Origin of the sequence: Microbacterium sp. CH-015 (genome assembly GCF_049707015.1) — a bacterium.
In the GTDB taxonomy this organism is placed as follows: Bacteria; Actinomycetota; Actinomycetes; order Actinomycetales; family Microbacteriaceae; genus Microbacterium; species Microbacterium aurum.
Genome location: NZ_JBNAFJ010000014.1, coordinates 1 through 51,729, shown reverse-complemented (window position 1 = coordinate 51,729; position 51,729 = coordinate 1). Strand labels below are relative to the sequence as shown.

General features: G+C 69.3%; 50 protein-coding genes. 28 read left to right on the top strand and 22 right to left on the bottom strand.

Annotated elements, in window-relative coordinates; all coding sequences use genetic code 11:
* Nucleotides 1-61: 61 nt before the first annotated feature.
* A complete protein-coding gene (locus ACPYN4_RS14585; RefSeq protein ID WP_424446768.1) occupies nt 62-895 on the bottom strand; it encodes a hypothetical protein in 834 nt (277 codons plus the stop codon).
* A 256-nt stretch (nt 896-1,151) separates the two neighbouring features.
* Between ACPYN4_RS14585 and ACPYN4_RS14580 the strand changes: the two genes are divergently transcribed.
* The 6 genes from ACPYN4_RS14580 (at nt 1,152) to ACPYN4_RS14555 (ending at nt 10,678) form a co-directional block, all read left to right on the top strand.
* Nucleotides 1,152-2,609, top strand: coding sequence for a DUF3375 domain-containing protein (locus tag ACPYN4_RS14580; protein WP_239279730.1), 1,458 nt, complete (start codon nt 1,152-1,154; stop codon nt 2,607-2,609).
* Entirely contained in the window at nt 2,606-3,259 is a 654-nt protein-coding gene (locus ACPYN4_RS14575; protein WP_239279729.1) for a DUF4194 domain-containing protein, read from the top strand. Before ACPYN4_RS14580 ends, ACPYN4_RS14575 begins: the two co-directional genes overlap by 4 nt.
* Nucleotides 3,256-6,594, top strand: coding sequence for an ATP-binding protein (locus ACPYN4_RS14570; protein ID WP_424446767.1), 3,339 nt, complete (start codon nt 3,256-3,258; stop codon nt 6,592-6,594). The genes ACPYN4_RS14575 and ACPYN4_RS14570 overlap by 4 nt, the downstream gene beginning before the upstream one ends.
* Nucleotides 6,591-7,778 (top strand): Wadjet anti-phage system protein JetD domain-containing protein, encoded by a 1,188-nt coding sequence (locus tag ACPYN4_RS14565; RefSeq protein ID WP_239279727.1) that lies wholly within the window; start codon nt 6,591-6,593, stop codon nt 7,776-7,778. The genes ACPYN4_RS14570 and ACPYN4_RS14565 overlap by 4 nt, the downstream gene beginning before the upstream one ends.
* A 189-nt stretch (nt 7,779-7,967) precedes the next feature.
* Nucleotides 7,968-9,713 carry a hypothetical protein gene (locus tag ACPYN4_RS14560; protein ID WP_239279726.1) on the top strand — a complete coding sequence of 582 codons (1,746 nt, stop codon included), beginning with the start codon at nt 7,968-7,970 and terminating at the stop codon, nt 9,711-9,713.
* A 26-nt stretch (nt 9,714-9,739) separates the two neighbouring features.
* Nucleotides 9,740-10,678, top strand: coding sequence for a hypothetical protein (locus ACPYN4_RS14555; RefSeq protein WP_239279725.1), 939 nt, complete (start codon nt 9,740-9,742; stop codon nt 10,676-10,678).
* 109 nt (nt 10,679-10,787) lie between these two features.
* Here the strand turns inward: ACPYN4_RS14555 and ACPYN4_RS14550 are convergent, their stop codons facing one another.
* Together ACPYN4_RS14550 and ACPYN4_RS14545 are read right to left on the bottom strand one after the other, a co-directional pair.
* On the bottom strand, nt 10,788-11,654 hold the full coding sequence (locus tag ACPYN4_RS14550; RefSeq protein WP_239279724.1) for a hypothetical protein: 867 nt from the start codon (nt 11,652-11,654) through the stop codon (nt 10,788-10,790).
* Nucleotides 11,651-12,331, bottom strand: coding sequence for a uracil-DNA glycosylase (locus tag ACPYN4_RS14545; RefSeq protein ID WP_239279723.1), 681 nt, complete (start codon nt 12,329-12,331; stop codon nt 11,651-11,653). The genes ACPYN4_RS14550 and ACPYN4_RS14545 overlap by 4 nt, the downstream gene beginning before the upstream one ends.
* A gap of 308 nt (nt 12,332-12,639) precedes the next feature.
* Between ACPYN4_RS14545 and ACPYN4_RS14540 the strand changes: the two genes are divergently transcribed.
* Nucleotides 12,640-12,885 (top strand): type II toxin-antitoxin system prevent-host-death family antitoxin, encoded by a 246-nt coding sequence (locus ACPYN4_RS14540; protein WP_239279722.1) that lies wholly within the window; start codon nt 12,640-12,642, stop codon nt 12,883-12,885.
* Nucleotides 12,882-13,298, top strand: a complete 417-nt coding sequence (locus tag ACPYN4_RS14535) for a type II toxin-antitoxin system VapC family toxin (RefSeq protein WP_239279721.1) — start codon at nt 12,882-12,884, stop codon at nt 13,296-13,298. The genes ACPYN4_RS14540 and ACPYN4_RS14535 overlap by 4 nt, the downstream gene beginning before the upstream one ends.
* A gap of 27 nt (nt 13,299-13,325) precedes the next feature.
* Here ACPYN4_RS14535 and ACPYN4_RS14530 read toward each other — a convergent pair whose 3' ends face one another.
* Genes ACPYN4_RS14530 through ACPYN4_RS14520 form a run of 3 tightly spaced genes read right to left on the bottom strand, consistent with a single transcriptional unit; the run spans nt 13,326 to nt 14,615 of the window.
* Nucleotides 13,326-13,664, bottom strand: a complete 339-nt coding sequence (locus ACPYN4_RS14530; RefSeq protein ID WP_424446766.1) for a TraR/DksA C4-type zinc finger protein — start codon at nt 13,662-13,664, stop codon at nt 13,326-13,328.
* A complete protein-coding gene (locus tag ACPYN4_RS14525; RefSeq protein WP_424446765.1) occupies nt 13,661-14,215 on the bottom strand; it encodes a hypothetical protein in 555 nt (184 codons plus the stop codon). Before ACPYN4_RS14525 ends, ACPYN4_RS14530 begins: the two co-directional genes overlap by 4 nt.
* A 4-nt stretch (nt 14,216-14,219) precedes the next feature.
* Entirely contained in the window at nt 14,220-14,615 is a 396-nt protein-coding gene (locus tag ACPYN4_RS14520; RefSeq protein ID WP_424446764.1) for a VOC family protein, read from the bottom strand.
* A 126-nt stretch (nt 14,616-14,741) separates the two neighbouring features.
* Here ACPYN4_RS14520 and ACPYN4_RS14515 point away from each other — a divergent pair, with 126 nt between their 5' ends.
* The 5 genes from ACPYN4_RS14515 (at nt 14,742) to ACPYN4_RS14495 (ending at nt 19,640) form a co-directional block, all read left to right on the top strand.
* Nucleotides 14,742-15,059: a hypothetical protein gene (locus tag ACPYN4_RS14515; protein ID WP_239279718.1), complete on the top strand. Its 318-nt coding sequence runs from the start codon at nt 14,742-14,744 to the stop codon at nt 15,057-15,059.
* Nucleotides 15,060-15,173: 114 nt separating this feature from the next.
* Entirely contained in the window at nt 15,174-17,495 is a 2,322-nt protein-coding gene (gene purL, locus ACPYN4_RS14510) for a phosphoribosylformylglycinamidine synthase subunit PurL (protein ID WP_424446763.1), read from the top strand.
* A gap of 16 nt (nt 17,496-17,511) precedes the next feature.
* Nucleotides 17,512-17,646, top strand: a complete 135-nt coding sequence (locus tag ACPYN4_RS14505) for a hypothetical protein (protein ID WP_275444992.1) — start codon at nt 17,512-17,514, stop codon at nt 17,644-17,646.
* Nucleotides 17,647-17,725: 79 nt separating this feature from the next.
* Entirely contained in the window at nt 17,726-18,787 is a 1,062-nt protein-coding gene (locus ACPYN4_RS14500) for a hypothetical protein (protein WP_424446762.1), read from the top strand.
* A 25-nt stretch (nt 18,788-18,812) separates the two neighbouring features.
* Nucleotides 18,813-19,640, top strand: coding sequence for a hypothetical protein (locus tag ACPYN4_RS14495; RefSeq protein ID WP_424446761.1), 828 nt, complete (start codon nt 18,813-18,815; stop codon nt 19,638-19,640).
* A 2-nt stretch (nt 19,641-19,642) separates the two neighbouring features.
* Here ACPYN4_RS14495 and ACPYN4_RS14490 read toward each other — a convergent pair whose 3' ends face one another.
* The 3 genes from ACPYN4_RS14490 to ACPYN4_RS14480 are packed head-to-tail and all read right to left on the bottom strand — an operon-like array spanning nt 19,643 to nt 22,796.
* Nucleotides 19,643-20,530 carry a glycine betaine ABC transporter substrate-binding protein gene (locus ACPYN4_RS14490; protein ID WP_424446760.1) on the bottom strand — a complete coding sequence of 296 codons (888 nt, stop codon included), beginning with the start codon at nt 20,528-20,530 and terminating at the stop codon, nt 19,643-19,645.
* 56 nt (nt 20,531-20,586) lie between these two features.
* Nucleotides 20,587-21,507: an ABC transporter permease gene (locus ACPYN4_RS14485; RefSeq protein WP_424446759.1), complete on the bottom strand. Its 921-nt coding sequence runs from the start codon at nt 21,505-21,507 to the stop codon at nt 20,587-20,589.
* Nucleotides 21,507-22,796, bottom strand: a complete 1,290-nt coding sequence (locus tag ACPYN4_RS14480; protein WP_424446758.1) for a quaternary amine ABC transporter ATP-binding protein — start codon at nt 22,794-22,796, stop codon at nt 21,507-21,509. Before ACPYN4_RS14480 ends, ACPYN4_RS14485 begins: the two co-directional genes overlap by 1 nt.
* Nucleotides 22,797-23,140: 344 nt before the next feature.
* Here ACPYN4_RS14480 and ACPYN4_RS14475 point away from each other — a divergent pair, with 344 nt between their 5' ends.
* From ACPYN4_RS14475 to ACPYN4_RS14465, 3 genes are read left to right on the top strand one after another with little or no spacing between them, the layout of a single operon-like run.
* Nucleotides 23,141-23,509, top strand: a complete 369-nt coding sequence (locus ACPYN4_RS14475) for a GntR family transcriptional regulator (protein ID WP_424446757.1) — start codon at nt 23,141-23,143, stop codon at nt 23,507-23,509.
* Entirely contained in the window at nt 23,506-24,402 is an 897-nt protein-coding gene (locus tag ACPYN4_RS14470; RefSeq protein WP_424446756.1) for an ABC transporter ATP-binding protein, read from the top strand. The genes ACPYN4_RS14475 and ACPYN4_RS14470 overlap by 4 nt, the downstream gene beginning before the upstream one ends.
* A complete protein-coding gene (locus ACPYN4_RS14465) occupies nt 24,399-25,094 on the top strand; it encodes a hypothetical protein (RefSeq protein ID WP_424446755.1) in 696 nt (231 codons plus the stop codon). Before ACPYN4_RS14470 ends, ACPYN4_RS14465 begins: the two co-directional genes overlap by 4 nt.
* A gap of 1 nt (nt 25,095) precedes the next feature.
* Here ACPYN4_RS14465 and ACPYN4_RS14460 read toward each other — a convergent pair whose 3' ends face one another.
* Nucleotides 25,096-25,419: a chorismate mutase gene (locus tag ACPYN4_RS14460; RefSeq protein WP_424446754.1), complete on the bottom strand. Its 324-nt coding sequence runs from the start codon at nt 25,417-25,419 to the stop codon at nt 25,096-25,098.
* Between the two features lie 179 nt (nt 25,420-25,598).
* Between ACPYN4_RS14460 and ACPYN4_RS14455 the strand changes: the two genes are divergently transcribed.
* Nucleotides 25,599-27,005: an IS1380 family transposase gene (locus ACPYN4_RS14455; RefSeq protein WP_239280645.1), complete on the top strand. Its 1,407-nt coding sequence runs from the start codon at nt 25,599-25,601 to the stop codon at nt 27,003-27,005.
* Between the two features lie 153 nt (nt 27,006-27,158).
* The gene (locus ACPYN4_RS14450; RefSeq protein WP_424446753.1) at nt 27,159-28,361 is read left to right on the top strand and encodes an AI-2E family transporter; all 1,203 of its coding nucleotides are present in this window, start codon (nt 27,159-27,161) and stop codon (nt 28,359-28,361) included.
* A gap of 244 nt (nt 28,362-28,605) precedes the next feature.
* Here the strand turns inward: ACPYN4_RS14450 and ACPYN4_RS14445 are convergent, their stop codons facing one another.
* Together ACPYN4_RS14445 and ACPYN4_RS14440 are read right to left on the bottom strand one after the other, a co-directional pair.
* Nucleotides 28,606-29,676, bottom strand: coding sequence for a lactonase family protein (locus ACPYN4_RS14445; protein WP_424446752.1), 1,071 nt, complete (start codon nt 29,674-29,676; stop codon nt 28,606-28,608).
* Nucleotides 29,677-29,817: 141 nt separating this feature from the next.
* Nucleotides 29,818-31,104: an adenylosuccinate synthase gene (locus tag ACPYN4_RS14440; RefSeq protein ID WP_424446751.1), complete on the bottom strand. Its 1,287-nt coding sequence runs from the start codon at nt 31,102-31,104 to the stop codon at nt 29,818-29,820.
* A 171-nt stretch (nt 31,105-31,275) separates the two neighbouring features.
* Between ACPYN4_RS14440 and argG the strand changes: the two genes are divergently transcribed.
* The 3 genes from argG to ACPYN4_RS14425 all read left to right on the top strand — a co-directional run bounded on the left by argG (nt 31,276) and on the right by ACPYN4_RS14425 (nt 33,627).
* The gene (gene argG, locus ACPYN4_RS14435; RefSeq protein ID WP_424446750.1) at nt 31,276-32,718 is read left to right on the top strand and encodes an argininosuccinate synthase; all 1,443 of its coding nucleotides are present in this window, start codon (nt 31,276-31,278) and stop codon (nt 32,716-32,718) included.
* Nucleotides 32,719-32,806: 88 nt separating this feature from the next.
* Entirely contained in the window at nt 32,807-33,472 is a 666-nt protein-coding gene (locus tag ACPYN4_RS14430; RefSeq protein ID WP_239279706.1) for a TetR/AcrR family transcriptional regulator, read from the top strand.
* Nucleotides 33,472-33,627 (top strand): hypothetical protein, encoded by a 156-nt coding sequence (locus ACPYN4_RS14425; protein WP_239279705.1) that lies wholly within the window; start codon nt 33,472-33,474, stop codon nt 33,625-33,627. The genes ACPYN4_RS14430 and ACPYN4_RS14425 overlap by 1 nt, the downstream gene beginning before the upstream one ends.
* A 97-nt stretch (nt 33,628-33,724) precedes the next feature.
* Here the strand turns inward: ACPYN4_RS14425 and ACPYN4_RS14420 are convergent, their stop codons facing one another.
* Both ACPYN4_RS14420 and ACPYN4_RS14415 read right to left on the bottom strand, forming a co-directional pair.
* Nucleotides 33,725-34,114 carry a hypothetical protein gene (locus ACPYN4_RS14420; protein WP_281652830.1) on the bottom strand — a complete coding sequence of 130 codons (390 nt, stop codon included), beginning with the start codon at nt 34,112-34,114 and terminating at the stop codon, nt 33,725-33,727.
* On the bottom strand, nt 34,111-34,722 hold the full coding sequence (locus ACPYN4_RS14415; protein WP_076691918.1) for a hypothetical protein: 612 nt from the start codon (nt 34,720-34,722) through the stop codon (nt 34,111-34,113). Before ACPYN4_RS14415 ends, ACPYN4_RS14420 begins: the two co-directional genes overlap by 4 nt.
* A 224-nt stretch (nt 34,723-34,946) precedes the next feature.
* On the opposite strand from ACPYN4_RS14415, the gene ACPYN4_RS14410 reads away from it, so the two are divergent.
* The 3 genes from ACPYN4_RS14410 (at nt 34,947) to ACPYN4_RS14400 (ending at nt 39,707) form a co-directional block, all read left to right on the top strand.
* Nucleotides 34,947-37,592 (top strand): penicillin acylase family protein, encoded by a 2,646-nt coding sequence (locus ACPYN4_RS14410; RefSeq protein ID WP_424446749.1) that lies wholly within the window; start codon nt 34,947-34,949, stop codon nt 37,590-37,592.
* A 109-nt stretch (nt 37,593-37,701) separates the two neighbouring features.
* Entirely contained in the window at nt 37,702-38,271 is a 570-nt protein-coding gene (locus ACPYN4_RS14405) for an SRPBCC family protein (RefSeq protein WP_424446748.1), read from the top strand.
* Complete coding sequence (locus ACPYN4_RS14400) at nt 38,268-39,707, top strand: phytoene desaturase family protein (RefSeq protein WP_424446747.1); 1,440 nt, start codon at nt 38,268-38,270, stop codon at nt 39,705-39,707. Before ACPYN4_RS14405 ends, ACPYN4_RS14400 begins: the two co-directional genes overlap by 4 nt.
* Nucleotides 39,708-39,879: 172 nt before the next feature.
* Here ACPYN4_RS14400 and mnhG read toward each other — a convergent pair whose 3' ends face one another.
* From mnhG to ACPYN4_RS14365, 7 genes are read right to left on the bottom strand one after another with little or no spacing between them, the layout of a single operon-like run.
* Nucleotides 39,880-40,236: a monovalent cation/H(+) antiporter subunit G gene (mnhG, locus tag ACPYN4_RS14395; protein WP_424446746.1), complete on the bottom strand. Its 357-nt coding sequence runs from the start codon at nt 40,234-40,236 to the stop codon at nt 39,880-39,882.
* A complete protein-coding gene (locus ACPYN4_RS14390) occupies nt 40,233-40,499 on the bottom strand; it encodes a monovalent cation/H+ antiporter complex subunit F (RefSeq protein ID WP_076691922.1) in 267 nt (88 codons plus the stop codon). The genes mnhG and ACPYN4_RS14390 overlap by 4 nt, the downstream gene beginning before the upstream one ends.
* Nucleotides 40,496-41,071, bottom strand: a complete 576-nt coding sequence (locus ACPYN4_RS14385; RefSeq protein ID WP_239279700.1) for a Na+/H+ antiporter subunit E — start codon at nt 41,069-41,071, stop codon at nt 40,496-40,498. The genes ACPYN4_RS14390 and ACPYN4_RS14385 overlap by 4 nt, the downstream gene beginning before the upstream one ends.
* Nucleotides 41,068-42,633: a Na+/H+ antiporter subunit D gene (locus tag ACPYN4_RS14380; RefSeq protein ID WP_424446745.1), complete on the bottom strand. Its 1,566-nt coding sequence runs from the start codon at nt 42,631-42,633 to the stop codon at nt 41,068-41,070. The genes ACPYN4_RS14385 and ACPYN4_RS14380 overlap by 4 nt, the downstream gene beginning before the upstream one ends.
* The gene (locus ACPYN4_RS14375; protein ID WP_424446744.1) at nt 42,630-43,184 is read right to left on the bottom strand and encodes a Na(+)/H(+) antiporter subunit C; all 555 of its coding nucleotides are present in this window, start codon (nt 43,182-43,184) and stop codon (nt 42,630-42,632) included. Before ACPYN4_RS14375 ends, ACPYN4_RS14380 begins: the two co-directional genes overlap by 4 nt.
* Nucleotides 43,181-46,120, bottom strand: a complete 2,940-nt coding sequence (locus ACPYN4_RS14370) for a Na+/H+ antiporter subunit A (protein ID WP_424446743.1) — start codon at nt 46,118-46,120, stop codon at nt 43,181-43,183. The genes ACPYN4_RS14375 and ACPYN4_RS14370 overlap by 4 nt, the downstream gene beginning before the upstream one ends.
* Before the next feature lie 50 nt (nt 46,121-46,170).
* Nucleotides 46,171-47,226: a LacI family DNA-binding transcriptional regulator gene (locus ACPYN4_RS14365; RefSeq protein WP_424446742.1), complete on the bottom strand. Its 1,056-nt coding sequence runs from the start codon at nt 47,224-47,226 to the stop codon at nt 46,171-46,173.
* 57 nt (nt 47,227-47,283) lie between these two features.
* Here ACPYN4_RS14365 and ACPYN4_RS14360 point away from each other — a divergent pair, with 57 nt between their 5' ends.
* From ACPYN4_RS14360 to ACPYN4_RS14350, 3 genes are all read left to right on the top strand, one after another.
* Nucleotides 47,284-48,507, top strand: coding sequence for an MFS transporter (locus ACPYN4_RS14360; RefSeq protein WP_424446741.1), 1,224 nt, complete (start codon nt 47,284-47,286; stop codon nt 48,505-48,507).
* 229 nt (nt 48,508-48,736) lie between these two features.
* Nucleotides 48,737-49,432, top strand: coding sequence for an endonuclease NucS (gene nucS / locus ACPYN4_RS14355; RefSeq protein ID WP_076691929.1), 696 nt, complete (start codon nt 48,737-48,739; stop codon nt 49,430-49,432).
* A gap of 88 nt (nt 49,433-49,520) precedes the next feature.
* Nucleotides 49,521-50,213 (top strand): HAD hydrolase-like protein, encoded by a 693-nt coding sequence (locus ACPYN4_RS14350; RefSeq protein ID WP_287270299.1) that lies wholly within the window; start codon nt 49,521-49,523, stop codon nt 50,211-50,213.
* Between the two features lie 94 nt (nt 50,214-50,307).
* Here ACPYN4_RS14350 and ACPYN4_RS14345 read toward each other — a convergent pair whose 3' ends face one another.
* On the bottom strand, nt 50,308-50,514 hold the full coding sequence (locus tag ACPYN4_RS14345) for a cold-shock protein (protein WP_076691931.1): 207 nt from the start codon (nt 50,512-50,514) through the stop codon (nt 50,308-50,310).
* A 346-nt stretch (nt 50,515-50,860) separates the two neighbouring features.
* Between ACPYN4_RS14345 and ACPYN4_RS14340 the strand changes: the two genes are divergently transcribed.
* Nucleotides 50,861-51,502, top strand: a complete 642-nt coding sequence (locus tag ACPYN4_RS14340; RefSeq protein WP_287270302.1) for a GntR family transcriptional regulator — start codon at nt 50,861-50,863, stop codon at nt 51,500-51,502.
* Nucleotides 51,503-51,729: the final 227 nt, after the last annotated feature.

Sequence of the window (51,729 nt, the reverse complement as noted above, 5' to 3'; positions counted from 1 at the left end):
TCCTAGCCATCCCTTGGATTCTCGCTTCCCCAGCGCCGTGCTGGAATCAGCGTGTCCAAGATCAGGGGTCAAGCGCCCCGGCAGCTAGCGCTGCACGAGTCATCATCCGATCGATTCGAAGCTGCAGCGAGTTGAGGGCCGCTGACGGATCCGCCGCGACAATGTCGAGCGTCACCGTGCGAGTGTCGATGATCGTCGTCAGATCGAACTCCCGGGCGTTCTCCGCCCCCTCAAAATCCGCCTGTACCGCGCTGTAGAGAGCGGCCGAGAGAGCATCCTCCCAGCGGGCAGCACGACCCAGGTGCGTTGACGCGACGACGAATGAATAGGTGCGCGGCGGGTGCCGCAGGTTGCGCGCCGCTTCCCGCGCCAACCCCGCAACTCCAAGCGAGTCGCCCCGATCGACGATCCATCCGCGGAGGTGCGTCCGGCTATATCCGAGGCTTCTCAGGTGGGTGACGATAGACCGCGCGGCGAGCTCAACAGTCGCCTCCGTAAGGCGACCGTCTTCGAGAAAGACGGCCCAGTTGCGGAGGTAGTCACGGTCGATGCGCGTTCGCCACTGCTCCACGCGACCGCACGCATTGCGAGACTCTGCGGTGTCCTCGGCCTTGATCTTCTTGATGTCGACCAGGACCTGGCTTCGGAGCGTGTCCTTGCCAATACCAGGATCTGAACTGACCACCCGCACGGCATCGCTTCTGACATCGTTTAGCGCGTGCTCGGTGCTGAGTGTGCCGCTCCACGTGTTGCGGGCGGCCTCGACCAGTTCGTCAAGTGTCGTCACGCATGCGACTGTCCACAGTGCGCGCTGCCAGCGGCTCGATGGGTCCGTCAGCTCTTCCATGCGGGCCAGCACACGGGCTTGCAGCTGCTGTTGTGTCGCCTCGGCCATGACTGCTACCCTAGGCGCAGGGCCTTAGCCCTTCGATCATCATAGAAAGCCGTGACCCTCGGGTCACGGCTTTCTTGCTCGATGAGTGCATACCCGCACCACGTACCCCACAGCCAGCAGGCGAGCACGCGGCCACCCCGTATCGACCAACGTCAAGCCTTCGGCGTCGGTCAGGATCCCACTGCCGACACGAAGTGCCATGCGTCCGTGGGCGGTTCGGGCCATCGGTGTCGGTGGGAGACACCAAGATGGGCGCATGTCTGTGCTCAGCACCGCCCTGGCCGTAAGACGGCTCATCGAGGAGAACCCGATGCTCACGATGCTCCGCGCGGATCGGCTGCCGATCATCGCGGCGACGCTCGGCGAACATCTGGGTTCTCCGGGCGCGAGGATGCCCGCGGACGACTTGCACGAATTGATCGACGCGGACCTTGAGGTGTTGCGCGACCACTTCGATCTCGGGGAGAAGAACGCGAAGCACTTCTGTGCGGATTGGCGTGCGACTGGGATCCTTCGGCGCAGGCCTGCAAGCTCGGCGCGTGGCGAGACCTATGAGCTGGAGGCGGCCGCCTATGACGCGCTTCGCATCCTTGGCGAGCTGGAGGCGCCCCGTTCAACGGTTACGGAGTCTCGCCTGGTGAGCCTCGCCACGGCGTTGCATCAGCTGGCGATCGACACCGACCCTGATGCGAACACGCGTTTGGTCGCGCTGAAGGCGCAACGCGACCAGATCGATGCGGACATCAGGCGTATCGAGGGTGGGGATGTCGAGCCTCTCGACGAGCGTCGCGCGAGGGAGCGCGTCGAGGACGCGCTGATGCTCGCCCAAGATTTGCCCGCAGACTTCGCGCGGGTACGGGCGCGGTTCGAGCAGATCAACCATGACCTGCGTGCGAGCATCCTGAACACCGATGGCTCGCAGAGCGCGGTGTTGGATGACGTATTCCGCGGCGTCGATCTCATCGAGCAATCCGACGAGGGTCGCACGTTCTCGGGATTCTCGGGCCTGCTGACCGATCCGGAGCGGTATGCGAGGTTGGACGCAGACATCGCCGCGATCCTGGATCGCGACTTCGCTGTGGACCTCGAACCCACGACGCGGCGGGCGTTGCGAACCCTCCTGCCCGACATGAAGTCCGCGAGCCGCGAGGTGCAGAGCGTGCTGACCGAGTTCGCGCGTGGACTGCGGAGGTATGTGCACTCGCAGGAGTTCCAGCGGGACCGCGCGCTGCGAAATCTCATCCACGAAGCTCTCGCCGCCGGTTTGACTGCTCGGCAGAAGATCAAACCCTATGCCGAGGTGGGCCTCGAGCAGGAGATTTCCGCGATGCGGATGTCCAGCGGCGCGGAGGTGGTCGCGCACGACCCATCGGAGTACGACACTGGTGCGGCACTGGGAGATGCAGAGCCGGGCACGATCGATTTTGCGGCGCTTGCCGCCATCGCACGGGAGAGCGAGATCGACTTCGCAGAACTGGTCGGCAGCGTGAATGAGACGTTAGACGCGCTGGGTCCCGCCACAGTCGGCGCGGTGCTGGACCGCCACCCCGCGACCCAAGGGCTCGCGAGCGTGCTCGGGCTGTTCTCACTGGCCACCAGACAGGGCCGCGTCGACGAGACGCATCTCGAGGAGGTGGCGTGGCTGGGCCCTCATGGTCTGCTGCGTCGGGCGTCGGTACCGCGTCACGAGTTCACGGGGAGGGTCGAGCTATGACGGATGGTGACACGGGGGCCGGTCGGCCGCCGCTGTGGAGTGGCGACATCGGTGGGCTGACTGAGCAGTCGCGACGCGCGCTCTTGGAGGTGTTGAAGGGTCCGTATCTCTCCGGCAGGCAGCAGCCGAAACTGTGGGCGGCGTTGCGCGCGGATGAGCGCGAGATCCGCTCCCGCCTGCACGACCTGTTTCTGGAGCTCGTTGTTGACGACGTCGACGAGTTCGCGTTCGCCCGGAAGATCCGCACCGACGAGCTGGATGTCCCGAGCGCCCTGCGCACGGAGAAGCTCCTATTCATCGACACCGTGATGCTGCTGGTTCTTCGACAATTGCTGCTCGCTTCTGCGGGACGTCGGGTCATCGTCGGGCAGGAGGAGATCTACGAGCAGCTCGCGGTATACCGAAGCGATAGCGACGAGTCGACCTATCGGAAGAATCTCAACGCAGCATGGGGGCGGATGGCGAATAGGTACCGCGTGCTCCACGCCGCCGGCGACGACCGTGTTGAGATCTCGCCAATGGTCAAGTTCATGCTCGACGAGGAGCAAGTGCGAGCCATCACCGCCGTGTATCGCGAAATCGCCGCAGGCGACAGCGGAATTGACGCGACGAGTGCGGACTCGGACGACCGCGAGGAGTTCGTCGCATGACCGACATCCTGGCGGCTCTAGATGCTGTCGACGGATTCGACTCTCACCTGGGCCAGTGGCGCCTGACCGGGATGCAGGTCGCAAACTGGGGCACCTTCGACGGCCAGATCTACACGATCCCCATCTCCCGCAAAGGGCATCTCATCACAGGACCGTCCGGCTCGGGGAAGTCATCCCTGCTGGACGCATACGCGGCCATCATGACCCCTGACAAATGGCTCCGCTTCAATGCGGCCGCGCAAGGCGCGGCCGCACGGGACGACGATCGCGGCCGAATGAGTTACGTCCGGGGCGCCTGGTCGCGCACCACAGACGAGTTCGAGGACCGGGTGGTCAGCGCATACCTGCGTCCGACAGCGACATGGAGCGGCATCCTGCTGCGCTACGAGAACGAGGTCGACAGACCGGTGACGCTGTGCCGGCTCTTCTTCGCCAAGGGGACATCGTTGTCGAAAGACGACCTATCGGACCTCTGCCTGATCGAACGCGGAGACATCAACCTGCGTGACCTCGAGCCGTTCGCACAAGGCGGGATCGAGGCTCGGAAGGTGCAGGCGCAGTGGCCGGACGCCGTGGTGACCACCACCAACAAGCACCAGCGGTTCTACGCACGCATGCGGTCGCTCCTCGGCATCCCGCAGGAGGAAGCCCTTCACCTGCTGCACAAGACCCAATCCGCGAAGAGCTTGGAGAGCTTGGACCAGCTGTTCCGCGACTTCATGCTCGAGAAGCCCGCTACGTTCGACCTGGCTGCCAACGCCGTCGAGCAGTTCGGGGAGCTCCGCGACACACACGATCACGTGGTTCAACTGCGCAAGCAGCGAGAACATCTGCTGCTGCTTCGCGCCGCGTCCGAGGCATTCGATGCTGCGGCGGACGCAGCCACCGCGGCAAAAGCCCTCGGAGACGCGGTCGATCCGTATCGACGGCGGCGCATGCTAGATCTCGCGCGCGGCGAGCGTCTCACTCTCGATGAGCAACTGATCGGCCAGCGAGCCGACGCGGCAGCCGCAACGGCATCAGCGAAGCGAGCCGCAGAGGACTACAACGTCGCTCAGCGACGGACGATCGAGGTCGGCGGCGGCGACGTCCAGCACCTCAAGCACCGGATCTCCGCAGCCCGCGATCTGGTCCAGCAGACCGAGTCGCGCTTCGAACGATTCGCTGAACGACTCAGGACGGCGGGAATCAACGACACACCCACCGATGCTTCGGGGTTCGCCGAGCTGCAGATGCAGATCACCCGAATGCTCGAGGCGGGCGCGGAGGCGCCAGGCGCCACCTGGGAGCAGCAGAGTGCCGCGTCGGAGGCGCGCCGCCGAGTCAACAAGCTCGAGGCGGCGCTGGCCGCGCTGGACACCGGCTCGACCGTGCCAGGGGACCTTCTCCTGGTGCGTCGGTTGCTGTGCAAAGCGACGGGTCTGTCCGCGGCGACCCTCCCGTTCGGGGGCGAGCTCATCGATGTGCGACCCGAGTTCGAGGCATGGACGGGCGCCATTGAGAGGGTGCTTCGTCCACTTGCACTCACCATGCTCGTGCGCAGCGAGCATCTTGCGAAGGTCCGCCAGTGGGTGGATCTCCACGCGGTGGATGCGCATTTGGTCTACGAGGAGGTGTCTGCGGTCGCCCCGCCAGCGAGGCCCGCACGGACGCCTATTTCGCTGGTGAACCGGGTGACGGTGGCCGAAGGTCAGTACGGGGCATGGTTGGCGGGTGTGCTTTCTGAGCGGTACGACGTCGCTTGTGTCGATAGCCCGGACCACATGGATGACCACGTGCGGGCGGTCACGATCAACGGGCAGATCAAGACTTCGCGCACACGCTACGAGAAGGATGACCGGTTCGAGCTGGACAACCGTGCACGATGGGTCCTCGGCAACCACGAAGCCAAGCGAGCAGCCCTGGAGTCACAGCTCGAAGAGGCGCGTGAAGCACGCACGGCCGCGGAAGCCGTTGTGACCGCGGCCGTGCAGCTGCGGGATGACGCTATGACTCGAATCGCCACACTGAAGTCGGTGCACGAGTTCACCTGGCAGGAACTCGACACGGCGGTCGTCCGTGCCGACCTCGACGGCCTGGAGCGCAATCTCATCGACTTGGCAGAAAGGGACAGCGACGTGAGCGCAGCCACTGCTCACGAGCAGGAAGCACTAGAGGCGCGTGACGCAGCGGAAGAGATGTCCCGGGAGGCTGACCTCCAGCTTCGTCAGAGCGAGGAGCGGCATCGCGAACTCGCGATCGTGATCGAGTCCTTCGAACGCGAGCTCAAGGCGGGGCTCATCCCGGAGATCGATCCGGCAATCACCACCGAATTGGACCAGAGATTCAGCGCCGTGCAACGACACATCACCCGCTCGGACATCACCGACATCGCGCAGAAGGTGGGTGCAGCACTAGGCGGTGAACGAGACCGGGCGATGGACGCCCAGACGAACGCCGGCAACGAGATCACAAAGCTCGTCACCGCCTTCACCGACCACTGGCGTGCGGCATCGACAGCAGCCGACCTGGTCCCGAACATCGGTGGGCGGCGAGGCTACCTCGACCTTCTGGATCAGATCGAGGCGCACGGGCTGCCGAACTACGAGGCGAAATTCCTCGAGCTTCTGCGCGAGCGATCCCGCGCGCTCATCGGCGACCTCGTCAACGACATCCTCGGAGCGCCACGCGAGATCGAGGAGCGAGTGCTCCCGATCAACCAGTCGCTGCGCCGATCTTTGTTCGACGACGGACGGTTCCTGAAGCTCCGGGTGAAGACCCGCCGCAGCGACACCGTCGCCCGGTTCATCAAGGACCTCCAGAGCATCTCGGCGGGCAGTTGGGCCGAGGACGACCTCGACAGCGCGGAGAGGAGGTTCGAGACGCTCGCTGAGCTCATGCGCCGGTTCGCCTCTAGCGACCATGTCGACAAGTCCTGGCGTACGCAGTGTCTCGACACCCGGTTGCATGTGACCTTCCTTGCCCAGGAGATCGACGAGCATGACCGTGTACACGCGACCTACGACTCGGGGGCCGCGATGTCAGGTGGGCAGCAGCAGAAGCTGGTGGTGTTCTGCCTCGCGGCGGCATTGCGGTACCGGCTCGCGGATACGGACGACGTTCGCACCACGTTTGGCACGATCGTTCTCGACGAGGCGTTCGATAAGGCGGACACCCGATACACGCGCATGGCCTTGGATGTGTTCGTGGAGTTCGGCTTCCAGCTGATCCTGGCCACGCCGCACAAGCTCCTGAAGACGATCGAGGAATACGTGGGCGCGGCGACCCAGATCGAGAACCCCACACGGCGCCAGTCCCTGATTCGCGACGTGCAGTGGAGCGAGGAACCGGGATGATCACCGTCGCCGAGGCGCGGCGAATCGCCACCGCGAGGCTCAGCACCAAGCAGAGCGTGTGGGCGGCGGCGGTCGAAGCGCCGGTCACGGGCCACGCAGAGCCCGTGCTCAAGATTGTCCTGCGTCCGCCGACGGAGAAGGCCGCGCTTGGCGATCAGGTCGAAGCGGAGCGGTGGGCGCGCGAGTGGGCTGACGTCGACGACGTGCAGCCGGTGGAGGTCGAATGGGAGACGCGCTCCTGGTCCAGCATCGGCCGCCAGCGCATCCCCGTGCGCGCCTGGCTGCCGACGGCGGACGCCGTCGCGGCGTTCGCCGGTGGGGAGCCGCAACGCACATGGAAGCGCCTGAGCGACCGGGCTCGCGCTGTGATCGCACGCCTGGACGGATCGGAAGAAGTGCGCGCAGCGATCCGCAAGCACTCTTCAGACCTGTGTTCGTTCGACGAGGATCGCTTTCAGACCGTCCTGGAAGTGTCGGAGTGGCTCGTGGAGAACCCCGTGCGAGGGCTGCGGCCACGCCAGCTGCCGATCCGCGGCGTGGACACGAAGTGGTTCTCGGCGAACCGCAGCATCGTTACCGACCTCGTCTGCGCTTTGACCGGCCGAACAGACCTCGGCATCATCGACGCGGAGAAGTTGATCCGGGTGAAGATACTCGACAACCGGGTCGCTGGCGATGGGCCCACCGACTTCGCCGGATCCGCCCCGGAACTGGGCCGGCTGACCTACCGGCCCGAGGCTGTGTTCGTGTTCGAGAACCTCGAATGCGTGCTGGCGATGCCGGAGTGGCCCGGAGCGATCGTCGTCCACGGCGGAGGCCACGCCATTGACGTCGTGCGTGCTCTGCCCTGGGTACAGAGTTCGCCGGTCGTCTACTGGGGCGACATGGACTCACACGGGCTCGCGATTCTGCACCGGCTGCGCTCGGCCCACACGCGCGTGACGTCGGCCCTGATGGATGTTGATACCCTCCTCGCCCACCGTGACCTTTGGATGAAGGACGCCAAGCCAAACCGCGGCACGTTCGACACACTCACTGAGGAGGAGCGCGCCCTTCTTGAGCGCCTGCGAGATGAGGGCGACCCCATGATGGAGCAAGAGCGGATCCCATGGGAGGTTGCGCTTGCCGAGTTGCGGATCGCGTGGCGCACAGCGACTTGCCGGGCGTTCTCGCCCGGTGTCTGAGCGCCGAACCTCGGTGTGAGCTCGCGCACGGAGCAATCAACTGGTCCAATGCGAGGAGATCACGCTCCCCCGCCTTGGCGGGCGCCAACCACCGGGGTGAGGCGCCCCCGACCCCGGCCGATGTTCCTGTTGTGTCCGAAGCCGTCCCTACGATGGAGTCGACGACGAACTCGCGGGGGAGAGGCACGTATGGCACTGGGATACCGCACGATTCTGACCGCGGCACCCACTGAGGACAACCTCAACGACATCATCAAAGCCTTCAAGGGCTGGATCACCGGCAAGAAGGCGTACTCCGAACTTCCGACTTCCGGGACCCTCACGCACGCTTCGGGCGCCACCCTCACCGCCGCGAGCTACGCGAGCGACGACGGAACCATCAGCGCAAAGCGCTGGACCATCATCGAAGACTGGGCACCGCCGAAGTGGTACACCAATCCCGAAACCTCCCGTACCGGCGTCACCAACGTCACTCTGGCTCTGGCAGAACACCGACTTTGGCTCTGGGTAGATGTCGAACCGCCCACCCTCCTCTGGACCAACACGAACGGCCGTGAGGTCGAAGAGGTCCAGATGAGCGGTCGCCCTACCTTCGTGCAAGACATCATCAACACCGTCAACATGAGCGACGGAGCCGCTGAGCCGCTGTCCGAGTTCCAGGTGATCGCGAGCCAGAGCCACGTCGATGAGCTGGTCCGAGTTCTCACCGACTCAGAGCGTATTGGCGCTGTCTTCGTCACGGCGACGCCGGACGGTGCCGATGCGAATGAGTGGGCCAACACCATCACCCGGCTCGCCGGCCAGATCCAGGGAATGGGCATCGGCTACGCGCTCACGCCGGAGGCACGGGTCATCTTCAACCGCCAGTACGGCGGAGCCGGTCACTGGGTTTCCCCCGGCGCAATGCGCACCTTCCTCCCGGGTGTGGACCTCTCCGATGTGCAGGATGCGTTCAGGCACCGCCTCCTGCACGCATCGACCTTGCGGGACTCTACGGAATCTCGGATCCGACGCATCCTGCGCAACGCTCAGCTGAAGCGTCTCAACGCGCTCCGCGTTCCGGACGCTCTACGCGAGGTCGACTACGAGTTCCTGCGCAAGGAGCGCCTCCAACCGTTCGCCGTGCTTCACGAAGCCGTCACCGCCGCTACCCCCGGTGAAGATGAGGCGGATATCTGGCGCGCCCTCGCAGAGCTCGCCGAAAGCGAAGTCAAGAAGGGCCTGACGGAGAACAAGGCGCTCGCCCGGCGCGCGTCCTCGGCCGAAGGTCTTCTCGAGGAAGTCCAGGCGGAGAACGACGAGCAGTACTCACAACTCACTGCCGCACGCGCGGAAGCCGCAGCCCTCGCTCGCCAAGTCGACTACCTTCGCCGCAAGCTCACCGACCTTGGGGGCGAAGGCGCGGCCGCAGCATGGTCGTTTATCGATGAGGCTGCTCCCGAGGCGTACCCCGAGACCTTCGCTGAGTTGCTGGATCGCGTCAAGGACCTTACTGGCGTCAGGTTCACCGGCGACGTTGAGGATGCCCTAGAGCTAGACGAGCACACTGCTCTCGGGCAAGCAGCACTGATGAAGACGTGGGATGCGCTCCTTACCTTCGACACATACTCCCGTGTTCGAAACGATGGCGCGTTCGATCACTCCCTGAGCAACTTCATCACCCATCAGGATCACGGGCATCGTGTGCAGATCGGCAAGATCGTCTGGACCGAAGGCGAGACCGTCAAGAACAACGAGAAGTACCGCGCCCAGCGCATGTTGCCCGTGGACAAGAAGGTCGACCCTTCGGGCAAGACCCTCATGGTGGCGCACCTGAAGCTGTCCAACCTCACCGGAGTCGCTCCACGGTTGTACTTCAAGGACACCTATTCGGACGTCGGCTACGTGACGGTGGGCTACCTGGGCTCCCACATGGACAACACCCTCACGAACTGACTGAGCAGGAAGCGAGTCGACAAGTCATGAGTCATTGGCAGTCAGCTTCACCAGAGTTCAACGCGCGGCTCCAGGAACTCGCGGCCCTGTTCTACGCGTGCCGAGAGGCGTTCCACGCGACGGCAGATTCGTACCACTGGTCTCCGGCCAAGGGGTCTCCGGCAGCGGACGATGCAATAGCGCTACCCTCCCCAGACCCGCTCATTTCGGACCGAGACGGCGAGACAGGCCACAGGCTCATTGCCGGAGTAGTGCAGACCTTCCTCCTCACGGCGAGCGGACACTTCGGCGGCCTGGCGAGCCTGTACACGAGTGGCGAGGTCCTGTTCTCTCCGCCTCTCCTTATCCGCGCAATTATCGAGAACTGCGCTCACGCGGTATGGGTACTCGGGGAGGAAGGCGATCATCCAGAGAATCGCCTGGCTCGCGGCTATCTCGAAGAGTTCATTAGCGCCGAGGAAGCAAAGAAGAACGCCGGTCACATGCACGGTAGGGCACATGCGAGCCACGTGCATTCTGCTGAGTCGTACGGGCGGCTGAAGAGGCAGATCCTTGCGAGGTTTGACGACGCGAGCAAAGAAGCACTCGGACGCAAGGAACTTCACGGCGAGACGCTCCCATCACCGGCCGACGCCGTGAAGTGGATGTACGCTCTCACGGAAGCGGCGGGCGGGACCGTCACCCAGGAGCAAGCGTCCGGAGTCTACGGATTCTTGTCCAACATGACGCATCCAACGCTTTACCCAGCTCGACAGCGCCGCGGATGGTATAGCGATCCTGATCACGGTCACAGAGTGGCGTTCCTCCATGTTGAGATGGGCTCGGTCGAAGGCGAAGCGCGCGCAGCGCTGGCGGCCTTCTACAACGCGCTCAACTACACAACGTCATACTTCGGCTGGCCGACGACCGTGGTGGATTCCCTTCAGACCAAGATCGAAGGAGTTATCCCTACGTTCTTCCGATGAAGCCTCCGATCAATCGTGTCGGTGCTGAAAGCCAACCCCGTACCGCTCACCGACCGCCGCATCCTTCGACAGTTGCGAGCCGGAACGCCGCGCAGTCGGATCACGCCGCTTATCCCCCGTTGAGTGACCGCTCGTAGGCTTCGGCTTCTTCGCGCATCTCCCACTCCTCGATGAACCCGTCCCATTCGCGTAGGAGCGGACGAATCTTCTCGGCTCCGTTCTGACACAGCACGTCGTCGTGCCAGTTCTCATTCATCGTCGGAACGTACCTGCATTCCCAAGCCTGAGTCGCGGGCGAAGCCGGCAACGGCTGCGACGTCTCGGGCTGCTCGGGCGGGGCATTGCACGAATAGGCCTCGGTCTTGGCGAAGCCCGGCTCATATATGTAAGCGGCGGGGTGATCAGTCGCTGTGAGGGTCACCGTCCCCGAGAGGATCATTTGGTAGCCCACATCGTTGACACCCTCCAGACCGATGTACGCGAGCAGATTCCCCGCCTCGTCACGATCCGGCACCTCGACAGGGTTCTCGACATAGATTTCCTTGCCCAAAACCCATTCGGTTAGTGCCGCAGTCGCCTCGGCAGCACCACAAGCCCCAGGCGAAGGTGGAACGATTCCAATCAGTCGGAGCCTCTCGCCGGTGCTGAGGTCGATCGTGGTTCCGTCGAGCACGCCGGTCACTGTAAGTGGCGCAAATTCGAACCGCTCCACGCGCCAGGGTGCACGCACCTCGCTCCCAGCCACAGGCTCTGTGCCCGCGAGCGGCAAGGTGTCGTATGGAGGAAGCAGCATCCACTCGTGGTCGTAGGGGGCGTCGATGTCCTGGGCCTCCAATGCCGCCAGCGCTTCCGCCGAGGACATCCCCGCGACGTCGGGCACGATCTCCGCCGGCCGTCCCTCACAACCAGTCGTCGCCATGGTGACCGCTCCCGCCAGCAACGCGGCGGCCGCTAGATTGCCGAAACGCAAGATCACAGCGACCAATCCACAGGGGCGCCAGGTCGGAGCGCGAGATTCGTCTCGCTGAACACCCGAGTGGAATGAAACGGCCGTTCGTTGCCCGGATAGCCCGCCACCGGATGCGCAGCACGGATGATGCGACCGGTCGGAACGCCCTTTATGGCGGGGAGCGCCAGTCTCACAGCGTCGCCGCCGAGGAGGATGAACACGATCTGGCGGCGAGGGTCGCAGAGGCTTCGCAGAACGGCGCGTGTAAAGGACTTCCACACTGCCAGGTGTGACCCCGGAGTGTCCTCCAGAACGGTGAGTGCAGCGTTGAGGAGCAGGACGCCCTCGTCAGCCCACTTGGTGAGATCACCGTCGAGCGGACGAGAGAAGGAGACGTCTGGATCACGCTCTAGGTTCAGGAACATGCGGTGGAGCGCGGAGTTCTTCGCGACCGCGCCGTGCTGGGAGAACGCCAGACCATCCGCACGCCCGGCCGTGTCGTACGGATCCTGACCCAGCAGGAGCACCCGCGTTCGTTCATAGGGTGTGGCGGCGAAAGCTCTGAATACATGACCGCGGTCAGGGAACACTCGTTCGGGTGACGAATAGATCCGATCCAAGTCCGGCACGTGCCCGCCCAGCATCGACGCCCACTGGCCGTGAAGCGTGCCGTGATCGTTCGCATTGACCTGACTGATCGCCACATTGATTATCGTAGGCAATCCCGAACTAGCGGTACCGATCCCCGTCCAGGAGCCTGAAAGTGGTTGCTGGTTTGATCACGCGACCCCGCTAGCTAGAGCCGCGGGACATCGCAATCGTCAGGAAAGTGTCACGACAAAGTCGATCCGGCGTGGCCGGAACCATGCTCTATACACGACATCTAGTGTCATCTCACTGCGTTCCCGACATTAGGGGAAGACGAGCACGCCGCCGCGGCCCGCATTCACTGCTCCAGGAGCCCTGCGCGAGCTCGTACAATGTAGATATTGTTCCTACAAGGAGGTGCCCTGTGCCAACGATCACCAGCCGGGACTTCAATCAGGATGTGGGCGCCGCCAAGCGCGCGGCGGAAGTCGAACCCGTCACCATCACCGATCACGGCCGACCGTCACATGTACTGATCACCGCCGCCTTGTTCACGCAGCTCACAGGGAGCAGCAGGCGCGTGGGGGATCGGTTGAAGCCGCAAGGCGCTGCCATCGACTTCGACCTCCCCGAGCGCGTGATCGACGACAGCCGAGTGCCCGAACTGTGAAGTATCTGCTCGACACGAACATCGTCAGCGACCACTACAAGGGCGCGTCACCGGCGCTCGATCGCTGGATGGAGGTGCAGCTCGAGGGAGACCTCGCCATCAGCGCCCTCACCATCCTCGAGCTCGATCGCGGCGTCCGCCAGCGCGAGCGGCGCGACCCCGCCCAGGGCGCCACGCTGCGACTGTGGCTCGACGATGCCGTGCGCCCGTTGTTCGCCGGTCGCATCCTGCCGGTGGACGAACGGATTGCCCTGATCGCATCGGGCCTGCACGTCCCCGACCGCATGCCCGACATGGACGCGCTCATCGCGGCGACCGCGCTCGCCCACGGGCTGACCCTGGTGACGCGCAATGTCCGAGACATGGAGCGAACCGGTGCCGCCCTGCTGAACCCCTGGGACCTCACCGGCTGACGACGCCTGCCGAGCGCGCGCGGCGCGTCACCCGGCGCACGCGACGCAGGTGGTCGCCATCGGCCGGACCTCCAGCCGCGCGGCGGGGATCGGCTGCCCGCACACGATGCAGATGCCGTAGGTCCCGGCATCCACCCGTTCGAGTGCCGCCGCGATCTCCGCCCGCTCCGCCGCGAGGGCGCGCTGCAGCGCGTCGATCCGCTGCCATTCCCCCGACAGCGTCGACCCCTCCGGGTCGTGCTCGTCGTCGGCGGTGCCGTCGGCACGGTCGGTGCGCACGGCGGCATCCGCGTCGTCGAGGCGCGCGAGCATCGCGTCGATCTCCGCGGCGCGGGCGCGCAGCAGCGCGACGGCAGGGACGGTCATGCCGCGAAGGCCGCGCGGCCGACGACCAGGCACGGCACCGCCGCGAGCAGGAACACCGGCGCCCCGATGAGGCCGCACCAGAAGCTGCGCGTGGTATCGGATGCCGGGATCACCGCAGCGACAACGGCGACGACGGCGAGCGCGACCCCGGTCCAGGCCATGATCGGCTGGCCGAAGACGAACGCGAGGGGGATGAAGTGGATGCCGACGACCGCGAGGATCAGCGGCGCGATCAGATCGGAGCGGCCGGACCGGCTCGCCCACACGGCGAGCACGATGCACGCCACGACCTCGATCGCGACGACCACGAGGTAGGCCACCCACGCGGGGCCCTCGAAGCGGATCGCCGTCGCGGTCGACCAGTGCCGTACCGCGAGCGGGATCGCGAACCCGGCGACGGCGAGGCCCGCCACGCCCAACACCGCCAGCACCACGCGCCACAACACGCCACGCGGCGGACCCTCCTGCGCCCACCCCGACCACACGAACGCCGCGACCCCGAAGATCGCCGCCATCATCACCAGGTCACGCGGATACGCGTCGTCGATCACGTCATCACCCCTGATATCCGATGAGCCAGGTCACTCCGAACCGGTCGCGCACCTGCCCGTCGTGGTCGCCCCAGGGCTTGAGCGCGAGCGGGTCCACGACCTCGCCGCCATCGGCGAGCGCGGCGAACCAGCGCTCCAGCTCGGCGGGCTCCGCGGTGCCGAGGAGGGAGAACAGGATGCCGCGCAGCGCCAGCGGTTCGTCACCCTCGCCGGCATCCGCCGCGAACAGCTCCACGGGCCCCTGCAGCATGCCGTGCGCGACGGCATCGGCCGGCCCGTCCGACCGCCCGAAGTCGGCGAACGAGTGCAGCACCAGCTCACCGCCGAAGACATCACGGTAGAAGGTCAGCGCCTCGCGAGCGGTGCCGGCGAAGTGCAGATAGGGCGTCAGTCCGGTCATGGGCAGACTCTACGACCCGCCGGCGACAGGCGCGAGATGGCGACCCGCGCCCTGTCAACCCCCGTGCCTGGTGGGGCGACGACGCCGAGACTCGAACCGAGACACGAACCGACCGAAGGAGACGCCATGTCCGACCAGGGCACCCCCGAACCCGCCGCCGACACCACCGAGCCGACGGCCGAGCCGTCGACCGATCAGCTCACCGAGCCGAGCACCGAGAAGGAGCCGGGCGAGGAGCCCAAGGCCCCGAACCCCGATGAGCCGCTGGCACCGAACCCGAGCGAGCCGCTCGCGCCCACTCCCGCCGAGCCGACGGTGCCGACACCCGACGAGACGCCCGCCCCGAACCCCGCCGAGCCCGGGACGGTCTCGCCCTCCGCCGCCGAGCCGAGTCACGAAGCTACCGGCATCGGAGTCATCAACACCGGCGAGCCCTCCCACTGACGCGCGAACACGCTCGCCCGCCCCGCAGAAGGACCGCGGAACCGCCCGCGCCGCGGCCACAACTAGACTGGACGGCGTCCCCCGGCATCCCGCGATCTCTTGGAGCACAGCCGCGTGAGCACCCCCGTTGCAGACACCGTTGAGAACGCCCTGGCGACGCCGGAGAAGGAGCAGCCGTACGCGGCGCTCGGGCTCAAGCCCGACGAGTACGCGCGGATCAAGGAGATCCTCGGCCGGCGCCCCACGAGCGGCGAGCTGGCGATGTACTCCGTCATGTGGAGCGAGCACTGCTCTTACAAGTCCTCCAAGATCTACCTGCGCCGCTTCGGCGACAAGGTCTCGGACGAGATGAAGACGCGCCTCATGGTCGGCATGGGCCAGAACGCCGGCGTCGTCGACGTGGGTGAGGGCTGGGCGGTCACCTTCAAGGTCGAGAGCCACAACCACCCCAGCTACATCGAGCCGTTCCAGGGCGCCGCGACCGGCGTCGGCGGCATCGTGCGCGACATCATCTCGATGGGCGCGCGCCCCGTCGCCGTCATGGACCAGCTGCGCTTCGGCGCCATCGACAACCCCGACACCGCACGCGTGGTGCACGGCGTGGTCAGCGGCATCAGCTTCTACGGCAACTGCCTGGGCCTGCCGAACATCGGTGGCGAGACGGTGTTTGACGCCGTCTACCAGGGCAACCCGCTCGTCAACGCGCTCGCGGTTGGCGTCATGCGCCACGAGGACATCAAGCTCGCCAACGCCACCGGCGCCGGCAACAAGGTCGTGCTGTTCGGGGCGCGCACCGGCGGCGACGGCATCGGCGGCGCGTCGATCCTCGCCTCCGACACCTTCGCCGATGGGGGCCCGACCAAGCGTCCCGCCGTGCAGGTGGGCGACCCGTTCGCCGAGAAGGTGCTCATCGAGTGCTGCCTGGAGCTCTACCAGGGCGAACTCGTCGAGGCGATCCAAGACCTCGGCGCCGCGGGCATCTCGTGCGCGACGAGCGAGCTCGCCGCCAACGGCGGATCGGGCATGCGCGTCGACCTCGAGAACGTGCTGCTGCGCGACCCCACGCTCACGCCCGAGGAGATCCTCATGAGCGAGAGCCAGGAGCGCATGATGGCGATCGTCGCGCCCGAGAAGCTCGACGCCTTCCTCGCCGTGGTCGGCAAGTGGGATGTCGAAACCAGCGTCCTCGGCGAGGTCACCGGCGACGGCCGGCTGCAGATCTTCTGGCACGGCGAGCAGATCGTCGACGTCGACCCGTCCACCGTCGCGGTCGACGGCCCGGTGTACGAGCGTCCCGTGGCCTACCCGACCTGGATCGACGCACTGCGCGACGACTCGGCATCCGCCCTGCCCCGCACCGACGACCCGGCTACGCTGCAGGACCAGTTCCTGCAGCTGCTCGGCAGCCCGAACCTCGCCGACACCAGTTGGATCACCAACCAGTACGACTACTACGTCATGGGCAACACCGCGCTGAGCTTCCCCGACGACGCCGGCATGATCCGCGTCGACGAGGAGTCGGGCCTCGGCTTCGCGATCGCCACGGACTGCAACGGCCGCTTCTGCCAGCTCGACCCGTACGCCGGCGCGCAGCTCGCGCTCGCCGAGGCGTACCGCAACGTCGCCGTGACGGGTGCCGTGCCCACCGCGGTCACCGACTGCCTCAACTTCGGCAGCCCCGAGAATCCCGAGGTCATGTGGCAATTCGGGCAGGCCGTCGACGGCCTCGCCGACGCGTGCCTCGAGCTCGGCGTACCGGTCACGGGCGGCAACGTCAGCTTCTACAACCAGACCGGCGACGTGCCCATCTTCCCGACGCCCGTCGTCGGCGTGCTCGGGATCATCGACGACGTCGCCCGCCGCATCCCGAGCGGGTGGCAGGATGCCGGCGAGAACATCTACCTGCTCGGCGTGACCTCGACCGAGCTCAGCGGCTCCGCGTGGGCGGGCACGGTGCACGGCCACCTCGGCGGCCGACCGCCGGCGGTGGACCTGGCGCAGGAGAAGCGGCTCGCGGAGCTCATCCACGCGGCATCCCAGCAGGAACTCGTCTCGAGCGCGCACGACCTGTCGTCGGGCGGACTCGGCCAGGCCCTCGCGGAGGCCGTCATGCGCTTCGGCGTCGGCGCACGCGTGTGGCTGCGCGAGATCATGGAGCGTGACGGTGTGGACGCCGCCACCGCCCTGTTCAGCGAGTCGACCGGCCGTGTCATCGTGTCGGTGCCGCGCGAGGAGGACGTGAAGTTCCGCGGCCTGTGCGAGGGCCGGGGCTACCCGGTGCTGCGCATCGGCGTGACCGATCCCGCCGCGGACGGCGACGAGCCGGCGCTGGAGATCCAGGACGTCTTCACGCTCACCGTGTCCGAGTTGCGCGCGCGCTCGCAGGCCACCCTCCCGGCCGTGTTCGGCGCCACGATCACCGAGCCCGCGCTCTGACCCGTAGGCTGGGCGCATGAGCGACGAGAACGAGTACCAGGGCATGAACGAGGCCCGCACCCGGCGCACCCGCATCATCGCGTGGGTCGTGATCGTGGCGCTCATCCTCGTCGGCGGCGGCGCCACGGTGCTCGCGCTGCTCTTCGGCTGATCCTCCCCGCGTCACGGGCGTCGAAGTCGGCGCCGGGCGAACGGATGCCGCTCTCAGGCATGCTGGTTAGCATGACCCTGTGGACCCGCTGTGGGCGACAGTCGCCGAATTCTGGTGGATCGGGCCGAGCGTGATCGGCGCCGGTGCCGCCGGATGGTTCGGTCTGCGTCAGGAGCGCGCGGCGCGTCTGCGGCGCATCGAACTCGACGCCGCGCGCGGCGAGTTGAAGGCGGCGCGACGGGATGCCGCGAGCGCGCGCGTCGCGCTCCGTGTCGCCCGCACCGAGCTCGCGCGCGTGCAGGCCGAGCGCGCCACGGGCCGGGCCTCCAACGCCGACACCGCCGCCGCCCGGAAGAACCTCGAGCGCACGCAGCGCGAGGCGAAGGCCGCGGCGGCCACGGTGCGCGTGCGCCGCGCACACGTCGATGCCGCGCGCACGGCCCTCCCCGCCGCCGCGACCGACCCGGCGGCGCTGCCGCTCGCGCGTCTCATGGCCGCCCACGACGAGGTCACGGCACGATGGATGGCGTACGAGACCGACCCCGCCCGGCTCATCGCGTTCCCGGCGATGACCGATGCGCGCGAACCGCTCACCGCCCACTTCCTCGCGGCGCAGCGCGCGGCGCGCGAGCTGCGGCCCGCGTCGCCGCAGGCGCGCATCACCGCGACGCAGTTCACGGCGTACCGCGACGCCGTGCTCCGTGAGACCCGGGCGTTCGAGGCTGCCGAGGCCGACGCCTGGCGCCGGGCGCGTGCCGCGGGCGACATGCCGTCGACGCCGCGCGAGGGTGACCCGGATGCCGCGGCACCCTCCGCCTTGTCGCAGTGGAGCACGGCCGCACAGGGCTTCGCGCAGGGGCTCGCGCAGACCGTCATCGCCCGCTCCGCCGAGGTGATCGCTCGCGCGAGCGCCGCACGCGCGGCATCCGCACCGCCCTCGCCGCCTGCCTCCGCCGATCCGCCCCCGCGATCCGATCCGGCGGCGCAGCGAGACCCGGCGCCCCGAGACCCGGCGGCGCAGCCCGACCGCACGGCGCAGCCCGACCGCACGCCTGGGCCCGACCGCACGGCCCCGCCCGCGCAGGCGCCGTCGCGCGTCTGGCCGGTGCCGTCGCGGACGCAACGTCCTCCCGGATCCTGACCCGCCCGAGAAGTAGGGTGGCACGGTGGAGCAGTTCTGGCAGTTCGTCGGCGGGTACTGGTGGCTCGTGTTTCCGCTCGCCGGCGTTCTGGGCGGAGCCGTCCGCGGGGTCGACCGGGCGCTGGACCGGCATCACAAGCGGCGCCTCGAGGTCATGTCGGCCAAGGCGCAGCTGCGCGCGGCGCGCACGGCGCGCACGGCGCCGACGGTGACGGCGGCCACGGAGCCCAAGACGATCACGCGCCCGGCGGCGATCCCGCACCAGCTGGAGCAGCTGTTCCAGACCCACGACGCCATCACGGCGCGCTGGCTGGAGTACGAGCTCGACGTCGCGCGGATGATCGCCTTCCCGACTATGAGCGACGGGCGCCAGCCGCTGACGGCCGCGTTCCTGCGCGCGAAGAAGGTCGCCGACCGGCTGCGGCCGCCGAGTGCCGACGCCCGGCTCACCGCCGAGCAGCTCGCCGAATACCGCGATGCCGTCACCGACTACGAGGTCGCCTTCGACCTGGCCGAGCGCGAAGCTCGCCGCGTGCGCGACTCGCAGTTCAGCGAGACCGAGCGCAAGCGCCTCGCGACGGCGCAGCAGCTGCTCGCGGTCGCGCTCGACCAGTCCGCGACGCCCGCCGAGCGGCAGATCGCCTACCGGCGCGTGCGCGACGAGGTCGACGGTCTGCTGGCCCTGTCGGACGAGGCCGTCGAACGCCTCGAGAAGAAGGTCGCGCTGCAGTTGGATGCCGGGACCACTGCGCCGCAGACCGGGACCAGCCCACCCCAGACCGGGCCCACCCCGCCACAGACCGGAGCCGCCCCGCCGCGCGACGGCGACGGGGCGGCCACACCGCACAGCTGAGATCAGGCGGTCAGGGAGTCGACCCACTCCTTGTTCTCGTCCATCCACGCCCGCACGATGTCGGTGTAGTCGCTGACCTGCTCGTCGGTGTTGTACATCGCGTTCTCGAGCGAGAACAGCACGTCCGAATCCATCCGGAAGTCGGTCAGCCAGGTGTTCACCTCCGGGAAGTCGGTGTCGAACCCGGTGCGGGTGAACGTGTGGATCGACTCCGCGTCACCGAGGGTGCCCTCGGGGTCGGCGAGGTCCTTGATGTCGTACGCGTCGTACGCCCAGTGCGGACGCCACAGCGTGACGGCGACGTTCTCGCCCGCGGCGAGCTTGCTGTCGAGCTCGGCGAGCATGGCCGGGGTCGACGACGTGATGTAGTCGAAGCCGTCCAGGCCATAGGCCGGGATCACGGCATCCTGCGTCGCCTTCGTCAGCCCCGCGCCCGGCTCGATGCCGATGAGCCGGTCGTCGAACTCGTCGCTCGCGTCGGCGAGCTCGCTCAGCGAGTCGATGGGCGCGTCGGCGTTCACGGCGATCGTGAGCTTCGCATCGTCGTTCCAGGCGCCCAGGTCGGTGATGTCGTCGCCGTACTCCGCGAAGTAGTCGGCGTGCGTGAGCGGCAGCCAGCCGTCGAGCGCGAGGTCGTAATCGCCGCCGGCGACCGCCTGGAAGACGGGACCGGCGTCGGCGTACTCGAGCTCGACGTCGTAGCCCTTGTCCTCGAGGATGAGCTTCCACAGGTACGACGCCGCCTCGCCCTCAGGCCAGCCGTTGAACACGCCGATCGTGATCTCCTTGGCGTCGCCGGCGTCGGAGCCGGTGTCGCCGGAGCAGCCGGCGAGCGCGAGCGCGGCGGCCGAGCCGAGGGCGAGGGTCGCCAGGACGTGGTGCTTCTTCATGGGGTGTTTCCTTTCCTTCCGCGTGCTGTGGCGCGGATGTTGGGGATGCCCGCGACTCAGACGGTCGCGGGGGTCTTGTCGGCAGCGGATGCCGGAGCGGCGGCCGGCGCCGAGGGCGCCCGCCGTGGGCGACGCGGCGCGCCGAGGGCGCCGAGGGCGCCGGTGATGCGGTCGAGGATCATGGCGATCATGACGACGGCGAGGCCGGCTTCGAAGCCGAGCGGGATGTTCACCGAGCTCAGCGCCTGCACGATGGGGCGGCCGAGGCCGGGCGCGCCGACCATCGACGCGATGACCGACATCGACAGCGACAGCATGATGATCTGGTTGATGCCCGCCATGATCGACGGCAGCGCGAGCGGCAGCTGGATCTGACGCAGGATGCGGCCGGGGGTCGCGCCGAACGCCTGACCGGCCTCGACGACCTCCGCGTCCACTCCCCTGATGCCGAGCTCGGTGAGGCGCACACCCGGAGCGATCGCGAACAGGATCGTCGCGACGATGCCGGGCACGACCCCGACGCTGAAGAGGAAGATCGCCGGCAGCAGGTAGACGAACGCGGGCATCGTCTGCAGGAAGTCGAGCACGGGGCGGACGACGTTCGAGACGGCCCGCGACCGCGCGGCCCAGATGCCGAGGGGCACCGCGATGAGCGTCGCGATGAGCACGGCGACCACGGTCAGCGCGAGGGTCAGCATCGCGTTGTCCCACTGGTCCACCGCCAGCACGAGACCGAAGCCGATGACCGTTCCGACGGCGAGCTTCCAGCCCTTGACGAACCACGCCAGCGCCGCGAAGACGATGATGATCGCCCAGAACGGCGGCGTCGTGAACACCCAGGCGGCGACGTCGTACACGGCGGTGAACACCGTCGCGACGGCGTCGAACAGTCCGCCCAGGTAGTCCTTCAGGAAGTCGATGAACCCCCGGACCCACGTTCCGATGGGAAGGCGGATGGCGTCTTCGAACGCGTCCATCAGACCACCGTCCCTTCCGTCGCGGCGTCGACGAGCGGTGTGAACTCCGCGACCATGTCGATCGGGGTCTGGATGACGGGCATCTCGCGCGTCGTCGCGGGGACGTTGCCGAGAGCGGCGAGCAGCGTGATGCGGGGGATGACACCGACCAGGCGGCCGCGGTCGTCGACCACGGCGAGCGGCACGGTGGCCTCGACGGCGGTCTCGACGATGTCGGTGAGCAGGTCGTCCGGTCCGACCGTCGGCACGGCGGTGTCGACGATCTGACGCAGGTCGGTCTCGCCCGACTTGACGGCGCGGATGACGGCGCGATCGGTCACGACGCCGACGAGACGCCGGTTCTCGGTCGCGAACACGGCACCGGCCTGCTGCGCGCGCAGGGTCCGCAGCGCGCCGCGCACGCCGGCGCTGAGCGGAGTGGTCAGGTGGGGCGGCTCCATGACGGATGCCGCGGTCAGCACCCGCGCGCGGTCGACGTCCTGCACGAACTGCGCGACGTAGTCGTTGGCGGGGTCGGTGAGGATCTCCTCGGGCGTGCCGTTCTGCACGATGCGCCCGTCGCGCATGACGGCGATGCGGTCGCCGAGGAACATCGCCTCGTTGAGGTCATGCGTGATGAACACGATCGTGCGGCCGAGTTCCCGTTGCAGCTCGACGAGCTGCTCCTGCATCTCGCGGCGGATGAGCGGGTCGAGCGCCGAGAAGGCCTCGTCCATGAGCAGGATGCCGGTGCCCGCCGTGAGCGCGCGGGCGATGCCGACGCGCTGGCGCATGCCGCCGGAGAGCTCGTCGGGCATCGCCAGCGCGCGGTCGCCCAGCCCGACGCGCTCGAGGATCTCCATGGCGCGGGCGCGGCGCTCGGTCTTGCCGACGCCCTGGATCTCCAGTGCGTATGCCGCGTTGTCGAGCACCGTGAGGTGCGGCAGCAGCGCGAAGTGCTGGAACACCATCGACACCGACTCGCGGCGGATGGTGCGCAGCTGGGCGGGCGAGGCCGCCGTGACGCTGCGGCCCTCGATCGTGACGTCGCCCGCCGTGGGGGTCAGCAGCCCGTTGAGCATGCGGATGATGGTCGACTTGCCCGAGCCTGACAGGCCCATGATGACGAAGATCTCGCCGCGGTTGACGGTGAAGCTCGCGTCGATGACGGCGGCGGTCCCGGCATCCGCCACGTCGGCGCGGGTCTCGCCGGCGCGCAGGCGCGTCACGGCATCCTTCGGGGCACGTCCGAAGACTTTGAAGAGGTTCCGCGCCTGCAGGACAGGCTCGGCGGAAGGAGCATCGGTCACAGAACACCTCGGCAGCCGATGATCAGGCTGCATCGGTCACGCCCGGGTGGCGGCCACTGGCGCTCGATCACGCGCGACTGCGGACATCGGGTCCGCGCAAAGGCTGCCGACCATACGGTCGCCGGTCAGGTGCCCCAGAGCACCTCCGACGATCGCGGACTGGTCTGGTAAGGGCCCGCAACGGGCCGCTTCCAACGTCTCATGCGTCTGAATCGGTCGCAAATTGGACATCGCGCGCCGGGCTCGCTATCGCGCGCGGGCGCGTTGCGGCATCCGCTTGACAGTCATGCCGCCTGTATGGTTCATTACTCAAGTAACTAACCACTGAACCGAGAGGAGACGGCGTGATCGAAGAGGGCCGGGCCCTGTTCCTCCAGATCGCGGAGAGCGTCGAGGAGTCGATCGTCGACGGCTCGCTCCCGGAGGACACGCGCGCGCCCTCGACCAACGAGCTCGCCGCCTTCTACCGCATCAACCCCGCCACCGCGGCGAAAGGAGTGAACATGCTCGTCGACAACGGTGTGCTCGTCAAGCGCCGCGGCATCGGCATGTTCGTCGCCGTCGGCGCGCGCGATCAGCTTCTCGCCGAGCGGCGCTCCGCCTTCGCCGATCGCTTCATCACTCCGCTGATCGCCGAGGCCCGCACGCTCGGCCTCAGCGCCGACGACCTCACTGCACTCATCCACGAACGCGCCGAAGGGAGCCGTTCATGACCACCGTCATCGAGGTGGACCACCTCACCAAGCGCTATCGCGACACCCTCGCGCTCGACGATGTCTCGTTCCGCATCGAGGAGAACACGATCTACGGCCTGCTCGGGCGCAACGGCGCCGGCAAGACGACGATCATGTCGATCCTCACCGCGCAGAACTTCGCGACGTCGGGCGACGTGCGCGTGTTCGGGCAGGACCCGTACGAGAACTCGCGCGTCCTCTCCCGCATCTGCTTCGTCCGCGAGGGGCAGCGCTACCCCGACGACGCCGTGCCGCTGCACGCGTTCCGCACCGCGCGGCTGTTCTTCCCGAACTGGGATCAGGATTTCGCCGACCGGCTCATCGCCGAGTTCGACCTGCCTCTCAAGCGCCGCATCAAGAAGCTGTCCCGCGGGCAGCTCTCGGCGGTCGGGGTCATCATCGGGCTCGCCTCACGGGCCGAGATCACGTTCTTCGACGAGCCGTACCTGGGGCTGGATGCCGTCGCCCGCCAGATCTTCTACGACCGGCTCCTCGAGGACTACGCCGAGCATCCGCGCACCGTCATCCTCTCGAGTCACCTCATCGACGAGGTCTCGAGCCTCATCGAGAAGGTCGTCGTGATCGACGCCGGCCGCATCCTGCTCGACGAGGACACCGATGCGTTGCGCGACCGCGCGGCCACCGTCGTCGGCGACAGCGCTGCCGTGGAGGACTTCGTCGCGGGCCGCGAGGTCATCCACCGCGAGAGCCTCGGCCGCGTCACGAGCGCCACCGTCCTCGGCGCGCTCACTCCCGCCGACCGCGCCGAGCTGGCTGCGCAGGGGCTCGACATCGCGCCCGTCTCGCTGCAGCAGCTCGTCGTCCGGCTCACCCAGCACGCCCCTCTCGTCACGAACGGAGCAGACGCATGAACCGCACACTGAATGTCATCCGGATGCAGCTGGTGAACCGGCAGACCTTCGTCTGGCTGCCGATCATCATCCTGCTGGGCTCGTTCGCGATGTCGCTGCTGATCTACGGCATCCTCGCGAGCGCCGGCATCGACGAGGCGAAGTACGGGGCGGGTGCCCAGGCCCCGCTGTGGTACTTCCTGTTCGTCGGCATCTACGCGCTGACCCTGTCGTTCCCCTTCTCGCAGGCGATGAGCGTCACGCGCCGCGAGTTCTGGGCGGGCACGCTGCTCGCGGCCGTGCTGACCGCGGTCCTCCTCGGCCTCGTGTTCGTGATCGGCGGGCTCATCGAGCAGGCCACGCGCGGATGGGGGCTGAACGGCTACTTCTTCTACGCGCCATGGATCTGGGAGCACGGCGCCGCGGCGGCGGGGCTCTTCTTCGGCTCGCTCACCCTGCTGGTGTTCGTCATCGGGTTCGGATGCGCGACCGTCTACAAGCGGTTCGGCCCGCTCGGGCTGACGATCGTGCTGGCCGGGCTCGGGCTCCTGCTGGTCGCGGCGCTCTTCGTGGTCGCGCGCACCGAGAGCTGGATCGAGATGTTCAGCTGGTTCGCCGGCCTCACCGCGCCGGGCGCCGCACTGTGGGCGATCGTCGGGTCGGCGGTCATCGCGGCCGCCTCGTACGCCCTGCTGCGCCGCGCAGTGCCGTAAGTCAGTCGGCGGTGGCCGCGTCGCCGTCGGTGTCGCCCTGTGGCGCGCCGGCGGCGGTGTGGTGGCGGATGACCTCGGCCACGACGAAGTTGAACCACTTCTCGGCGAACTCGGGATCGAGGTCGGCGTCGTGGGCGAGGGCCCGCAGGCGCGCGATCTGCTGCTCCTCGCGGGCGGGATCGGAAGCCGGCATCCGGTGCTCGGCCTTGAGCACACCGACCTGCTGCGTGCTGCGGAAGCGCTCGGCCAGCAGGAAGATGAGCGCGGCGTCGATGTTGTCGATGCTGGCGCGTAGGCGGTGCAGCTGCGTCGTGGCGTCGGTCATGGCGTCCTCCCCCGCCGAGGTTACCGGGTCCGCGCGGGCATCCCGCCCGCACCCTAAGCCTCGATCCACCGATTCGCTTGGGCGGTGAGCGGGTGTTGTGATGCAGAAATGCCCCTCTGATCGGGAAGAATAGTGATTGTCTAGACCGCTGTTCAACCGATCCGAGAGGCATCTCGTAGGTGCAATTCAAGCATGCTCCCGCTGCCGTGTCAGCGATGTTCGATGATCCGAATCTCGTGTCGGCGGCGGGATTGGCCCCGATGCTCCGCCTCGCGCAACGCTCGGGGTTGGATCGGCTGTCGCAGTCGCGTTTGACGGTCCCGACGGACAAGGGCGCGAACGCCGGGTCGAAGGTGATGGCGCTGGTGGCGGGGATGCTCGCCGGCGCGGATTCGATCGACGACATGAACCTGCTCCGCCACGGCGGAATGGGCCGACTGTTCGACAGGACGTATGCACCGTCAACGTTGGGCTCGTTCCTGCGCGAGTTCCGGTTCGGTCACGTCCGCCAGCTCGACGCCGTCGCCTCCCGGACCTTGGTGAACCTCGCCTCGGCCGCACCGCTGCTGCAGGTCCGGGACGGTGAGCGGGTGATGGTGGACCTGGACGACACGATCATAGAGGTCCACGGCTACAAGAAGCAGGGCGCCTCGTTCGGATACTCCGGCGTCCGCGGACTCAACGCCCTCCTCGCGACGGCATCGACGACCTCGTCAGCACCCGTGATCCTGGGTCAGCGGCTCCGGCAGGGCAAGACCGGTTCCCCGAAGGGCGCAGCCAGGATCGTCGGCGACGTTCTCGCTACCCTCCGCCGCATGAGCACCGGCAGCAGCGTCCGGCCGCTGCTGCGGGCCGACTCCGCGTTCTACGGCCACGCCACCGTCGGCACCGCGATCACAGCCGGCGCCGACGTATCGGTCACGGTCCGGATGGACCCTGCAGTGAAGACAGCGATCGCGTCGATCCCCGACGATATCTGGGAGACGATCGAGTATCCGAACGCGATCCGTGACGAGACCACGGGGCGGTGGATCTCGAAGGCTGAGGTCGCCGAGGTGCCCTTCGTCGCGTTCCGCTCACGGAAGATCGCCGAACGGATCGAAGGACGACTCGTGGTGCGGCGCATCCCGGACCTGAACCCGAACAAGGTGGAGCAGCCGACGCTGTTCGACACCTACCGGCACCACGCGTTCTTCACCACCACCGACAAGAACCTGATGGGCACCGTCGCGGCGGACAAGACCCACCGGGCGCACGCGATCATCGAGCAAGTCCACGCCGACCTGAAGGGCGGACCGCTCGCGCACCTGCCGTCCGGTGTGTTCACCGCGAACAGCGCCTGGCTCGTACTCGCAGTGATCGCGTTCAACCTCACCCGCACCGCCAGCATCATCGCCGACCACGCCGGGCGACTCGCGAAAGCGACGACCGCGACGATCCGCCGCACCCTGATCACGGTGCCAGCACGCGTCGCACGGTCCGCGCGTCGGATCACGTTGCACCTGCCCGAGGCCTGGCCCTGGCAGACCGCGTTCGACCGCCTCTTCACGGTCACGCACGCACCACCACCGGCAGCAACCAGCTGACCACCGCCGCGACCGCGGCACAACCGAGAACCCAGTGGACGACCGGGATGCGACGCCCGGAACTCACCCCTGCCCGCCACAGATCAGGCCGAACCAATCACGTCGACCCCGCCCGCCGAAGGCTGATCGGTGGATCGAGGCTAAGGTGTGAGCATGACTACAGGATCCGACGGGTCCCCGAAGCGCTCACTGCTGCGGCGCGCGAAGGCGCCGGCTCCGGCGAGCCCGCCGGTCGCCGCTCCGGCGCCCGCAGCTCCGGCATCCGCTTCATCCGCTGCATCCGCTGCGGAGCGCCGCGGCCGTCCCGTGCTCGCGAGCGTGAACCGGCCGTTCGTCGCGGGGTTCTTCCTCGCGTTCGGCGCGCTCGCGGCGATCGCGCTCGGCATGGCGATCTCGAACCTCGTCACGATCTGGATCTACATCGCGTTCGCTCTGTTCGCCGCGCTGGGCCTCGACCCGGTCGTGCGGCGGCTGGAGCGCCACGGCACGAAGCGGCCGTGGGCGATCGCGATCGTGTACTTCGTGTTCGCACTCGCGATGGTAGCGATCCTCTGGCTCGTGGTGCCGACCGTCGTCGGCCAGGTCGCGCAGTTCTTCCGCGACCTGCCCGGGATGATCACGGCCTTCCAGCACACGCAGGTCTACGAGTGGCTCGTCGCGCAGTTCGGCGACCAGGCGCCCGACCTGCTCGCCGAGCTGCAGACGTTCCTGACGAACCCCGGCAACATCGCCGCGATCGGCGGCGGAGTCCTCTCGATCGGCGTGTCGATCGGCACGACGATCTCGGGTCTCATCATCGTCATCGTGCTGAGCCTGTACTTCCTCGCGACGCTGCCGGAGATGAAGCTCGCGTTCTACCGCCTGGTGCCCGCGCGCTCCCGGCCGCTCACTGCGGAGCTGACCGAGGAGATCACCGACTCAGTCGGCGGGTACCTGGGCGGCATGGTCGTCCTGGCGTTCTTCAACTCGATGGTCACGCTGCTGCTCTACGCGGTGCTCGGTCTGCCGTTCCCGGCGCTGATGGCCGTGATCGCCTTCTCGATCACGATCATCCCGCTCGTCGGAACCGTCCTGTTCTGGGGCATCGGGTCGGTCGTCGCCCTGATCGCCAACCCGCTGGCCGCGCTCATCTTCGCGCTCGCGTATCTCGTCTACATGCAGCTCGAGGCATACGTGCTGACGCCGCGCGTCATGAACAAGGCGATCTCGGTCCCCGGGTCACTCGTCGTCATCGGCGCGCTCGTCGGCGGCACGCTGATGGGCCTGCTCGGCGCGCTCGTCGCGATCCCCGTGACGGCGTCGATCCTGCTCATCGTGAAGAAGGTCTTCATCCCGAAGCAGGATGCCGCGGTCTAGCAGCCGGCGCGCCAGCGCGCCACCGCTGGGCCGGGCTGATCTCGATACGCCCGCTCGTTCCTCGCGGGCTACTCGATCACCGGGTACCGGGCGCCCCCACCGGTGGTTTAGTTCGCGCGGCCAGGGCCCCACCGCTGGTTGAGTCGGCGCGGCAGCGCCCACCGCTGGTTGAGTAGGCGCGCCAGCGCCGTATCGAAACCATGGCGACCCTCGGCGACGAGCGGGCTACTCGATCACCGGGTACTCACGCTCGATCCGGCAGGAGGCAGGTGGGGGTCGGCGCGTCGACGCGGTGGCGCACCCGGCCGGGGACGCCGGTGCGCTCGTCGATCGTGAGCGAGACGATCTCGTCCGAGCGCTGCCCGGCGACGAGCACTGTGTCGCGCGCGATGACGTGGTGACGGGGCCAGTCGACGCCCGACTCCACGAGCGCGACCGGCGCGAGCGACTCTCCCTCGCCACCGACGCGGACGGTGGCGAGCGTGTTGCTGCCGCGGATGCCGATCACGGCATACTGCGCGTCGCGCGTGAGGGCGATCTCGGCGGGGAAGTCTGCCCCGACTTGCGTGCCGGGCAGCGGCACGCCGCCGACCAGGATGAGCGCTCCGCCGGGAGCCGGCCGCAGCACGAACACCTCGTTCGAGTGCTCCGTCACGACGTAGAGGTGCCCGCTCGGGTGCCACACCCCGTGCCGCGGACCAGTGCCGGCGGGGAGGGCGACGCGCTGGCGCTCGGTGAGCGCGTCACCGCGCACGTCCCACACCCGCACGAGGTCGAGCCCCAGATCGATCGTCACGAGCCCTGCGGGCGTGAACCGGGCCTGGTGGGCGTGCGGGGTGGGGGGCTCGCCGGCACGCCCGGGCGCACCCGACAGCTCCGGCCGACCCGGCGCGGGTTGATCGGCGGCCGGCGCGGAAACGGGCGCCGAGGGGAGGCCCGCGGCATCCAGCGTCATCCGCACGACCCGTCCGTCGCCGTAGCACGACGCGATGAGCGAACCGCCGTCGGGCGCGACGGCGAGGTGGCACACGAGCTCCCCGGCGGGCACGGGCGCGCCGAGCGGCGCGAACGCCTCCTCACCGGTGCGGCGGTAGGCCTGCACCGTGCCGGCGGCCTCGTGCGCCGCGTAGACGACGTCGAGGGTGGGATGCCACGCGAGCCACGACGGCGATGCGGCGGCGGCCGCCGTCCCCGCCCACCGCAGCGCGCCACCGGCAAGCACGTCGTCCGGCGCGCCCGCGTGCACGACGCCGACGCCGTCGGCACGGCCGTCCATGTCGGCGGTGTAGCCGCCCAGGAAGAATCTCACCGGCATCCGTCCGTCATCTGCCCGCACCGGACACGGCCCGGGGCGAGGCGATCTGCCGAGGCGAGGAGGTTTCCGGCGCGATCGTCCTCTGCTGGGCAGATCACCTCTCGGCGGCAGGCGCCCCTCACAGCCGTGTCCACGACCGCATCAGTCGACGAGGTCGTGGCGCACGATGACGGCGTCGCGGGCCGGGCCCACGCCGATCACCGAGATGCGGGTGCCGCTCATGGCTTCGAGGGCCAGGACGTAGTCCTGCGCCTCGAGCGGCAGGTCTTCGAAGGTGCGGGCGCCCGAGATGTCCTGCTTCCACCCGGGGAAGTACTCCAGGATCGGCTTCGCGTGGTGGAAGTCGGTCTGGTTCACCGGCACCTCGTCGAACCGCTCGCCGTCGACGTCGTACGCGACGCACACCGGGATCTCGTCGAGCCCGGTGAGGATGTCGAGCTTCGTCAGCACGAGGTCGGTGATGCCGTTCACGCGGGTGGCGTAGCGGGTGATGGGCGCGTCGTACCAGCCGACGCGGCGCGGGCGGCCGGTCGTCGTGCCGAACTCGAACCCGCGCTTGCGCAGCCACTCGCCCTGTTCGTCGAACAGCTCGGTCGGGAACGGCCCTGACCCGACGCGGGTCGTGTAGGCCTTCACGATGCCGACGATGCGGTCGAGGCGGTTGGGTCCGACGCCCGAGCCGGTCGCGGCGCCGCCGGCCGTCGCCGACGACGACGTGACGAACGGGTACGTGCCGTGATCGACGTCGAGCATCGTCGCCTGGCCGCCCTCGAAGACGACGACGTCACCGGCATCCAGCGCTTCGTTCAGTTCGAGCGCGGTGTCGCCGACCATCGGGCGCAGCCGCTCGACGTAGCTCAGCAGGTCGTCGACGATCTCGTCGACCGTGATCGCGCGGCGGTTGAAGACCTTGACCAGCAGGTGGTTCTTCTGGTCGAGAGCGCCCTCGACCTTCTGCCGGAGGATGTTCTCGTCGAAGAGGTCCTGGATGCGGATGCCGACACGGTTGATCTTGTCGGCGTAGGTCGGCCCGATGCCGCGGCCGGTCGTGCCGATCATGCGCTTGCCGAGGAAGCGCTCGGTGACCTTGTCGAGGGTGCGGTGGTATTGCGTGATGACGTGCGCGTTGGCGCTGATGCGCAGGCGCGAGGTGTCGAGGCCGCGCGCGTTGAGGGCTTCGATCTCGGCGAAGAGCACCTCGAGGTCGACGACGACGCCGTTGCCGATGACGGCGTTCACGCCGGGTGACAGGATGCCCGAGGGCAGCAGGTGCAGGGCGTACTTCTCGTCGCCGATGACGACGGTATGCCCGGCGTTGTTGCCGCCGTTGAACTTGACGACCCAGTCGGTGCGGTCGCCCAGAAGGTCCGTCGCTTTGCCCTTGCCCTCGTCGCCCCACTGGACTCCGACGATGACGATGCCTGGCATGGGTCACTCCCCCGTTATCGACCGTGCTCGTGCGTTCACACGGCCGCGTACCATCCTATCGAGCCGTCAGATCACGCCGTGAGCCAGGCGACGGGATCCGCGTGAGAGCGGGACGGGGCCCTCGGATCTGCGGCCGCGGCTCCACGCGGCGCCCGACTAAACTTGAGTCCCATGTCGAAGGTCCTCCAGTCCCTGCCCGTCGGCGAGCGCGTCGGCATCGCCTTCTCCGGGGGCCTCGATACCTCCGTCGCCGTCGCGTGGATGCGCGACAAGGGCGCGATCCCCTGCACGTACACGGGTGACCTCGGCCAGCCCGACGAGACCGACATCGCCGCCATCCCGGGCCGCGCACTCGAGTACGGCGCCGAGGTCGCGCGCCTCGTCGACTGCAAGACGGCCCTCGTCGAAGAGGGCTTCGTCGCCCTGCAGTGCGGCGCCTTCCACATCCGCTCCGGCGGCAAGACCTACTTCAATACGACGCCGCTCGGCCGCGCCGTCACCGGCACCCTCCTCGTGCGCGCCATGAAGGAGGACGGCGTCGACATCTGGGGCGACGGCTCGACCTACAAGGGCAACGACATCGAGCGGTTCTACCGCTACGGCCTGCTCGCGAACCCCGCCCTGCGCATCTACAAGCCGTGGCTCGACGCCGACTTCGTCACCGAGCTCGGCGGGCGCCAGGAGATGAGCGAATGGCTCGTGGCGCACGGCTTCCCCTACCGCGACTCCGCCGAGAAGGCGTACTCGACCGACGCGAACATCTGGGGCGCGACGCACGAGGCGAAGACCCTCGAGCACCTCGACGTGTCGCTCGAGACCGTCGACCCGATCATGGGCGTGAAGTACTGGGACCCGTCCGTCGAGATCGCCACCGAGGACGTCACCGTCGCGTTCGAGGGCGGGCGCCCCGTGGCTCTCAACGGCGTCACGTTCGACGACCCCGTCGAGCTCGTCTTCGAGGCCAACCGCATCGGCGGACGCCACGGACTCGGCATGAGCGACCAGATCGAGAACCGCATCATCGAGGCGAAGTCGCGCGGCATCTACGAGGCGCCCGGCATGGCGCTGCTGTTCATCGCCTACGAGCGCCTCGTCAACGGCATCCTCAACGAGGACACCCTCGCGACCTACCACGAGCAGGGTCGGCGCCTGGGCCGGCTCATGTACGAGGGCCGCTGGCTCGAGCCGCAGTCGCTCATGCTGCGCGAGTCGATCCAGAAGTGGGTCGGGTCGACGATCACTGGCACCGTCACGCTGCGCCTGCGTCGCGGGGACGACTGGACGATCCTCGACACCACCGCCCCGCACCTCTCCTACGCACCCGAGAAGCTCTCGATGGAGCGCGTCGGCGACGCCGCCTTCGGCCCCACCGACCGCATCGGCCAGCTCACGATGCGCAACCTCGACATCGCCGACTCGCGCTCGCGCCTCGAGCAGTACGCCGGCATGGGCCTCATCGGCGGCGCCACCGGCGAGCTCGTCGGCCGCGTCACGGCCGGCGAATCCGGCGAGATCACCGAGTCGGCGCAGCAGCCGGATGCCGAGACCGAAGCCCTCGCCGAGGCGGTCGAGGCGGCATCCGAGTCGGCGATGTACGACTTCGGCGCCGACTGACCCGGACCCGGTCGTCGAGCGAGCGCACCGAGACGGAACGGCTCGGCCAAAACTTGCACAAGCGTGTGCAGGTTTATACACTGAACGAGTGACGTCCACCGTTCCCACCCGCCGTCCCCGGAAGGATGCCGCCGCCAACCGCGCCGGCATCCTCCGCGCCGCCGCGACCACCCTCGCGACCGACCCCAGCGCGTCGATCGACCAGATCGCCCGCGCCGCGGGCCTGTCGCGTCGAGCCCTGTACGGCCACTTCGACGACCGTCAGGCCCTGCTGGCCGAACTCATCTCCTCGGGCGCGCAGCGCTTCAATGCGATCGCCTCCGCCCTCGACGAGCCCTCGCCGCCGCTCGCCCTCGCGCGCCTCACCGCGGCACTGTGGGCCGAGGCCGCGCACGTCCAGGTCGCCGCGGCCCTCGCCCTGGACGAGGCGCACGTCGAGCAGACCGGCGCCGCCCTCGCGCCGCTGCGCCGCACGGTCGCGGCGATCGTGCGCGCCGGGCAGGAGGACGCGTCGCTGCGCACCGACATCGCCGCCCCCACGCTCGGACGCCTCATCGAAGAGGCCGCGCGCCTCGCGATCACCCGCTTCGACGCCTCCTCGCCCGCCGCGGCCTCGCTCGCGGTACGCACCGTGCTGAGCGTCGCGGGCCTGTCGTGGCGCGAGAGCGAGGCGCTGCTCGCGGGGTACCCCGCTCTCCTCGACGCCGCGGAGACCACGGCGAGCCCGTCCACCACGGAGAGCGAGGCCGAGTGATGCGCGTGGACCTCACCGGCGTCGCCAAGGGCCGCCGCGACGAAGCCCTGCCGGCGACCGCCCTCACCTACCGTTCCGGGCGTGCCACGCTCGGCGTCACGCGCATGACGCACCGGCGCACCCTGCGCGATCTGCAGCCGAGCCTCATCGGCTGAGCGCGACGGCTACGCGGGCGGGAAGCGTCGGCTACGCCGGCGGGAAGCGTCGGCTACGCCGGCGGGAAGCGTCGGCTACGCCGGCGGAGAGCGTCGGCTATGCCGGCGGAGCGAAGACCTTCGCGGCGGCGGCGATCTCGTCGTCCGTCGGGGTGCGCGCCTCGTAGCCCTGCGCCCGGACGTGGGCGAGGAACTCCGGGTCGGGGGCGACGCCGTAGGTCTGCACGTAATAGGTGACCGGCCCCGTCCAGACGTACTCGCCGTCGGTGCGGATCGTCAGCGGCACCACCCGGGCGTCGTCGGCCAGGACGTCCACGCCACGCGCCGTGGTGTGCATGACAACGGCCCCGCCCTCGAGGTACGCGCCGACCTTGGCGGCTTCCTCGGGGCTCAACCGCTCCTCGTTCAGCGGCGGACGCTCACCCTCTGCGGTGGCGACCCACCCGGGCTGGAAGACGGATGCCTGCTTGACCATGCGATTGCTCACTCCTTCGGCGAGAAGGTGACCCAGGTGCCGTTCGGCGGAATGACCGGAGCACCGGTCACCGGGTCGATGTCGGTGACGAACGGCGCGCCGCCCTTCTGCGACCATACCGGCTTCGTCGGTGCGGTCACGTCGACCTTCAGGATGGTCGACAGCTGCTGTGCGAAGCCGTCGGGCCGCGCGCCGGTGTCGCACGAGAACAGGCGGATGGGGGTCTCGCCGTCCCAGTCGGTGCGCTTCTTGATCATGTCGGCGAAGTCCGCGGCATCCAGCATCGATCCGGTCGGGCCCTGCACCTGCGTCGGCGAGCCGTGCAGGTCGAGCGTGTACTCGCCCGGGTAGTTCGGCACATCGCCCGACGCCACACGATCCTTCTCGGGCAGGAAGTGCCAGCCCGCGTCGGTCTTCTCACCGCGGCGGAGCTTGAGGTTCTTCAACCAGCCGCGCGAGACCGCGTCGTCGTAGGTGTCCTGGTCGCGCACGGCCTTCACGACGTCGTCGAGGTGATCGTCGAGGTTGTCCGCGACCTGGTGGAGCCTGCGCTGCGCGTGCCCCATGCCGTGCACCACCGCTTCGCGCAGCTCCCGGAACACCGGTTTGATCGCCGACATCCGACCCCCTTCCCCGCCGCGCCCGATGCGCTCTCCCGACACGATAGCGCCGGTGCGGGCCGTGGTCCCATGGGGAGAACTGCCCATCGGTGCACGCGCGCCGTCGGTCCGCCGGGTTAGCATGCGATGACGGATCCGCCGACTGGGGGCGTGGATCCGTCCGCGGCACCCGAGCCGTGCGTGCCGCACCGAAGCCGCCGCCCCCGGAAGGCACTCTGACGACGATGTCCGATCTCCCCGCACTCACCGGTTCCCACGCCACGCATGCCGAGCCGGATGCCGGTGCACCGGCATCCGACGCCCCACCCCGTCCCGCGCGTCGCTCGCTGGGACGGCGCATCGGGATCATCGCGTTCTCGGTCGTGGCGGGACTCACCGTCATCGCCCTGATCGCCGCGGGCGTCGTGGTGTGGACGATCCAGCGCTCGTTCCCCCAGCTGGACGGCACCGTCGCGGTCGCGGGGCTCGACGCCGAGGTCACCGTCCACCGCGACGCGCTCGGCATCCCGACCATCGTCGCCGGTGACAGCCACGACCTCTTCTACGCACAGGGCTACGTGCACGCGCAGGATCGCTTCTGGGAGATGGACTTCCGCCGCCACGTGACGAGCGGCCGCCTGTCGGAGCTGTTCGGCGCCTCGCAACTGCCGACCGATACGTTCCTGCGCACGCTCGGCTGGCGCCACGTCGCCGAGGAGGAGGTGGCGGCGCTCGACGACACCACCCGGGGGTACTACGAGGCGTACGCCGACGGCGTCAACGCCTACCTCGCCGACCACGACGGCGCCGACGTCTCGCTGGAATATGCCATCCTCGGCATGCAGAACTCGTCGTACGAGATCGAGCCGTGGACGCCCGCCGATTCGGTCGCCTGGCTGAAGGCGATGGCGTGGGATCTCCGCGGCAACGTCGAGGAGGAGACCGAGCGCGCGATCCTCGCCCAGACCCTCTCGCCCGAGCAGATCGCCGAGCTCTACCCCGGCTACCCGTACGACACCAACCCCGTGATCGTGCCCGAGATCACCACCGACGCTCCCGCGCCGGCGCCGGGCGATGACCCGGCCGCGGTGCCCGCGGCATCCGTCGCCTGGAAAGAGGTGGGCTCGGTCGTCGAAGCGGCCTCAGCCCTTCTGGGCGGGGTCGGCGAGGGGATCGGCTCGAACTCGTGGGTCGTCTCGGGCGCGCTCACCGAGAGCGGTCTGCCGCTGCTGAGCAACGACCCGCACCTGGGGGCGGCGCTGCCGAGCGTGTGGCATCAGGTCGGGCTGCGCTGCCGGACGGTGAGCGAGGACTGCCCGTTCGACGTCGCCGGATTCGGGTTCTCGGGCGTGCCGGGCGTGGTGATCGGGCACAACGCGCAGATCGCGTGGGGGTTCACGAACCTCACCGCCGACGTCACCGACCTCTACCTCGAGAAGATCGACGGCGACGCGTACTGGCGCGACGGCGCGCTCATGCCGCTCGAGACCCGCACCGAGACGCTCCGGGTCGCCGGGGGCGAGGACGTCACCCTCGAGGTGCGCTCCACCGTGCACGGGCCGATCGTGTCGGGGCTCACCGACGGGTTCACCGCCGTCGCGTCCGGTCCGTACACCGGGTCGACGGGTGCCGCGACGCCCGCCCCGGCGGGGCCGGCCGGCGAGTACGCCGTCGCGCTGCGCTGGACGGCGCTCGATCCCGGCACGACGGCGAGCGCGATCTTCGCGCTGAACACGGCACAGGACTTCGCGCAGTTCCGCCACGCCGCGACGCTGTTCGACGTGCCGGCGCAGAACCTCGTCTACGCCGACCGCGACGGCAACATCGGCTACCAGGCGCCGGGACGCCTCCCCCTCCGCGGCGCCGGCGACGGGACCATGCCGCAGCCCGGGTGGGATTCGGCGTACGACTGGACCGGGTTCATCCCGTTCGACGACCTGCCGGTGTCCTACAACCCGGCATCCGGGTACATCGTCACCGCGAACAACCCGCTGGTGGCGCAGGACTACCCGTACTTCCTCGGCTCCGACTTCGACTACGGCTGGCGCGCGGCGCGCATCACCGACCTCCTCGAGCGGGCGATCGCGGGCGGAAAGCTCACCGCCGACGACATGAGCGCGGTCCAGGCCGACCAGGAGTTCTGGATCGGCAAGCGCCTCGTCGCCGCCTACGCCGACATCACCCTCGAGGATGCCGACGCCCAGCGCGCCCTGGACCTGCTCGACAGCTGGGACGCGCAGAACACGCCCGACTCTCCGGGCGCCGCGTTCGCCAACGTGCTCTGGGACGAACTCGCGCAGGACCTGTTCGCCCGCCGGGACGACCCGGCGCCGCTGTCGGATCAGGCGCGGCTGTTCCTCGTCGTCGACACGCTGCTCGACGAACCGGGGTCGCCCTGGTGGACCAACGACCGCCTCGACGTGTCAGGGCAGTCCGAGATGCTCCAGCGCGCCGCGACCGACGCCTACGCGCGGCTCGTCGCGCTGCAGGGCGACAACCCCGACGCGTGGAACTGGGGCGACCTGCACGCCATCACGCTGACCAGCGACACGTTCGGATCGAGCGGCATCGCGCCGATCGAGTGGCTGTTCAACCGCGGCCCGTTCCCGGTCGGCGGCGGATCCGCCGTCGTCGACGCGACGGGCTGGTACCTCGGCGACGGGTCCTTCGCGACCCAGACGGTGCCCTCGATGCGGATGACGGTCGACCTCTCCGACCTCGACGCCTCGCGCTGGAACCATCTGACCGGCACGAGCGGCCACGCCTTCCACCCTAACTACGACGACCAGTTCGCCGATTGGCAGCAGCAGCGCCAGACGCCGTGGCTGTTCACGCGGGAGAAGGTCGCGGATGCCGCGACGAACACGCTCGTGCTGACCCCGGCATCCTGAGTCGCGCTGTCGTCCTCGGCGGCACGAGTCGCGCCGGGCCGGCGAGCGCAACCCCCCTGTCCTCATCGGCACGCTCGCCTAGCATCGGGAGGGACGGCGAAGGAGACCCATGGCCACCGCGAGCGTCCGACTGTTCGACTGCACTCCCGACGATGTGTTCGCCGTGCTCGGCGACGGGTGGGTGTATCCGGTGTGGGTCGTGGGCGCGTCGCGCATGCGCGACGTCGACCCGGAGTGGCCCGCGGAAGGTGCGCGCATCCACCATTCGCTCGGGGCGTGGCCGATCCTCATCGACGACGAGACCGAGATGGTGGAGTGGTCTCCGCCGCGCCGCATCCGTCTGCGCGCGAAGGCCGGTCCGCTCGGCCGGGCGGTCGTCGTGATCGAGGTGAAGCCGCGCGGTGAGGGCTGCGTCGTGCGCATCGGCGAGGAGCCCGTCGGCGGCCCGGCGGGTCTGCTGCCCCGATTCGTCTGGGCGCCGCTGCTGCACCTGCGCAACGAGGAGACCATCCGCCGGCTCGCCTTCCTCAGCGAGGGGCGACGACGCGAGCGCGAAGCGGGCGAGAAGACGGCGCGGCCGGCCGTCCCCCAGCCGGACGAAGGCACTGCCGCGCCGGATGCCGCCACCGACGCGGCCGCGGCGACCGACGCCGCGGCGGCCGCCGCAGGAGGGGCATGACCGACGTCGAGATCGTCGGGTCGGGGCCGAACGGGCTCGCGGCCGCGGTGACGCTTGCCCGTGCGGGTCTGTCGGTGCGCGTGTACGAGCGGCTGTCGCAGCTCGGCGGCGGCGCCAGCACGCGGGAGGAGGCCGCCCTCGGCTTCCGGTTCGACACGTGCTCGGCGGTGCATCCGCTCGCGCTGGCGTCGCCGTTCTTCCGCGCATTCGGGCTTGCGCGCCGGGTCGAGTTCGTGACGCCGGAGGTCTCCTTCGCGCACCCGCTGCCCGGCGGCGCTTCCGGCATCGCCTACCGCGACCTCGCGCGCACCGCCGAGGAGCTCGGCCGCGACGGCGCCGCCTACCGGCGCCTGCTCGGCCCGCTGTCGGCGCACGCTCGAGAGGTCGCCCGCTTCACCGGGTCGACGCTGCTGCGGGTGCCCCCGCATCCGATCGTCGCCGCCCGCTTCGGCCTCCGCGCCCTGTGGCAGGGGTCGCCGCTGTGGGGGGCCGGGTTCACCGGCGCGACGGCGCCCGCGATGATCACCGGCGTCGCCGCGCACGCGATCGTGCCGCAGCCCAGTCCCGTCGCCGCCGCCGCCGGCCTCGCCCTGCAGGCGCACGCCCACGCGGCCGGGTGGCCCATCCCGCTGGGCGGCTCGCAGGCCATCTCCGACGCCCTCGCCGATGACCTGCGCGCCCACGGCGGCGAGATCGTCACCGACCACGAGGTCGCCTCCCTCGACGAGCTGACCGCCCGCGCCGTCGTGCTCGACGTCACGCCCCGCGCCCTCGTCCGTCTCGCCGGGGGGCGGATGCCGGCGCGCTATCGCCGGGCGCTGGAGCGGTTCCGCTACGGCAGCGGCGCCGCGACCGTCCACTTCGCGCTGTCCGCGCCCGTCCCGTGGGCAGACGAGCGGATCGCCCGCGCCGGCACGGTCCACATCGGCGGCACCCGGGAGGAGATCGCCGCCGGCGAGAACGCCGTGCTGGCGGGGCGACACGCGGCATCCGCCTACGTGCTCGTCTCGCAGCCGTCGGTGTTCGATCCGTCGCGGGCGCCCGATGGCTCTCACGCCCTGTGGACCTACACGCACGTGCCCACCGGCTCCACCGTCGACCAGACCGAGGCGATCACGCGGGCGATCGAGCGGGTGGCGCCGGGCTTCCGCGACGTCGTCATCGCCTCGCACAGCGCGACCGCCGCTGACCTCGCCGCCCACAACCCCAACTACGTCGGCGGCGACATCGGGGCGGGTGCCGCGACCATCGGACAGCTGCTCGCGCGGCCGGTGCTGAGCACCGACCCGTGGCGCACCCCGATGCGCGGCGTCTACCTGTGCGGGGCGTCGACGGTGCCCGGCCCGGGCGTGCACGGCCAGTCCGGATGGTTCGCCGCGCGCAGCGCCCTGCAGCACGAGTTCGGCATCCGCCACACGCCCTCGCTCGCGCCCTGACGGTTCAGCCGCCGGCGCGCACCTTCGCCCCCCGCGCCCGCCCGCCCCATCTGCCGAGCCCTTATCCCCGGGACGAACCCTCACGCCCGGGCGCGCAGGGAGGTGAGGGTTCGGCCCAGGGGTAAGGGTTCGGCCCAGGGGTGACCGACAGGCGCGCTCGCGCCCTGACCCGTCAGCCGCCGGCGGCGGGTGGCGTGCGTCCGGCGTCGGCGAGCTCGTCCACGTACAGCGAGCGCTCGTCGATCGTGCCGTTGCGGTAGGCCTGGCGAGCGACCATGTGCGCCGACAGCGGCGCGGTGGCGAGCTGGATCATGACGATCGGCACGAGGAAGGCGATGACCGGCCACGCCCGCAGCGCGAGCGCGATCGCGATGCAGATGAGGATGAGGCCGAGCACCTGGGGCTTCGTGGCCGCGTGCAGGCGCGTCGGCACGTCGTGGAAGCGCAGCAGGCCGATCGCCGCGGTCAGACACAGCAGGGCGCCGATCAGCACCAGCACGAGCGCGACGGTGTCGAGGATCTCGTTCATCGGGTGGAGTCCCTCCGTGCGACGAAGCGGGCGATCGCGATCGAGCCGAACACGCCCACCGCGGCGATGATGAGCAGCACCGACAGGGTCCGGGTGTGGTGGTGGATCACCATGTCGGCGCCGAGCGCGCACATGACGAGGGTGAGCAGCACGTCCGAGGCGACGGCACGGTCGAGGATCGACGGTCCCACGATGATCCGCCAGAGCGTGAGCAGCGCCGCGATCGCGAACACGACATAGATGACGACGACGAGCACGGTCATCGGCCCGCACCTCCTCTCGGCGCCGGCGTGCGGCGGATCGCGTCGAGCTGCGCCCGCGAGCCGACGGCCCGCACGATGCGCTCCTCCCAGCGCTGCACCGACGCGCGCTGCGCCTCGACGTCGCGATCGCTCGAGACGCCGATGACGTGCAGGTACAGGATGCGGCGGTCACGATCGACGTCGACGATGAGCGAACCCGGAATGAGGGATGCCGTGACCCCGACGTGCGCCATGATGAGGTCGTCGTCGGTGCGCAGCGGCACGGCGATGATCGCGGTGCCGGGGTAGCGCGCGAGGTTGATCGTCTGCCACGCGACCAGCAGCGATCCGCGCAGCACCGCGAAGAAGAACATCACGACGAACGCGGCGCCGTACCAGAGGTTCACCCGACCCGACAGTTCCACGGGCGGCAGACGGAACACACGCGTCACGAACAGCGCCACGACGAGTCCGGTGACGGCGGCGAGCACCGTGAACTGTCCCCACAGCAGCATCCAGAGCGCGATCAGCCACAGGAAGAACGGCAGTTGGCGCCACACCGCCACCGCCGCAGCCTTCGCCGTCGGGCTCACTGTCCCGCCTCCTGTTCCAGCTGCACGAGGGTCACGGGCGTCAGCAGCGCATCGCCGATGCTGGTGCACAGCTGGTACAGCGGGCCCGCGAAGACGGTCAGCGCGACGGCGACCGCCACCATGCCCGCGGTCGCCGCGGTCATGATGCGCGGGATGACCCGGCGGCTGCTCTGCTCGTCGGCGGCGGGTGCGTCGCCCAGGTACTCGATGCGCTCGACGACGGCCGGATCGTCGGCCTGGTCGTCGTCCTCGCGCCAGAACGCCAGGTTCCAGGCGCGCATGAGCGTGTACAGGGTGAGCAGCGACGTGATGATCCCGCCGATGATGAGGATGTACATCAGCGGCGTGCCCACCTCGGCCGCCGCGTCGAACAGCGCGAACTTGCCGATGAAGCCGGAGAACGGCGGCAGGCCGCCGAGGTTCACGGCGGGCAGGAAGTAGAGCACCGCGATGACGGGCGCCGCACGCATGAGGCCCTTCACCTTGAGGATCGACGTGGAGCCGGCCCGGCGCTCGATGAGGCCCACCGCGAGGAACAGCGTCGTCTGCACGATGATGTGGTGGACCATGTAGTAGATGGTCGCGCCGAGGGCGAGGGGCGTCGCGATCGCAAGGCCGAACACGAGATAGCCGACGTGGCTGACGAGCGTGAACGACAGGATGCGCTTGAGCTCGGCCTGGGCGAGGGCACCGAGCACGCCGACGATCATGGTGGCCAGGGCGACGACCAGCAGCAGCGTGTTGACGTCGTTGTCGCGGAAGATCTGCGTCTCAGTGCGGATCATCGCGTACACGCCGACCTTGGTCAGCAGGCCCGCGAACACCGCCGTGACCGGAGCCGGCGCGGTCGGGTACGAGTCGGGCAGCCAGAACGACAGCGGGAAGACGGCCGCCTTGATCGAGAAGGCCAAGAGCAGCATGAGGTGCAGCACCAGCTGGGTGGACTGCGGGAGCTCGCCCATGCGCTCGGACAGCTGCGCGATGTTCACCGTTCCCAGGGCACCGTAGATCGCGGCGATCGCGGCGAGGAACAGGATCGACGAGACGAGCGAGACGACGATGTAGACGACGCCGGCGCGGATGCGGGATTCCGTCGACCCCAGCGTGATCAGCACGTACGAGGCCACCAGGAGGATCTCGAACCCGACGTAGAGGTTGAACAGGTCGCCCGCGATGAAGGCGTTGAAGATGCCCGCCGCGAGGATCAGATACGACGGGTGGAAGATCGTCACCGGGGTGTCGTCGTCACCGTCGGCGGCACCCTGGCCGACCGAGAACAAGAGGACCGCGAGCAGCACGACGCTCGAGACGACGACGAGGAGCGCCGCGAGCCGGTCGACGTACAGCACGATCCCGAACGGGATCGGCCAGCCGCCGACCGAGACGGCGAGCGCCTGCCCGGTCGAATCCACCGTGTACAGCAGCACCGCGGCGATCACGAGCACGAGGGTGAGCGTCACGAGCGAGACGCCGACCTGCACGCGGCGGGCGCGCCCGAAGAACAGCGCGACGGCCGCGCCGAGCAGGGGCAGGGTCACGAGCAGCGGGATCAGGGCGCTCATCGCGGCATCCCCCCTTCACCCTCGTCACCGGACGACGGTCGGGGCCGGTCGGTGGGCGCATCGTCGCGGATGCCGTCGACATCGCGGTGGTGCAGGATCGTGATCGGGGCGGTGCCGGTGCCGATGAAGTCGGTCGTGGCGTCGTCGTCCTCGTCTTCGATGGACGTCTCGTCGTCCATCTGGTCCTCTTCCTCGGTTCCGCGGTCGCGCACGGCGATGTCCTCTTCGTCGTCGTGGACGGTGTCGGCCTGGCCGAGCTGCCATGAGCGGTAGATAAGGGCGAGGAGGAAGGCCGAGACGGCGAACGTGATGACGATCGCGGTGAGGGTGAGCGCCTGCGGCAGCGGGTCGCTCATGGCGTCGGGATCCGCAGAGCCCGAGAAGGGCGCCTCACCGGGGCGGCCCATGACGACGAGCAGGAAGAGGTTGGTGGCGTTGCCCAGCAGCAGGAAGCCGATGAGCACGCGGGTGAGGCTGCGCTCGAGCATCGCGTAGACGCCGGCGGCGAATAGCACGCCCATGATGATGATCAGCACGCCCGAGACGGTCACGAGACGCTCACCCCCCGGTCGCGGAGGGCCTGCGCCTGGCGGTCGACCTCGCCGCCGAGCGAGCGCAGTACGTCGAGCACGAGCCCGATGACAACGAGGTACACGCCGATGTCGAAGAGCGTGGAGGTGACGAACTCGACGTGGCCGAGGACCGGCAGCTCGGCCTCCCAGAACCAGCTCGTCAGGGGCGCGGCGCCGAACAGCAGCGGCACGACGGCGGTCCCGACAGCGAGGGTCATGCCGGCGCCGAGGAGGCGCCCGGCATCCGTCGGCGCGGCCGCACCGAGCTCGTAGCGGCCCCCGGCGACGTAGCGCATGACGAGCGCCATGCCGGCGACGAGTCCGCCCGCGAAACCGCCGCCGGGCAGGTTGTGGCCCGCGAAGAGCAGGTAGATCGACACCACGATGATCGTGTGGAAGAGGATGCGGACGATCACCTCGAGCATGATCGAGCGGTTCTCGGGGCGCACGCGCTGCCCGCCGACGAGCCAGGCCTGCCGGGTGCTGCGCGAGTCGGCGGTGCGCGGCCGCGGGCCCTGGTCGGTCTCCACGAGGGGCCGCCGCGTGCGGGTCGCGCCGGTGGGGAGCGGGGAGATCGCGCGCGAGATGAGGTCGGAGCGATGCGTCACGAACACGAGCGAGGCGACGCCGGTGGCTGCGAGGACGAGCACCGACAGCTCGCCCATGGTGTCCCAGCCGCGCAGGTCGACGAGCGCCACGTTGACGACGTTTTTGCCGTGGCCGATCTCGTAGGCGAGCTCGGGGAACCGGTCGGAGATGGGCTCGGCGACGCGCGCGCCGGTCGCGACCATCGCGACCATCGCCATGGTCGCGCCGACGGCGACGGCCAGCACGGCGCGTGCCGCCGGCCACACCGGCGCGTTGTGCTCGCCCAGGCGCGCGGGAATGCGCCGCAGCACGAGGGCGAACGCGACGAGGGTGACCGTCTCGACGAGGATCTGCGTGAGCGCGAGGTCGGGCGCACCGCTCGTGGCGAACAGCACCACCATGCCGAGGCCGGTGACCGAGACGAGCACGACGCCGGTGTAGCGCTTGCGGGCGCGCACGGCGACGATGCCCGCGACGATCATGATGGGCGCGACCATCAACTGCATCGGCGTCTGCCACGCGTCCAGCGCGATCCGCCACTCGTCGCCGGCGAGGAGCGCCGTGCCCTGGGCGGCCACGAACACGACGAAGATCGTGCCGACGTACACCGGCAGCGAGCCGCGCTGCGTGAAGGTCGTCGTCCACACCGCGACGCGGGCGATGCCGCGCAGGGTCGCGTTGTAGACGTCGGCGGCCGTGAACGGCAGGATGCGGCGCGGCACGCGGCGGGCACGGTAGGTGAGCCAGAACAGGACGACACCGACGAGGATGCTGCCGAGCGAGAGGAACAGGGCCGGCTCGAGGCCGTGCCAGAGCGCCAGGTGGTATGGATGGGACTCGTCGCCGAACGGGTTCGGCAGCGTGTCGGCGTAGCCGGAGAACGCGACGTCGAGCAGCGGCGCGGCGAAGCCGGCGACCACCGTGAGGCCCGACAGGACGATGGGGGCCGCGAGGAAGCCGATCGGCGGGTCCGGCCACGGCGTCACGGGCCGCGTCTGGCCGGCGTCGTCGCGCTTTGTCCAGAACGCGCCCCAGATGAAGCGCATGCCGTAGGCGGTCGTGAGCACCGAGCCGAGCACGATGCCGATGAGCGGGATGAGCGCCTCCGGCGACGACCCGGCATCCAGCAGCGAGGTCAGCGCGGCCTCTTTCGCGACGAAGCCGACGGTGGGGGCGAGCCCGACCATCGAGGCGACGGCCACGATCGAGAACGCCGCCAGGGTCGGCGCCTGGCGCCCCACCCCCGACAGCTCGCCGATGTCGCGGGTGGACAGCTGCCGGTCGATCACGCCGACGACGAGGAACAGCGCCGACTTGAACAGGGCGTGCCCGATGAGCAGCGCGAGTCCGGCGAGGGCGGAGTTGCGCTCACCGTAGCCGAGCACGACGGTCAGCATGCCGAGCTGGCTCACGGTGCCGAAGGCGAGGATGCGCTTGAGGTCCGATTCGCGCATGGCCTGCAGGCCGCCCAGCAGCATCGTGAAAAGGCCGAGGCTGATGACGATCGGCCGCCACGGATCGCTGTCGGCGAAGGCCGGCGCGAGCCGCGCGATGAGGTAGATGCCGGCCTTGACCATCGCCGCGGCGTGCAGGTACGCGCTCACCGGAGTGGGCGCGGCCATGGCACCGGGCAGCCAGAAGTGGAAGGGGAAGATCGCCGACTTGCTGAGCGCGCCCACCAGCAGCAGCACGATCGCGACGTTGAGCAGCCCCTCGCCGCCCGGCTGCAGGCTCGCGGCGCCGGAGATGATCGCGTCGAGGCTGTTGGTGCCGTAGAGCACCGAGAGCATGACGGCGCCGACGAACATGACGAGCCCGCCGAGGGTCGTCACCAGCAGCGCCTGCAGGGCGGCACGACGGCTCGCTCCGCGCGCGTGGTAGAAGCCGATGAGGAGGTACGACAGGATGCTGGTGATCTCCCAGAACATCACCAGCACGATGACGTCGTCGGTGAGGACGAGGCCGTACATCGCCCCGGCGAAGCCGAGGAGCACCGCGCTGAAGAGCCCTACGCCCGGCTTGACCCCGCCGTCGAAGTACCACCGGCAGTAGACCAGGACGAGCGCGCCGACGCCGGTGACGATGAGCGTCATGACCCAGCCGAGCGTGTCCATGCGCATCGACAGGTCGATGCCGAGCTGCGGGATCCAGGCGAACGACTCCTCGGGGGCGTCGCCCGCGATCACCGCTCCGGTCTGCGTCAGCGCGTGACCGAAGGCGGCGACCGGCAGCAGCGCGGCGACGAGGAATGCGCGGGGTCCGATGCGGGCGTACAACCACGGCAACGCCAGCGGCAGAACCGCGAACGCAGCCAGGAGCACGAGCAAACGGGCCTCCTGACAGGTCGCGGGGGTCGGGTTCCCAGTCTACCGGGCGCTCAGGGTGCCATCGGCGGGGCGGTCGTATTCCCGGGCCGGAATGTCGAGGTGAGCAGGACGGATGCCGGGACCCGCCCCTCCAGCATCGCGGCGACGGCGGCGCCCGCCGCGCGGCCCTTGTCGGTCGCCGGCTGGAACAGCGTCGTGAGCTCGTACGGCGCCAGGCCGTCGACCGGAATGCCGTCGAACCCGGTCACGCTGACGTCCTGGGGCACGCGCAGCCCGGCCTCCTCCGCCGCCCGGATGACGCCGGTGGCCAGCAGGTCGCTCTGTGCGATGACGGCGGTGGGTCGTGACTGCGGATCGGCGAAGAGCACGCGTCCGGCGGCGAAGCCGTCGTCGATGGAGCTGTGCGCGCTCGCGAACGCGGGGGCGTCGGGGAAGACGTCGCGCGCGCCGCGGAGGCGGTCGCGTGTCACGTCGATCGTGATGTCGGCATCCGGCGCGATCCACCCGCGGGTTCCGGCGGCGTCCTGCCACAGGGTGACGATCGCGACGCGGGTGTGCCCGAGGTCCCTCAGGTGCTCGGCGGCTCGGCGCTGAGCCTCGGGGTTGTCCAGGGCGATGCGGGGGACGTCGTCCCCGGCATCCCCTTCGACGACGACGATCGGGATGCCGCGGGCCTGCACGTCGGGGAGCGTCTCGCGCAGCGACCGGTCGCAGCCGATGAGGACGGCCGCGTCGATGGACGCGGTGGTCAGCGTGGGGGCGTTCTCGCTGTCGATGCCCGCGTCGCGGCGCAGCAGCAGCAGCCCCGCACCGAGCGGCGCCACGGCCTCGGCGAGCCCGTCCATCAGCAGGCGCTGCACCGGATCGAGGAACATGAAGTTCAGCGACGATCCCACCACGACGGCGACGATGCCGCTGCGTCCGCGCCGGAGTGACGCCGCGCGGGGGTCGGGTCCGGTGTACCCGAGGGATGCCGCGGCGTCGAGCACCCGCTGGCGGGTCGGGTCGGAGACCGGCGTCTTGCCGCTGAAGACGACCGACGCCGTCGACGGCGAGACGCCCGCGACGCGGGCGACATCGGCGATCGTGGCGCGACGATTCGTCATGACCCGATGGTAACCCGCGGGTATCCGGTCGTCGAATCGATTCGGTAGACTCACCCGGTGAATAGCACGCTGACTCGAACCCGACTCGTCCACTGGCGCACGGCGATCTTCACGCTGTTCCTGCTGTGTGGACTCGTGTTCGCGTCGTGGGCCTCGCGCCTGCCGGCGGTGAAGCAGAACCTCGGGATCGACGATTTCGAGGTCGGCATCCTGCTGTTCGCGATGGGGTCGGGTTCTCTCGCCGGCGTCATGCTCGCCAACGTGATCGTCGCGCGCTGGGGAGCCCGGCGCGGCCTGTCGGTCACGCTCGTCGGCGTCGCGGCCGGGCTGCTCATCGCCGCGCTGGGTGTGGACGCGCTGGGCTCCTATCCCATCGCGGCGGCAGGCCTCGCGCTCATGGGGCTGTGCTTCGGCTCGACCGACGTCATGATCAACGTCGAGGCCGCCGCCGTCGAGCAGGCCTTCGCGCGCACGCTCATGCCGCTGTTCCATGCGTTCTTCAGCCTCGGGACGGTCGCCGGTGCCGGCATCGGCGTCGCGATGGCGGCGCTGCAGGTCGGCGTCTCGTGGCACCTCGGCGTGACCGCCGCCATCGGGCTGGTCGTCAGCATCGTCTCGCTGCGCTTCATCCCCGCGCAGGCGGCGGCCGACGACGACGTCGCCGAGACGCCCTCCCGCCGCGAGCGGCTCGCCGCGGCGCTGGAGGTGTGGCGCGACCCGCGCACCTACGCGATCGGCGCGATCATCCTCGGCATGGCCTTCGCCGAGGGCAGCGCCAACGACTGGCTGACGATCGCGGTGGTCGACGGTCACCGCGAGACCGAGGCCACCGGCGCGATCGCGCTGACCGTCTTCTCGGTCTCGATGACGGTGTTCCGGATGATCGGCGGCCCCATCGTCGACCGCATCGGGCGCGTGTGGACGCTGCGCATCCTCTCGATCGCCGCCGGCGCCGGCCTCATCGTCTTCATCCTCGCGCCGAACCTGCCGGTCGCGTTCGTCGGCATCGCGCTGTGGGGCGCGGGCGCCTCGCTCGGCTTCCCGCTCGGCATGTCGGCGGCCGCGGACGATCCGAGCAAGGCCGCGGCATCCGTCTCGGCGGCGGCGACCATCGGCTACGTCGCGTTCCTGTGCGGCCCGCCCGTGCTCGGCTGGATCAGCCATCAGATCGGCATCCTGAACACCCTCTGGATCATCGTCGCGCTGATCGCGATGAGCGGCATCGCCTCCGGTGCCGCCAAGCCCATCGCCGGCTCCCGCGTCGGCGCCGGCCACCACTGATCCGCAGCACCCTGCGTCACCGAGCGCCCCAGGTCACCGAGCGCCCCAGGTCACCGAGCGCGCCCTTTCTCGCCGAGTGCGCCCCTTGTCGCACGCCGATACCCGGCCCGCTCGGCGGGAACGGGCGCAGTCGGCGGAGACACGGCGCGGACCGAGCGCGGCCGGGCGTGGACCGGGGCGTGGACCGGGCGCGGGACCGAGGGTCGGGCGCGCCGCGTACACTCGTCGGGTGCGTCTTGTCATCGCCCGCTGCTCCGTGGATTACACCGGCCGACTCAACGCGCATCTGCCGCTCGCGACGCGCCTGCTCGTGCACAAGGGCGACGGGTCGCTGCTCGTCCACTCCGACGGCGGGTCGTACAAGCCGCTGAACTGGATGAGCCCGCCGTGCACGTTGACGGTCGAAGAGCCGGATGCCGAGTCGCGCTCGGCTGGCGTGCTCGAGCACTGGCGGGTCACCCACGCGAAGACCGGCGATGCGCTGCTCGTGCGCATCTACGAGGTGCTGCACGACTCGGCACACGAGCTCGGCATCGATCCGGGGCTGCAGAAGGACGGCGTCGAGGCCGACCTGCAGCGCCTGCTCGCGGAGCAGGTCGACGTCATCGGCGACGGGCTCACGCTCGTGCGACGCGAGTTCCCGACGGCGATCGGTCCGGTCGACCTGCTGCTGCGCAATCCCGCCGGCGGCACGATCGCCGTCGAGGTCAAGCGCCGCGGCGACATCGACGGTGTCGAGCAGCTGACCCGCTATCTCGAGCTGCTGGGGCGCGATCCGCACCTCGCGCCGGTGACTGGGGTGTTCGCCGCGCAGGAGATCAAGCCGCAGGCGAAAGTGCTCGCCGCCGACCGCGGCATCCGGTGCGTGACGCTGGACTACGAGGGCATGAAGGGCGACGAGTCCGGCGCCCCGCGCCTGTTCTGACCCTCGCCGCCGCGGCGGACGACGCCCCGGCGCCGCGGCCCACGACGGCGCGGCGGCCGCGCCCACGACCGGGCAATAGGCTGGAGCGATGGCCTCGAGATCACCCTGGACCTGCGTGCTGTGGGACGTGGACGGCACCATCGTGGACGCCTCCGAGGGGATCCTGCGGCGCTTGACGGTGGCCCTGGATCACTTCGGCAAGCCCGCGCCGACGCGCGCCGAGCTCGTCCACTGGATCGGCCCGCCGATGTTCGAGTCGTTCCAGAAGAACGTCGGCATGACGCCGGAGGAGTCCGCCGAGGCGGTGGCGTACTACCGGACGATCGGCAAGGCCGACGGTTACACGACGGGCGCGCGACTGTACCCCGGCGTCGGCGAGCTCATCGCAGACCTGGATGCCGCGGGCATCGCCCAGGCGACGGCCAGCTCGAAGCCCGAGGTGCAGGTCGTCGCGCTGATGGACCACTTCGACCTCGCGCCGCATCTTCAGGCGATGGCGGGGGCGACGCCGGATGAGAAGACGCTCGCGTCGAAGGCCGACATCGTGGCCGAGGCGCTGCGGCGACTGGCGGCGGCGGGCTGTGACATCAGCCGACCTGTGCTCATCGGCGACCGTCACCACGATGTGGAGGGCGGCGCCGCACAGGGCGTGCCGGTGATCTTCGTGCGCTGGGGGTTCAGCTGGCCGCACGAGGCGGACGGCGCGGCGGCATCCGTCGAGACGATCGACGAGCTGCGCGCACTCCTGCTGATCGACGACGACGCGGCCGACCGGGTCTGACCCGGCCGCCGCGCCACGACGAAGAGCCGCGCAAGCGCGGCTGGGGTGTGAGAGAAACGGCCCGCGCCGGTGAACCGGGCGGGCCGTCAGAAACTCACAGGGGGCGGATGTTCTCCGCCTGGAGGCCCTTGGGGCCCTGTGCGATCTCGAACTCGACGCGCTGGTTCTCCTCGAGGGAGCGGTAGCCGCTCGAATCGATCGCGGAGTAGTGAGCGAAGACGTCTGCGCCGCCCTCATCGGGAGCGATGAACCCGAAGCCCTTCTCCGAGTTGAACCACTTGACGGTGCCCTGCGTTGCCATGAACTGCCTTACGTACGTGCGATGACGACGCAACTGCGCCGACGGGTCCCACGCTAATGGGGGATGCCCCCTCGCGCGCTACCCGATGTCAGATGGTGACACAAACGTTGCACGACGCTCCGGTGAACCATTCGACGCCCGGGCTCGCGCGATGCGCGTCGCCCGGGCGTCGACGGATCCCCCCGGATAGGCCACGCGAAGCGTGACTGAGCACACTGTACCGATATATCAGAACCGCCGGCAGGGGGCGGCATCCGAGAAAACGCCCAGAATCGTCGGCGCGGAACGCCGTCTCATCATCGACGGATCCCGGTTCCATAGGAGCGCGACATACACTGAGCGCGCCATGTCCGCGCCCCTCGCCCCGATCGACCTCCGCAGCGGCACCATCCTCGGCGACGAGGTCTACGCCCGCATCGGCGCCGCCATCCTCGACGGCACGCTCAGCCCGGGACAGCGCCTGCGCGACGTCGACCTCGCCGCGCAGCTCGGGGTCTCCCGCACGCCGGTGCGCGAGGCACTGCAGCGCCTGGAGCGGTTCGGACTGGTGGAGATCGCCGTCGGTCGGTACACGCGGGTGTCGGCGCCCGACGAGCGGGTGCGCGACGAGACCGGCGTGTTCACGGCGTACTTCATGGGCAACGCGCTGCGGCTCGCCCTGCAGCACGCCGACGACGCGCAACTGGCCGAGATCCTCCAGCGGGCGGATGCCGTGGTCGACAGCGCTCTGCGCCAGGACGGCCTCGCGCTGTTCGAGAACTCCACGAACATGTTCATCACCATCACGCGGGCCAGCGGAAACTCGGTGTTCATCGGCTTCATCCGCGAGGCGTCGCTCGCGATCCAGCGGAACCTCCGCGGTTGGACGCCGTTCGTCGCGGGCCCGCTGTCGCGCGCCGACGCGTACCTGCGGCTGCGCGACCAGATCGCCGCGCGCGACGCCGACGGCGCCGAGCTCACGCTGCGCCAGCTGCACGGCGTCGCCTGAGCGCCGCCGCGCCATTGCCGGGCCGCGACGCGGCTGGTTCGATGAGGGAATGGCCACCCACGCTGTCGTGAACCAGGCACCGCCGCGCATCGACGTCGACGAGTACGCGACGAACACCGCCCTCCTCGAGGGCGTCGAACGCTACGACGCGGGGGTGCCCCTATGTCTTCTGTCAAGCGGCGAGGACCGGTTCGGTGATGCGCGACTGGTAGAGGGTGCCGTCGCGG

Excerpts from the sequence above, each read along its gene's own strand:
- ACPYN4_RS14345 (WP_076691931.1), bottom strand. The coding sequence starts at position 50,514 with ATGGCAACGCAGGGCACCGTCAAGTGGTTCAACTCGGAGAAGGGCTTC.
- ACPYN4_RS14450 (WP_424446753.1), top strand. The coding sequence starts at position 27,159 with ATGACTACAGGATCCGACGGGTCCCCGAAGCGCTCACTGCTGCGGCGC.
- ACPYN4_RS14505 (WP_275444992.1), top strand. The coding sequence starts at position 17,512 with ATGAGCGACGAGAACGAGTACCAGGGCATGAACGAGGCCCGCACCCGG.
- mnhG (WP_424446746.1), bottom strand. The coding sequence starts at position 40,236 with ATGAACGAGATCCTCGACACCGTCGCGCTCGTGCTGGTGCTGATCGGC.
- ACPYN4_RS14520 (WP_424446764.1), bottom strand. The coding sequence starts at position 14,615 with ATGACCGGACTGACGCCCTATCTGCACTTCGCCGGCACCGCTCGCGAG.
- ACPYN4_RS14365 (WP_424446742.1), bottom strand. The coding sequence starts at position 47,226 with ATGACGAATCGTCGCGCCACGATCGCCGATGTCGCCCGCGTCGCGGGC.
- ACPYN4_RS14340 (WP_287270302.1), top strand. The coding sequence starts at position 50,861 with ATGTCCGCGCCCCTCGCCCCGATCGACCTCCGCAGCGGCACCATCCTC.
- ACPYN4_RS14425 (WP_239279705.1), top strand. The coding sequence starts at position 33,472 with ATGCGCGTGGACCTCACCGGCGTCGCCAAGGGCCGCCGCGACGAAGCC.
- ACPYN4_RS14570 (WP_424446767.1), top strand. The coding sequence starts at position 3,256 with ATGACCGACATCCTGGCGGCTCTAGATGCTGTCGACGGATTCGACTCT.
- ACPYN4_RS14470 (WP_424446756.1), top strand. The coding sequence starts at position 23,506 with ATGACCACCGTCATCGAGGTGGACCACCTCACCAAGCGCTATCGCGAC.
- ACPYN4_RS14440 (WP_424446751.1), bottom strand. The coding sequence starts at position 31,104 with ATGCCAGGCATCGTCATCGTCGGAGTCCAGTGGGGCGACGAGGGCAAG.
- ACPYN4_RS14555 (WP_239279725.1), top strand. The coding sequence starts at position 9,740 with ATGAGTCATTGGCAGTCAGCTTCACCAGAGTTCAACGCGCGGCTCCAG.
- ACPYN4_RS14515 (WP_239279718.1), top strand. The coding sequence starts at position 14,742 with ATGTCCGACCAGGGCACCCCCGAACCCGCCGCCGACACCACCGAGCCG.
- ACPYN4_RS14560 (WP_239279726.1), top strand. The coding sequence starts at position 7,968 with ATGGCACTGGGATACCGCACGATTCTGACCGCGGCACCCACTGAGGAC.
- ACPYN4_RS14390 (WP_076691922.1), bottom strand. The coding sequence starts at position 40,499 with ATGACCGTGCTCGTCGTCGTCATCTATGTCGTGTTCGCGATCGCGGCG.
- ACPYN4_RS14580 (WP_239279730.1), top strand. The coding sequence starts at position 1,152 with ATGTCTGTGCTCAGCACCGCCCTGGCCGTAAGACGGCTCATCGAGGAG.
- ACPYN4_RS14530 (WP_424446766.1), bottom strand. The coding sequence starts at position 13,664 with ATGACCGTCCCTGCCGTCGCGCTGCTGCGCGCCCGCGCCGCGGAGATC.
- ACPYN4_RS14585 (WP_424446768.1), bottom strand. The coding sequence starts at position 895 with ATGGCCGAGGCGACACAACAGCAGCTGCAAGCCCGTGTGCTGGCCCGC.
- ACPYN4_RS14565 (WP_239279727.1), top strand. The coding sequence starts at position 6,591 with ATGATCACCGTCGCCGAGGCGCGGCGAATCGCCACCGCGAGGCTCAGC.
- ACPYN4_RS14490 (WP_424446760.1), bottom strand. The coding sequence starts at position 20,530 with ATGAAGAAGCACCACGTCCTGGCGACCCTCGCCCTCGGCTCGGCCGCC.
- ACPYN4_RS14410 (WP_424446749.1), top strand. The coding sequence starts at position 34,947 with ATGTCCGATCTCCCCGCACTCACCGGTTCCCACGCCACGCATGCCGAG.
- ACPYN4_RS14465 (WP_424446755.1), top strand. The coding sequence starts at position 24,399 with ATGAACCGCACACTGAATGTCATCCGGATGCAGCTGGTGAACCGGCAG.
- ACPYN4_RS14415 (WP_076691918.1), bottom strand. The coding sequence starts at position 34,722 with ATGTCGGCGATCAAACCGGTGTTCCGGGAGCTGCGCGAAGCGGTGGTG.
- ACPYN4_RS14460 (WP_424446754.1), bottom strand. The coding sequence starts at position 25,419 with ATGACCGACGCCACGACGCAGCTGCACCGCCTACGCGCCAGCATCGAC.
- ACPYN4_RS14575 (WP_239279729.1), top strand. The coding sequence starts at position 2,606 with ATGACGGATGGTGACACGGGGGCCGGTCGGCCGCCGCTGTGGAGTGGC.
- ACPYN4_RS14445 (WP_424446752.1), bottom strand. The coding sequence starts at position 29,676 with ATGCCGGTGAGATTCTTCCTGGGCGGCTACACCGCCGACATGGACGGC.
- ACPYN4_RS14380 (WP_424446745.1), bottom strand. The coding sequence starts at position 42,633 with ATGAGCGCCCTGATCCCGCTGCTCGTGACCCTGCCCCTGCTCGGCGCG.
- ACPYN4_RS14405 (WP_424446748.1), top strand. The coding sequence starts at position 37,702 with ATGGCCACCGCGAGCGTCCGACTGTTCGACTGCACTCCCGACGATGTG.
- ACPYN4_RS14350 (WP_287270299.1), top strand. The coding sequence starts at position 49,521 with ATGGCCTCGAGATCACCCTGGACCTGCGTGCTGTGGGACGTGGACGGC.
- ACPYN4_RS14485 (WP_424446759.1), bottom strand. The coding sequence starts at position 21,507 with ATGGACGCGTTCGAAGACGCCATCCGCCTTCCCATCGGAACGTGGGTC.
- argG (WP_424446750.1), top strand. The coding sequence starts at position 31,276 with ATGTCGAAGGTCCTCCAGTCCCTGCCCGTCGGCGAGCGCGTCGGCATC.
- ACPYN4_RS14400 (WP_424446747.1), top strand. The coding sequence starts at position 38,268 with ATGACCGACGTCGAGATCGTCGGGTCGGGGCCGAACGGGCTCGCGGCC.